This window comes from Streptomyces sp. NPDC017448, from assembly GCF_044330565.1.
Classification (GTDB): Bacteria; Actinomycetota; Actinomycetes; order Streptomycetales; family Streptomycetaceae; genus Streptomyces.
In genome coordinates, this window is sequence record NZ_JBIRLM010000006.1 from 170,036 (window position 1) to 227,243 (window position 57,208).

Below are 57,208 nucleotides of genomic sequence, written 5' to 3' on the forward strand. Positions count from 1 at the left end.
GGGCGGGCGTCGCGCGTGCCCAGGGTCAAGCCTGTGCAAATTCACCCCTCCGGCACCACATCCATTGTCCCGCTCCAGGAGTCTCACCTGCGAGCGGCACCCTTATGTGGCCGCATATCAGGGGCATTTGGAGCGTTCAGTTGAAAATCGGCATCAAGCGCATCAATCGCGTCACCGTCACGGCCACCGTGACGCTCACCGCCGGTGCGGTGCTCGCGGGCAGCGCCTTCGCCTCCACGGCGCACGCGGCCACGCCGCCGACTCCGAAGATCGTCGCCAAGGGCGGCTTCGTGATGAACGACGGCACCGGGAAGACCCTCTTCACCAAGTCCGCGGACACCCGCCGCGCCACCGGCTCCACCACCAAGATCATGACGGCACTGGTGGTCCTGTCGCAGAAGAACGTGAACCTGAAGTCCAAGGTCACGATCCAGAAGGCGTACAGCGACTACATCGTCTCCAAGAACGCCTCGTCCGCCCGGCTCATCGTCGGCGACAAGGTCACCGTCGGCCAGCTCCTCTACGGCCTGATGCTCCCCTCCGGCTGCGACGCCGCGTACGCGCTGGCCGACAAGTTCGGTTCGGGCACGACCCGTTCGGCCCGCGTGAAGTCGTTCATCGGCAAGATGAACTCCACGGCCAAGAGCCTCAAGCTGAAGAACACCCGCTTCGACTCGTTCGACGGCATAGGGGGCGGCAACAACTACTCCACCCCCCGTGACCTGACGAAGATCGCCAGCAAGGCGATGAAGAACTCCACGTTCCGCTCGATCGTCAAGACCAAGTCGACGAAGCAGAAGGTGACCACCAAGAGCGGTGGCTACCGCTACATGTCGTGGAGCAACACCAACAAGCTGCTCAGCAGCTACAGCGGCGCCATCGGCGTCAAGACGGGCTCCGGCCCGACCGCCAAGTACTGCCTGGTCTTCGCCGCGACCCGCAAGGGGAAGACCGTGATCGGCACCGTGCTCACCTCGTCCTCCGAGGCGAACCGCACCGCCGACGCCAAGAAGCTGATGGACTACGGCTTCAAGAAGTAGCCCGCGGGCGCTGTACGGAGAGGGGCCCGGCCCGCACGATGTGTGCGGGCCGGGCCCCTTCCGCGTACGAGCGCCAACCGGACGCGTCACGCCCAGGTGATCAGGCGCTTCGGCTGCTCCAGGATCGCGGCCACGTCGGCCAGCACCTTGGAGCCCAGCTCGCCGTCGACCAGGCGGTGGTCGAACGACAGCGCCAGCGTGGTGACCTGACGCGGCTTCACCTTGCCCTTGTGGACCCACGGCTGGAGCTTGATCGCACCGACCGCCAGGATCGCGGACTCGCCCGGGTTGAGGATCGGCGTACCGGTGTCGACGCCGAAGACGCCGACGTTGGTGATGGTCACCGTGCCGCCCGCCATCGCGGCCGGGGAGGTCTTCCCCTCCCGGGCCGTGGCGACCAGCTCGCCCAGCGCCTCCGCGAGCTGCGGCAGCGTCTTGTCGTGCGCGTCCTTGATGTTCGGCACGATCAGGCCGCGCGGGGTGGCCGCCGCGATGCCCAGGTTCACGTAGTGCTTCCGCACGATCTCCTGGTTGGCCTCGTCCCAGGCGGCGTTGACCTCGGGGTTCCGCTTGATGGCGACCAGGAGGGCCTTGGCGATGAGGAGGAGCGGGTTGACCCGCACCCCCGCCATCTCCTTGTCCTCCTTGAGCTCGGCCACGAGCTTCATCGTGCGCGTCACGTCTACCGTCACGAACTCGGTGACGTGCGGCGCGGTGAACGCACTGTCGACCATCGCCTGCGCGATCGCCTTGCGGACGCCCTTGACCGGGATGCGGGTCTCGCGGGGGGAGTCCGGTACGGCGGCGGACGCCGCGGCCGCCGGAGCCGGGGGTGCCGCCGGGGCGGACGGAGCGGTGGGCGGGGCCGGAGCCTCGGGAGCGGCCTGGGCCGCCGCCGCGTGGACGTCCTCGCGGGTGATGATGCCGTCCTTGCCGGTCGGCGCCACCGTCGCCAGGTCGATGCCCAGGTCCTTGGCCAGCTTGCGCACCGGCGGCTTGGCGAGCGGACGGCCCCCGGCCACGCCGGAGTGCGCCGGGGCCACCGGCTCGGGAGCGGGGGCCCCGCGCCCGTTCAGCTCGGCCTGCACCGCCGCCGCGGCCTCCGGAGCGGCGGAGGCCCCCTTGCGCGGACGGCGCTTGGTGGAGGACTCGGCGACCCCGTAGCCCACCAGGACCGGCGTACGGCCCTTCGGCTCGGCCTCGGCCTCGGGCGCCTCCACCGGCTCCTGCACCGGGTCGGCGGCCGGGGCCGGAGCGGGCGCGTCGCCGCTGCCCGGGGCCACGTCGATCGCGATGATCACCTGGCCCACGTCCACGGTCGTGCCCTCGCCGAAGCGCAGCTCGTGCACCACCCCGTCGAACGGGATCGGCAGCTCGACGGCCGCCTTCGCGGTCTCGACCTCGCACACGACCTGGCCGTCGGTGACGGTGTCGCCGGGCTGGACGTACCACTTGAGGATCTCGGCCTCGGTCAGTCCTTCGCCCACGTCGGGCATCTTGAACTCACGGAAGCGAGCAGACGTTTCGGTCATCGTCGTCACCAACCTCTCCTCAGAACGCCAGCGAGCGGTCGACGGCGTCGAGCACCCGGTCCAGACCGGGCAGGTACTCGTCCTCCAGCCGGGCCGGCGGGTAGGGGACGTGGTAGCCGCCGACCCGCAGCACGGGGGCCTCGAGGTGGTAGAAGCAGCGCTCGGTGATCCGGGCGGCGATCTCCGCGCCGGAGCCGTAGAACACGGGCGCCTCGTGGACGACCACGACGCGGCCGGTCTTCTCCGCCGACGCCTGGACGGCGTCGAAGTCGATCGGGGACATCGAGCGCAGGTCCAGGACCTCGATCGACTTGCCCTCCTCCTGGGCCGCCGCCGCCGCCTCCAGGCAGACCTTCACCATCGGGCCGTACGCGACGAGCGTGAGGTCGCCGCCCTCCCGGACGGTCACGGCCTTGTGCAGCGGGCCGGGCACGGCCGCGGTGTCGACCTCGCCCTTGTCCCAGTAACGCCGCTTGGGCTCGAAGAAGATGACCGGGTCGTCGCTCCGGACGGCCTGCTGCATCATCCAGTAGGCGTCGCTCGCGTTGGACGGCGAGACCACCTTGAGGCCCGCCACGTGCGCGAAGAGCGCCTCGGGGGACTCGCTGTGGTGCTCGACCGCGCCGATGCCGCCGCCGTACGGGATGCGCACGACGACCGGCAGCTTGATCTTGCCGAGCGCGCGGGCGTGCATCTTGGCGAGCTGCGTGACGATCTGGTCGTAGGCGGGGAAGACGAAACCGTCGAACTGGATCTCGACGATCGGGCGGTAGCCGCGCAGGGCCAGACCGATCGCCGTGCCGACGATGCCGGACTCCGCGAGCGGGGTGTCGATCACCCGGTCCTCGCCGAAGTCCTTCTGGAGGCCGTCGGTGATACGGAAGACGCCGCCGAGCTTGCCGACGTCCTCGCCCATGATGAGGACCTTGGGGTCGTCGTCGAGGGCGAGGCGGAGCGACTCGTTGAGCGCTTTCGCGATGGACATCTTTTCCACGGCCACGGCTACTTGCCCTCCTCGGCGGAGTCGACGAACGATGCCTGGTAGGCGGCGAACTGGGCGCGCTCCTCGTCGACGAGGGAGTTGCCGTCGGCGTAGCCGTGCTCGAACAGGGCCATCGGGTCCGGGTCGGGCATCGCGCGCACCGCCTCGCGCACCCGCTTGCCGAGGGTCTCGCTCTCCTCGTCCAGCGCGGTGAAGAAGGCGTCGTCCGCGAGCTGCTCCTTCTCCAGGTACGCCCGCAGCCGCAGGATCGGGTCCTTGGCCTCCCAGGCGGCCCGCTCCTCGTCGGCCCGGTACTTCGTCGGGTCGTCGGAGGTGGTGTGCGCGCCCATGCGGTAGGTGAACGCCTCGACGAGGGTCGGGCCCTCGCCCCGGCGGGCCCGCTCCAGCGCGGAGCGGGTGACGGCCAGGCAGGCCAGGACGTCGTTGCCGTCGACGCGGACGCCGGGGAAGCCGTAGCCCTGGGCGCGCTGGTAGAGCGGCACCCGGGTCTGGCGCTCGGTCGGCTCGGAGATCGCCCACTGGTTGTTCTGGCAGAAGAAGACGACCGGGGCGTTGTAGACCGCGGAGAAGGTGAACGACTCGGCGACGTCGCCCTGGCTGGAGGCCCCGTCACCGAAGTAGGCGATCACGGCGGAGTCCGCGCCGTCCTTGGCGACGCCCATGGCGTAGCCGGTGGCGTGCAGCGTCTGCGAGCCGATGACGATCGTGTACAGGTGGAAGTTGTTGCTGTTGGGGTCCCAGCCGCCGTGGTTCACGCCGCGGAACATCCCGAGCAGGTTGGTCGGGTCGACCCCCCGGCACCAGGCGACCCCGTGCTCGCGGTAGGTCGGGAAGACGTAGTCGTCGTCGCGCAGGGCCCGGCCGCTGCCGATCTGTGCGGCCTCCTGGCCGAGCAGCGACGCCCACAGGCCCAGCTCGCCCTGGCGCTGGAGGGCGGTCGCCTCGGCGTCGAAGCGACGGGTGAGCACCATGTCCCGGTACAGGCCGCGCAGTTCGTCGGCGCTCAGGTCGATGCTGTAGTCCGGGTGCTCGACGCGCTCGCCCTCGGGCGTGAGCAGCTGTACGAGCTGGGGCTCGGCGCTCTGCGGCTTCTTCGCGGCGCTGGTCCGCTTACTGGCGCGTCGCGGTTTACGCGCGGCGGCAGTGCTCTCCACGGTCACGTGCGTGCTCCTCCGTCGGTCCGGCCCCCGGGGTCTGCCGGGAAACCAGTGCGGCTCGCCTGAATCCGGCCGACGCGCACGGGGTGGGTGCCGGCCGGCCGGGATCAGGCGTGACAGGTGCCCCGGCGAGCGCCCTGTCATAGGCACGTTACCCAGTGCTTCGCACAACTGCGAAACCCTATCTGACCTGCGATTTTGCTTGGATTTCCAAGTAAATCGAAAAAATCGCGAAGCTCTGCTGGTCAGGGCACTGGAAACAGCCTTGCGGGCCGCCGGAACAACGGCACGTTATCCCGCGGATCTGCCCCAGGGAAGAGCGGAGGAGAGGTGAGTGTGTGAGACTGCGATCGTGCGCGAAGAAGGAAAAATCACGGTATTTCTGCTGGACGATCACGAGGTCGTCCGGCGTGGCGTCCACGAGCTGCTCGCCTCCGAACCGGACATCGAGGTCGTCGGGGAGGCCGGTACGGCGGCGGAGGCCCTGGTGCGCATCCCGGCGACGCGTCCCGACGTGGCGGTGCTCGACGTACGGCTGCCGGACGGCAGCGGTGTGGAGGTGTGCCGGGAGGTCCGTTCCCAGGACGAGAACATCGCCTGCCTGATGCTCACCTCGTACGCCGATGACGAGGCGCTTTTCGACGCGATCATGGCGGGCGCGTCGGGATATGTGCTGAAGGCGATCCGGGGCGAGGAACTGCTGAACGCGGTACGGGACGTGGCGGCCGGGAAATCGCTGCTGGACCCGGTGGCGACGGGCCGGGTACTGGAGCGGCTGCGCAACGGCGGCAGCGGCAGGGGGGACGACAAGCTGGCCGCCCTGACCGAGCAGGAGCGCAAGATCCTGGACCTGATCGGTGAGGGGCTGACCAACCGGGTCATCGGCGAGCGGCTGCACCTGGCCGAGAAGACCATCAAGAACTACGTCTCCAGCCTGCTCTCGAAGCTGGGGATGGAACGCCGCTCGCAGGCCGCCGCGTACGTCGCCCGGCTCCAGGCCGAACGCCGCTGAGCCCCCGGGCCGGCGCACTCCCGGACCGGCGCACTCCCGGGACGGCGCCCTCCCGGGGCCGCCGCGCTCCGGTCCACGCGGGACTTTGGTCCCGCGCCCCCGGGGCAGGCGACTCTTACGCGGTTCCTACGGCGGGGGGACAGTGGAGGCCATGTCCTTCGACGAACTCCCCGCGCCCGACGCGATCCGGCCGACCGCGACCGGCACGGTCGAGCCGACCGGGCAGGGCGGGCGGCCCGGGCAGGGCGGGCGGCCCGGGAAGACCGAGCCGATCGAACTGCTGCGCCAGGTCCCGTACGGGCGTCTCGCCACCAGCATGCGGGCGCTGCCGTTCCTGGCGGTGGCCCGGCACATCGTGAGCGACGGCCACATCCTGCTGCGGATGCACAGCGGCTTCGGCCACCACGAGGCGTGCGACGGGGGCGTCGTCGCGTACGGGGCGGACAACTACAACGGCAGCGTCCTCGGCGACGGAAGGGACCTCTGGTCGGTGCAGTTCACCGGCCCCGCCGAGATCGTGTTCCCCTGCCCCGAGCAGGAGGAACTGTTCGGGGAGGCGCCCGCCGCCGTCAACGGGGAGCCTTACGCACCGGCCTACCTCCGGGTCGATCCGCACTTCGTCACGGAGTACCGGCTGAACTTCTGAGGCGCCGGAGGGTTCGCTTCCGGGGCGACGGGCCGACGGGGTACGAGACGCCGGAGGGTTCGCTTCCGGGGCGCCGTGCCGGCGGGTACGAGGCACCGGAGGGTTCACTTCCGGAACACCGGTCCGACGTCCTGCCGGGCTCCGCAGCTCCCTAGCGCATCGCCGGTGGTGACCGCAAGTCCGCGCCTTGGATACGCAGAGTGATCTAACATCTGGTAAGTGCCGCGCTCATATGTCACTCGTCCACCTGTTCCCCCGGTCGGCGAGGTGCTGCGCCGTTATCCGGACGTGGGCGAACCGCTCGCCTGCGAGCCGATCACCAAGGGACTGCTGAACCACGGGTACCGCGTCTCCACCACGAGCGGCTCCTACTTCCTCAAGCACCACCTCGACAAGAAGCACCTGGACGACCCGAGCGGCGAACGCGCCGCGATCGTGCGCCAGCACCGCGCCACCCAGCGCCTGAAGTCCCTCGGCGTCCCCGTCGTCCCGCCCCTGACGGACGCCCGGGGCGAGACCGTCACGGTGATCGGCGAACGGTGCTACGCCCTGCACCCCTGGGTCGACGGCCTCCACCGGGTCGGCGCCCAGCTCACCCTCGCCCAGTCGCGGCGGCTCGGCGCGCTCCTCGGCACCGTGCACACCGGCCTGGAACAGGTGATGGCACCGCGCGACGGCCCGTATCCGGCGGACCCGCCGGGCCGGCCGGGCCACCCCAGTCCGGACACCGCCGACACCTTCGCGCTGATCGACGACCTGCTGGACGCCGCACGCGGACAGGACGGCCGGGGCGCCCCCCGCGACGCCTTCGACGAACTGGCCGTACACCGGCTCGTGGAGCGGCGCGCCCTGCTCGAACAGCACGCCCACCGGCGCCCGCCCACCCCGGAGGGGCCCGCCACCGGGTGGGTGCACGGGGACTTCCATCCGCTGAACCTGCTCTACCGGGACGCCGACCCGGTCGCCATCGTGGACTGGGACCGGCTGGACGTACAGCCGCGCGCCGAGGAGGCGGTCCGGGCGGCGGCGATCTTCTTCGTCCGGCCCGCCGGGGAGCTGGACCTCGCGAAGGTACGGGCGTACGCCCGCGCCTACCGGCGCGCCGCCGGGGCGGGGGCCGCGGAGCTGGCGGCCGCTGTGCACCGGGTGTGGTGGGAAAGGCTCAACGACTTCTGGATACTCCGCTGGCGCTACCGTCTCGACGACCGCAGGGCCGACCCGCAGTTCCCCGCGGTGTCGGCCCTGGCGGTGTGGTGGACGCGGGAGTACGAGGCGGTCTGCGCGGCCTTCACGGAGTGAGCGCCGCGCGCGGGAGCCGCACCGGCCCGTACCGGCGGCTGTGCGGGCACGCGGGGGGCACAAGGGCGCGGGGGCGCGGGGGCGCGCGGGCGCGGGGCAGACGGGGGCGCGGCTGGGCGGGCCCGGGGCACGAGGCAGGCGGACGGCGTCCGGCAGACCGGCGTGCGGTGGCTGCGCGGGGCACGGGTGCGCTCACGCGTGAGCCCGGCGTGCGCCGTGGTGGCGCGCGCCGGGCTCAGGAGCGGTGCGGTGGTGCGGTGGGGTCCGGGTGCCGCAGGCGCTCTTACGGCGTGGTGTTGCCGGCCGAGGCGTCGCCGCCCGGGGTGGTGCCCGTACCGCCGTCCTCCTCGCCGCCCCCGGGGCCGCCGTCGTCCCCGGCGCCGCCCGGCGTGCCGGGGTCGGTGACCGGGCTGCTCGGCTCGCCGGTGGGCTCGCCGTTGCCGCCCTCGTTGGCGTTGCCGTCCGAGGCGCCCGGATCCGTGCCGGTCTGGGTCGGGGACGGGGAGAACGTGGGCCGGGTCGGGGTCGGGTCCGGGATGTACGGCGGCGGGTTCTGCCGCGTCTGGCCGCCGCTGGAGGTGTCCGGCTCCTCCGGCTGCTCGCTCTCCTCCTCGGTGGGCTCCTCCGAGGGCTCCTTCTCGGACGGGCTGGCCGAGGTGGACGGCTTGACCGGGTCCTTGGCGCCGCCGCTGTCCTGCGCGGCGTTCACCGCGAAGGCGACCCCCGCGCCGATCGCGATCAGCGCGAGCAGGACGAAGAGCCACATCTTGCCGCGCCCGCCGGGACGCCCCTGCCCCCCGCCGTCGTACCCCCCGTCGTCCGGGTTGTACGGGGGCAGGATCGGCCCCTGCGAGGTGTCCCCGTGCACCGGGTGGCCCGCGCCCACCGGACGGGTGGAGCCGGTCATGCCGTGCGGCGGGGTCTGGCCGCCCTCGTGCAGCGCGACCGGGCCGGTGTTCCAGGTGCCCGTGTGGCCGCCCTGCACCTGGAGCATCTGCAGGCTGTACTGGACGAGGCCGCGCATCTCCTCGGCGCTCTGGAACCGGTCGTCGGGGTCCTTCGCCAGCGAGCGCATCACCATGCCGTCCAGCTCCGGCGGCACCACGTCCGAGACCTCGGACGGGGGCACCGGGATGTCCTGGACGTGCTGGTAGACCACCGAGAGCGGGGTCTCGCCGGTGAACGGGGGCCGCAGCGCCAGCAGTTCGTACAGCAGACAGCCCGTGGCGTACAGGTCGGAGCGGTGGTCGACGGCCTTGCCGAGCGCCTGCTCGGGGGAGAGGTACTGCGGAGTGCCCATGACCATGCCGGTCTGGGTCATCGTCGACTGCGCGCCGTGCAGCGCGCGGGCGATGCCGAAGTCCATCACCTTGACCGCGCCGGAGTCCGTGATGATGACGTTGGCGGGCTTGATGTCGCGGTGCACGATGCCGTGCTGGTGCGAGTACGCGAGGGCTTCCAGCACCCCCGAGACGATGATCAGCGCCTGCTCGGGCGGCGGGGCCTCGGCGGTCAGGAGGAGGTCGCGGATGGTGCGCCCCTCGACCAGCTCCATCACGATGTACGGAACGGTCTGACCGCCCACGACGTCCTCGCCGGAGTCGTACACGGCGACGATCGCGTGGTGGTTGAGGCCCGCGACGGACTGTGCCTCGCGGGTGAAACGCGCCTTGGAGACCGGGTCCTCGGCCAGGTCGGAGCGGAGCAGCTTCACCGCGACGGTCCGTCCGAGCCGGACGTCCTCCGCCGCGTAGACCTCTGCCATGCCGCCCCGGCCGAGCCGGTGGGTCATCCGGTAACGTCCGTCACCGACGACGCCGCCGACGCCCCAGGAGTCGGTGCCATCCGAAACTCCGCCGCCGTTTGCTTCGGAATCGGGTGCCATCAGTCCTCGCCGTCGTATCTGTCCGCGCGTCCGCGGGTTCTCACGGTGCCTTGCTGCATTGCCACGTCACGCTACAGGCTTCTGCGGACACCCCGGTTCCGCTCCGGCAGGATCATCTGCCCGCCCGGCGCGTCCTCCCGGTGAATTCCGCGTGGTTCCTGTAACGCTTCCGAGACGCTTCTTGTGCGTAGGGTCACGGAACGGGCACCCGGCTTGACGTGTCGGACCCCTACGGCAGACTTGGCGCGTAATCGCGTTGTACGGAACCGCGTCGCACGCAACCACGTCCTACAGAAACACCGCGTGCGACCGCGCGCCGGCGAGGGGGATGCAAGTCATGAGCCAGGACGGCGCACAGGGCCGCTACGCGGGCGGAGCGGTGGCGGGCGGCCGCTACCAACTGCGGGACCTGCTCGGCGAAGGCGGGATGGCGTCCGTATACCTGGCCTACGACTCCGCCCTGGACCGCCAGGTCGCGATCAAGACCCTGCACACCGAACTGGGCCGCGAGCAGTCCTTCCGCGAGCGCTTCCGGCGTGAGGCGCAGGCCGTCGCCAAGCTCCAGCACACCAACATCGTCTCCGTCTTCGACACCGGCGAGGACGAGCTCGGCGGTGCGCTGATGCCCTACATCGTCATGGAGTACGTCGAGGGGCAGCCGCTCGGTTCGGTGCTGGCCGCCGACATCCGCGACCACGGCGCGATGCCCGCCGACAAGGCGCTCAAGGTGACGGCGGACGTGCTCGCCGCGCTGGAGACCAGCCACGAGATGGGCCTGGTCCACCGCGACATCAAGCCCGGCAACGTGATGATGACCAAGCGCGGTGTGGTCAAGGTCATGGACTTCGGCATCGCCCGCGCCATGCAGTCCGGCGTCACCTCGATGACGCAGACCGGCATGGTCGTCGGCACTCCGCAGTACCTCTCCCCCGAGCAGGCCCTCGGCCGGGGCGTCGACGCCCGGTCCGACCTGTACTCGGTCGGCATCATGCTCTTCCAGCTGCTCACCGGCCGCATCCCGTTCGACGCGGACTCGCCGCTGGCCATCGCCTACGCGCATGTGCAGGAGGAGCCGGTCGCCCCCTCCAGCATCAACCGGGCGGTGACCCCGGCGATGGACGCCCTGGTCGCCCGCGCGCTCAAGAAGAATCCGAACGAGCGCTTCCCCAGCGCCGCCGCGATGCGCGACGAGATCGACCGCGTGCTGAACGCCTCCGGCGGCCGGACCGGCGCCCCGGTGATCGTGGCCGGCGGCGGGCCCGTCAACAGCGGCTCCGGCGTCGGCTCGGCGGTCTTCCCGCCCGTCGACCAGAGCGCGCCCGCGCCCCACGGCCTCCAGACGCCGTACCAGCCGCACCCGCAGCAGCAGCCGGGGCCCTACGGTCAGCCGACCCCCGCGCCCACGCCGAGCTACGGCTATCCGCAGGCCGGACCGGCTTACCCGACCCCGGGCCCGCTGTCCCACCCGACCCCGCCGCCGTACGCGGCCTCCGCGCAGCACTCGACCGCCGTGGGCACCACCGGCCGCGCCGGCCCGAAGCGGAACATGCCGGTCATCGTCGGTGCGATCGTCGTGGCGCTGCTGGCGATCGGCGGCCTGGCCACCGCGATCGCCCTCCAGGGGGGCAAGGACGACGAGGCGGGCAAGGACGGCGAATCGGGCGGCACCACCGAGCAGGTGGAGGGCTACCGCCCGCCGGAGCGCAACCGGACGATGAAGGACACGGACTGCTCGAACGCCTCCGAGGACTCCAACGACCCGCAGAAGGTCCGTGCGCCGAGCTTCATCTACAAGGACATCCAGTCGGCCAAGGCGTGCGCCGCCGCCGCGGGCTGGACGGTCAAGGAGATCGCGGAGCCGGGCAACACCTACGCGGACGGCCAGGTCGTCGGCCAGTTCCCGTCCTCCGGCACCGCGGTCCCCGAGCGCGGCGCCCACTTCGAGCTGAAGGTCTCCACCGGTAAGCCCTCCTGAGCCGGCGGACAGCGCGCCGGAGTCCGAAACTGATCGTTTCGGGGTTCCGGATCACCCCCTGTCATCCGCTCCCGACCGCCGACCGGCGGGGAATGTCCGGGTAGCGCGTCCGGGATGCCGGACGGAGTGGCGCGTGTGACGCTGGCCTCATGGCTCCAGGACTGCCGGCCGCATGGTCGTCGAGGTGTGCGGTCTGTCTGCTGGCGGCGGCCGCAGCGGCCCTGGGCCCGCTGGGCGGCTCCGCCCGCGGTGTGCCGCCCCCGGACGGGCCGCCCCCCACCGCGTCGGCCCCCGAGGCGTCGAGCCCTCCCGAGTCCGCCGTCCCGCCCGCCGCGGCCGCGCCCCGGCCCGCCCGGTCGGACCCCGGCTCCCCCTCGGCGCTCCCCTCCGGCCCGCCCCTGCCCTCCGGCGCCCCGCTCGCCGCGGTGCCCGGGGAGTGGCCCGTACCGTCCTCCACGGCGTCGAGCGGGCACGGCTCCCCCGGGGACGACGCACCCGGAACGGCTCCCTCCCCCACCGCGTCCCCCCAGGTCTCCGGGTCGACCGCCCCCCTGGCCGGCCGCGAGGCCGGGGCCGGCAAGGCGCGTCCCGGACGCTCGCTCGCCCCGTGGGAGCCGGCGGCGGACGGGACGCCGGTCGGGGAGGACCCGTCCGGCGAGACCGGCGAAAGCCGCGTCGACCCCGTCGACCTGCCCGCCGCCACCCCGCCGCCCGACGCCTTCACCGACCCGGCGCAGCGGGCCGCCGCCCAGGCGCTGGACGCCGCCTCCCTGCGACGGGTGCAGCAGGTCTCGCTCGGCACGGGCATCGCCCTGGTCGGGCTGGGGCTCGGCTTCCTCGCGTTCCGTATGCGCCGGGCGAACTGACCCCGCGCCCGCACGGCCCGGCCCCCTCCCGTAGCGCCGGTGTCCGTGCCGGTGCCACTGACCCCGCGCCCGCACGGCCCGGACCGTAACAGCTCCGTCACCGAGTCCCCCGCCATTTGCCAGGAACGACATACTCGGTATACATACTCAGTATGTCCATTCGCCACGGCCTTCTGGCCCTGCTGGAACGGGGCCCCCGCTACGGGTCTCAGCTCCGCACCGAGTTCGAGTCGCGCACCGGCTCCACCTGGCCCCTGAACGTCGGGCAGGTCTACACGACGCTGAGCCGTCTGGAACGCGACGGCCTGGTCGTCCAGGACGGCGCGGACGCCGCCGGGCACGACCTCTACGCCATCACCGATGAGGGCCGGGCCGAGCTGCGCGCCTGGTTCGGAACCCCCGTGGACCGCACCAGCCCGCCCCGTGACGAACTGGCCATCAAGCTGGCCATGGCCGTGGGGGCCCCGGGGGTCGACATCCGCGAGGTCATCCAGGCCCAGCGCCACCACACGCTCAAGGCCATGCAGGACTACACCCGGCTCAAGGCCCAGGCCCTGGCCGACGTCCCGGCCAACCGCGACGAGGTCGCCTGGCTGCTCGTCGTGGAACAGCTGATCTTCCAGGCGGAGGCCGAGGCCCGCTGGCTCGACCACTGCGAGTCCCGGCTCGTCCGCCTCGCCGAGGCCGCCGCCACCGAGCCCTCGGCCGAGCCCGGCCCCGCGGCCACCCGCGGCCCGGCCCGCGCCCTGGCCGGACGCACCCGCTCCAAGCGCTGACCCGACGGCACCGGCCCGTACGGCCCCGGCGCCCCCGCCTGCGCCGTACGCCCGTGCCGGCTCCGGCACACCCGCGCCGGTCCCGGTGCGCCCGTGCCTGTTCCGGTGCGCCCGCGCCGTCGCCGTACGACCGGGCCCGGCGGCACCGCCACCGTCGAACCGGCGCCACGACCGTCGGACACCGCCCTCTCCGCCCACACCCGACCACGCCGTTCCCAGGGGGGACCTCCCACATGCCTTCGTCCGCCACCCCGCCGCCCCCGCCGTCCTCCGGGACGTCCGGCGGCAGCCCCGTACTCGAACTGCGGGGGCTGACCCGTACCCATGGCTCCGGCGTCGCGCAGGTGCACGCCCTACGCGGCATCCAGCTCTCCGTGCACCCGGGCGAACTGGTCGCCGTCATGGGCCCTTCCGGCTCCGGCAAGTCCACCCTGCTCACCCTCGCCGGCGGCCTCGACACCGCCACCGCCGGCCAGGTGATCATCGAGGGACAGGACATCGCCGCCCTCGGCCCCAAGGGCATGGCCGCCCTGCGCCGCCGCAGCGTCGGCTACGTCTTCCAGGACTACAACCTCATCCCCGCCCTGACCGCCGCCGAGAACATCGCGCTGCCCCGCGAACTCGACGGCGTCCCGGTGCGCAAGGCCCGCAAGGAGGCCCTCGCCGCACTGGCCGAGATGAAGCTGGAGCAGATCGCCGACCGCTTCCCCGACGAGATGTCGGGCGGCCAGCAGCAGCGCGTCGCCATCGCCCGCGCCCTCGTGGGGGACCGCCGCCTCGTGCTCGCCGACGAGCCCACCGGAGCGCTCGACTCCGAGACCGGCGAGTCCGTCCTCGCCCTCCTGCGCACCCGCTGCGACCAGGGGGCGGCCGCCGTCATGGTGACCCACGAGCCCCGGTACGCGGCCTGGGCCGACCGGGTCGTCTTCCTCCGGGACGGCTCGATCGTCGACCAGACCCTGACCGCCGGAGCGGACTCGCTGCTCTCCACCACCACCGAGGCCGCCAGGTGAGCGCCTTCTCCGGCTGGCGTGCCGCCCTCCGCATCGCCCGGCGCGACGCCGCACGGGCCAAGGGCCGCAGCGCCCTGGTCGTCGCGATGATCGCCCTCCCGGTCCTCGGCGTCACCGCCGCCGACCTCACCTACCGCAGCGCCCTGCCCACCCAGGCCGAGGAGCTGACGGCGGACCTGGGGGCGGCCGACGCCCGGTTCGCGTCCACGAGCCTGGGCCCGGTGCGGCTCCAGCAGATGCCCGACGGCATCAACTGGGGCACCCCCGAGAACGCCCCCGAACCGCCCCCCGAGGTGCAGGCGAAGCCGGTCGACGTTTCGGCCACTTTCCCCGAGGGCTCCCGCTACCTGACCGAGCGCAGCGTGCCCGCTTCGGTGACCACCCGGCACGGGATCGCCGACACCGAGATCAGCGAGCTGCGCCTCTTCGACCCGATGGTGCGCGGCCGGATCGAGTTGACCGACGGCGCCTACCCGCGCAAGCGGAACGAGATCGCCGCGACCACGGCCTTCGCCGACGCCTCCGGGCTGTCCATCGGCGACACCGTCACCGTGCGCGGCCCCGAGCAGACCTACACCCTCACCGGCACGGTCGAGCTCCCCGCCGACCTGCGGGCGGATTCCCTCTACGCGCTCCCGGGCTCGGTCATCGCCCCCTGGCAGAAGACCGCCGACCGCGACAAGGCGGTCCTGCCGCCCCAGCCGAGCGACCCCAAGTGGCTGGTGAAGGGCCCGCCCGGGGCGGGTGTGACCTGGCAGGACATCCTCGCGGCCAACGAGAAGGGCGTGGTGGTCAAGTCCCGCCAGGTCGCCCTGGACCCGCCGCCGGACTCCGAGGTCCCGATGGCGGGGACGAGCCTCGGGTACTCCACCACGGCGGAGGCGACCGCGGCGGTCCTCACGGTGGCCGCCATGGCCGTCCTGGAGATCGTGCTGCTGGCCGGCCCGGCGTTCGCCGTGGGCGCGCGCCGTTCGCGCCGCCAGCTGGGCCTGGTCGGCTCGTGCGGCGGCAGCCGGAGCCAGGTCCGGGCCGTGGTGCTCGCGGGCGGCGCCGTGACCGGCGGGGTCGGCGCGGTGACCGGGGTCGGCGCCGGGTTCGGGCTGACCGCCCTGTTCCGCCCGCTGATCGAGGACTACACGGGCAGCCGCTTCGGCGAACTGACCGTACGCCCCTGGGAGATCCTCGGCATCGCCGCGCTCGGCCTGGTCACCGGCGTCCTCGCCGCACTGGCTCCGGCGATCGTCGCCGGCCGCCAGTCGGTCCTGGAGTCGCTCACCGGGCGGCGCGGCACCCGCCGCGGCTCCCGCGTGCTGCCCGTCGTCGGCGCCATCACGCTCACGGCCGGCGTCGCCGTGGCCGTCTACGGCGGGGTGGCGGGCGACACCGCCTTCGTCGCCGGCGGTTCCGTCCTGGCCGAACTCGGCGTACTGGGCTGCATCCCCGTGATCGTCGGCTTCCTCGGACGGCTCGGCCGGGGCCTCCCGCTGACGCCCCGCATCGCCCTGCGCGACGCGGCCCGCAACCGGGGCCGTACCGCTCCCGCCGTCGCCGCCGTGATGGCGGCCGTCGCGGGCAGCGTCGCCATCGCCACGTACACCAGCAGCAGCGCCGCCGAGCAGGCGTACGACTACGTGCCCAACATGACGCCGGGCACCCTCGCCCTGACGGCGACCGATCTCGGCGCGGACGCCGAACTGCCCCGCTCCCGCGCGGCCGTCGAGCAGAACTACCCGGTCAGCGGCAAGGCCGCCGACTTCGGCCGGGTCTGGGCCGGCAGCGACTGCTCGGCCCACCACCGGGGGGAGAACGACTGCGGCGAACTCGAACTCGTCAAGCCCACCGGCGAGGACCACCGCTGCCCGCTCCAGGGCAAGGGCGCCAAGGAGCTCGCCCTGCGGCTCTCGGCCGACGAGCACAAGCGCGTGATGAACTCCCCGGCCTGCATGGACGAGAATTACACGATGGTCGCGTTCGGCACCGCCGAGCACAAGATCGTCATCGGGGGCGCGGACGTCCTCGATACGTACGTGAAGCTCGACGACCCGGCGGCGGCGAAGGCCCTGGAGGCGGGGACGCCCGTCCTGCTGAACTCGGCGTACGCGAAGAACGGCGAGGTCACCCTCAAGGCCACCCACACCTACAGCGACCGGGACGGGAAGAACCGGGACCGGCGCCCCGGAGCGGCCCGCACCACCACGGACCGGCTGAAGGTGTACGTCGCCCCCGACCGGTACGCGGCGACCCCCGGCATCCGGATGGTCATGCCGCGGAAGACCGCCGAACGCCTCGGACTGCACGTCGAGGACTACGGCAGCTTCTACACGCTCGGCCGCGAGGCCACGGCCGCCGAGCGCCAGGCTGCCTACGCGGCGCTCGCCCAGGCCGGGAACAAGGCGTACCTGATGGCCTCGGACGAGGAGCTCCGGACCGAGGACGACACGATCCTGCTGATCCTCGCCCTCTTCGCCGGAGTGGTGACCCTCGGCGCGGCGGCCATCACGACCGGGCTGTCCAAGGCCGACGCGGAGGCCGACCTCACCACGCTCAGCGCGGTGGGCGCGCCCCCGGGGCTGCGGCGGTCCCTGTCCGGCTTCCAGTGCCTGGTCGTCGCCCTGACCGGCGTCCTGCTGGGTACGGTGGCGGGTCTCGTGCCCGCGATCGCCCTGCGGCTGACCGACCTGCGCGCGGCGCTGGCGGAGATGCGGGCGGACCCGATGCAGTCGGCGTACACGCCGATCGTGATGCCGTGGGAGACGGTCGGGCTGCTGGCCCTGGTCGTCCCGGTGCTCGCCGGACTGCTGGCCGCCGCTCTCACCGGCTCGCGGCAGCCCCTGACGCGGCGCGCGGGGTGACGCACGGGGCGGGAGACCCCCTCCCGGGGGCCGGCTGAGGGGTTTCGGCGCCCCCGAGGACGGTGGATCATCCGTTCTCGGGGGCACCACCCTTGTGTACGGCAGGTGTGCGAGACAATGGCGGCATGGAAATGCCGAGGAATGACCGGTCGCAGGAGCACCCGCAGGTCCTTGTCGTGGGCCAGGACGGAATGGCTGTCGGCGGCGGTGGCAGTGACGACGAGTCGCGCGAGGTCCCGGTGACGGAAATGGTGGAACAGCCCGCGAAGGTCATGCGCATCGGCAGCATGATCAAGCAACTGCTGGAGGAGGTCAGGGCGGCTCCTCTCGACGAGGCGAGCCGGGTCAGGCTCAAGGAGATCCACGCCGGTTCCGTGAAGGAGCTGGAGGACGGGCTGGCCCCGGAGCTGGTCGAGGAGCTGGAGCGGCTCTCCCTGCCGTTCACCGATGATTCGGTGCCCTCCGAGGCGGAGCTGCGGATCGCCCAGGCCCAGCTCGTGGGGTGGCTGGAGGGCCTCTTCCACGGCATCCAGACGGCGTTGTTCGCGCAGCAGATGGCGGCCCGCGCCCAGTTGGAGCAGATGCGCCGCGCCCTGCCCCCGGGCTCGGTGCACGAGGGCGAGGAGGGCGGCGCGGACCCGCACGGCCCGCTCCGCTCGGGCCCCTACCTCTGACCCGACTAACCTGCCCGACACGTTTCAGGGCCCGGCGCACACCACCGTGTGCGCCGGGCCCCCGTCGTCCCTGCCGTCTCCCGGCGCCGCGAGGGGTCAGGCCCCTGCCGACGGCGCGGCCAGCAGCACCTTGCCGACGTGCCCGCTGGACTCCAGCACCCGGTGCGCCTCGGCGGCGTCGGCCATCGGCAGCGTGCGGTCCACCACGGGCCGGACCACGCCGTCCTCGATCAACGGCCACACGTGTTCGCGTACGGCGGCGACGATGGCGGCCTTCTCCTGGAGCGGGCGGCCCCGCAGGGAGGTCGCGGTGACGGCGGCCCGCTTGGTCAGCAGGGCTCCGAGGTTCAGCTCGCCCTTGGCGCCGCCCTGGAGCCCGATGATCGCGAGGCGGCCGTTGACGGCGAGCGCCTGTACGTTCCGGTCCAGGTACTTCGCGCCGATGAGGTCCAGGATGACGTCGGCCCCGGCCCCGGCGGTGTTCTCCCGCACCTCCTCGACGAAGTCCTGCTCGCGGTAGTCGATGAGGATGTCCGCCCCCAGCTCGGCGCAGCGGGCGAGCTTCTCCGGGCTGCCCGCCGTGACCGCGACCCGGGCCCCGACCGCTTTGGCGAGCTGGATCGCCATGGTGCCGATACCGCTGGAACCGCCGTGGACCAGGAAGGTCTCGCCGGGGCGCAGGTGGGAGATCATGAAGACGTTCGACCACACGGTGCAGGCGACCTCGGGGAGCGCCGCGGCCTCGACCAGGTCGACGCCCTTCGGTACGGGGAGGAGCTGGCCCGCCGGCACGGCGACCTTCTCCGCGTAGCCGCCGCCGGCCAGCAGCGCGCACACCTCGTCGCCGACCGCCCAGCCGGTCACGTCGGGGCCGAGTGCGAGGACGCGGCCCGCGCACTCCAGGCCGGGGTGGGGGGACGCGCCGGGCGGCGGGTTGTAGAAGCCCTGGCGCTGGAGCACGTCCGCGCGGTTCACGGCGCTGGAGACGACCTCGACGAGGACCTCGCCGTCGCCGGGTACGGGATCGGGCGCCTCGGCCCACACGAGCGCCTCGGGGCCGCCGGGTTCAGGAATCGTGATCGCATACATGGCCGCGAGGCTACTCCGGCTCGACGCGCACCCAGGAGTACCGCGTGTACTCAGGCGCGTGGCGTACAGCGCGGGCGCCCCGCGCACGGTCCGCGGCGGGCGGCCGTACGGGCGGGGCCCGGCGGGCGCCCCGGGGCCCCGGAGCCCGTACGTTCCGGGGCCCCGGAGCCCGTACGTTCCGGGGCCCCGGCGTCCGTACGTTCCGGGGCCCGCCGGCGGGTCAGGGACGCGGCGGCATCGGGTTGTGGGGCACGGAGGTGGAGCTGGGACTCTTCCGCACGATGGTGATGACCCGGTCCGTGAGCTGCAACGGGCTCGCCGACGGGTCGTCGTAACCGAGTAGCCGGTGGCCGCGCAGGACGCTGACGACGAGGTCCTCCGTCTCCCGCACGTTCTTGCCCACCTCGGCCTTTATGACCGGCCGTTCCACCAGGTCGAGGCCGCTGCCCTGCTGGATCAGGTCCTCCATCACGGTGCCCGCGCTGGGGCTGAGGACGGAGAGGCCGAGCAGCCGCCCGGCAGCGCTGGCGCTGGTGATGACGGCGTCGGCTCCGGACTGCCGCAGGAGCGGCGCGTTCTCCTCCTCGCGCACCGCAGCCACGATCTTCGCCCCGCGGTTCAACTGCCGTGCGGTCAGGGCCACCAGGACGGCGGTGTCGTCGCGCTGCGTCGCGATGATGACCTGACGCGCTTTCTGGAGCTCGGCGCGGAGCAGGACATCGCTGCGGGTGGCGTCGCCGAGCACGCCGGTGAACCCTTCGGCGTTGGCGGCCTCGATCACCTTGGAGGCCGGATCGACGATGACGATCTGGTCCTTCCGCAGCCCGGTGGAGCAGAGGGTCATGATCGCCGAGCGGCCCTTCGTACCGAAGCCGACGACGACGGTGTGGTCACGCAAGTTGGATCTCCAACGCTTCAGCCGGAAGTCCTCGCGGGTCCGTTCCGTGAGGACTTCGAGGGTGGTGCCGACCAGGATGATCAGGAACAGCACGCGCAGCGGTGTCACGAGCACCACGTTGATCAGCCTGGCTCCGTCGCTGTACGGGGTGATGTCCCCGTACCCGGTGGTGGAGAGGGTGACCGTCGCGTAGTAAACCGCGTCGAGCAGATCGACCGAGCCGTCGGCGTTGTCGTTGTAACCGCCGCGGTCGAGCCAGACGATCAGCACGGTCGCGGCCAGCACGAGCAGGGCCATCAGCAGCCGTTTGGCGACCTGGCGGGCCGGGCCGACGGCCACCCGGCGGGGGAGCATCACCCGCGTCGGCACGACCAGTTCGTCCGCGCGCCTGGCCATCGCATCGTGGCCGGGAAGTTTCACGTGAAACACCCTTCCGTCCACGGCGTCGCCGGGGCCCACGGGAGATCCAGAATCTCCACCTCGGTGCCGGACCGTACCCCGCCCGGCTCCACGACGGCCAGCCCGTCCGCCGCGGCGATCCCCCGCAGCATCGCCGGACCGTTGTAGCGCAGGGGCGCGACATGGTCCCGACCGCCCGCCCGGCCCGCGCGGTGGACGACGGGAACGAGGCGGGTGTCGTGCGGATGGCCGTGGACCTCGGCATGGACGAGGGCCCGGTACGCGTCCTGGGCGGGGCGGCCCGCGAGGCCCGCCAGCAACGGCTCCACCAGCGTCATCAGCCCCGATACGGCCGCGAGCGGATTCCCGGGCAGCCCGACCAGGTACGGCCCGTCCGGTGTTCCCGCACGCCGTTCCGTCGCTGCCCCGCCCTGCTTCGCCGTCTCCCCGTGCCGCGTCTTCGGCGGCCTCTCCGCGTACTCCCCGGGCTGTTCCGGAGCGGGCAGCCGTGCCAGGAGCATGGGGTGGCCGGGGCGTACCGCGACCCCGTCCACCAGCAGTTCGGCGCCGAGTTCGTCGAGGACGGGGTGCACATGGTCGACCGGGCCGGCCGCGGTACCGCCCGTGGTCACGATCAGGTCGGCGTCGGAGGCGGCGAGGACGTCGCGCAGCGCCCCGGCGTCGTCCCCGAGGCGGCGGGGTCCGGCGACCTCCGCACCGAGGGCCCGCAGCCAGGGGCCGAGCATGGGCCCGAGAGCGTCCCGGATCAGCCCGTCGTGCGGCAGACCGGTGGTGAGCAGTTCGTCACCGAGCACGAGGATGTCGACGCGAGGGCGGGGAACGGCGGGCAGGGCGTCATACCCCGCGGCCGCGGCGAGGCCCAGCACGGCCGGGGTCACCACCGTCCCCGCCGGGACGAGCTGTTCGCCCGATCGGCACTCCTGACCCCGGGGCCTGATGTCCTGCCCGGTGGCCACGGACCGCTCGGCGTACAGCAGCCCCTTGTCCTCGTCGGCGTACGCGTGCTCGCTGCGGATGACCGCCGTGGCCTCGGGCGGGATCCGGGCGCCGGTGGCGATGCGTACGGCGGAGCCGTCGGGCAGCGCGGTGGCCTCGCTGCGGCCGGCGAGGATTCCGGCCCCGGTCTCGAACGTCCAGGGCCCGGGGCCTGCGACCGCCCACCCGTCCATGGCCGAGGTGTCGAAGGACGGCAGATCGGTGAGCGCGCCGAGCGGCTCGGCCAGCACATGCCCCAGCGCACGGTCGAGCGGCAACCGGACCGCCGCGAGGGGGCCGACCCGCCCGGCCCTGGCCGCGACCGCCCGCGCCCGGCTCCACGACAGGGGCGGGGCGGGGTCGGCGGGCCGGGGCGTGGAGGCGGCGGGTCGGACGCGGTCGCCGGTCCGGGTGCCCGCCCCGCTCCCGGCCGGGGCCTTCGCGGAGCCCCCCGCGGCGGGGCGACGGCTGCCGGGGGCGTCGGTGCTCCTGATGCGGCGGTCCGGGGCGCCGCCGTTCGGGGTGCTGCGGGGGGAGGCGTCGCCGGGGTTCGGGGTACCGGAGTCCGGGGCGCGGGGGCCCGGGCGGCTGCCGTTCGGGGCGCTGCCGTGGCTGCCGCCGATGCCCGGTGCGCCGGTGCCGGGGTCGCTGCTGTCCGGGGTGCCGGTGCCCGGGTCGCTGCTGCTCGGGGCGGCGCGGCTCGTGCCGTCGTGCGGGCCCCTGCGGGGGTTCCGGACCGGTCCGAGCGTCGAGCCGCCGACCAGGGCGAGCGCCTGCTCGATGGCCACGTCCTCCTCGGCGTGGGTGCGGCCTCTCCCGGACGGTTCCCGCGGAGCGGGGTCCGGCGCGAAGAGCTCGTCATCGCCGGGGCCGGAGCCGGGTGCCGGACGGTCGGGGCCGGTTGCCGGACGGTCGGGGCCGGTTGCCGGACGGTCGGGGCCGGTCATGGCGTCCCGGCCCCCTCACGGCCCGTGGCGCCGGGCCTCGTCCCGCCCGCGGAGCCGCCTGCCGGTCCGCCCCCGGTGGATCCCGTCCCCGCCCCCTCGTTCGCCTCCGCCTCCCAGCGCAGCGCGAGGTCGGTGGCCTTCCGGGCGGCCTCCGCGACCGCTGCGGCGGCCTCGTCGGGCCCGTCCCCGGCGCTCGCCCTGGCCGCCGCGTACCCGACCAGGAAGGTCGTGAGGGGGGCGGCGGGCCGGGCGACTCCGTGGGCGGCGTCGCGGGCGAGGTCGAGCAGGACACCGGTGTCGACGTCGAGTTCGATGCCCAGTTCGTTCTTGACCGAGGTGATCCATTCGTCCAGCACAGCCCCATGCTCCCTGATCCGGGCCCGGGCGGCGGCGATGTCGTCCCAGGTGTCGCAGTCGAACGCGGCGTCGGGCCCGGCGTCGATGCGGGCGAGGTCCAGTTCCGCCGTCAGGAGCCGCAGCGGCAGCCCGGCGAGACCTCCGTGCTCGGCGGCGATCAGGGCCAGCTCACGGCGGAGCGGCTCGGCACGGTAGACGGCCACGAGCGGCTGGTCCCGCCCGTCGGGGCCGGTGCACAGGGCCCCTTCCCTGCCCGGCTCACCGGCGGCGGCGAGCAGCGCGTCGACCGTTCCCCGGCCGAGGAACGGCAGGTCGGCGGAGAGGACGAGGACGCGTTCCGCCGTCGTCAGCCGCAGCCCCGCGCCGAGCGCCGCCAACGGGCCGCCGCCCTCCGGCACTTCACGGGTCCAGGTCACCGGTCTGACGGTGGCGCGACGGCCGCCCACCACGACGGAGACGGCCGCGTCGGCGCACGCGCCGAGGACCCGGTCGAGCAGCGCCCGGCCGCCCACCCGGAGCCCCGGCTTGTCGGCGCCGCCGAGCCGCTTCGCGGCCCCGCCGGCAAGGACGATCACGTCGTAGGCGGTCATACGTCGAGTATGGGCGGCACACCGGAGCGCCACCCCGGCCGGGGTGGTAGAAAGGCGAATCCCGGCCGGGGCGGGGTGGAGAGGCCCCGGCCCCGCGGCCGTCGCCCCACGGCAGCGCACCGCCCGACCGTCCTCCCGGCCGCTTGACCGACCGCCCGCCCGCCCGACCCCCGGGCCGCTTGGCCGACCACCCGTCCTCCCGGCCGCCCGGCCGAACGTCCCGCAGACCTCGGGCCGGTGGACTACAGGCCCATCGGATGCGGGCCCGCCGACCGCGGGCCCATCGGCTACAGGGTGCGCAGCAGCACCGCCGGCTGTTCGACGCAGTCCGCCACGTACCGGAGGAAGCCGCCCGCCGTGCCGCCGTCGCACACCCGGTGGTCGAAGGTGAGGGACAGTTGGACGACCTGACGCACGGCCAGCTCCCCCTGGTGCACCCAGGGCTTGGGGACGATCCGGCCGACTCCGAGCATCGCCGCTTCCGGGTGGTTGATGATCGGCGTCGAGCCGTCGACCCCGAACACCCCGTAGTTGTTCAGCGTGAAGGTGCCCCCGGTGAGCTGGGCCGGGCTGAGCTTCCCGGTCCGCGCCAGCTCGGTCAGCCGGACGATCTCCGCCCCGATCGACTCCGCGTTGCGGGTGTGCGCGTCCCGGACGACCGGGACGACGAGGCCCCGCTCGGTCTGGGCCGCGAAGCCGAGATGCACCCCGGGCAGCCGGACGATCTCGCGGGCCTCCGTGTCCACGGTGGAGTTGAGCTCGGGGAACCTGGCCAGGGCCGCTGTGCAGATCCTCGCCAGCAGAGCCAGGACCGACACCTTCGGCCCGGCGGACGGGCCCGTAGCGGCGTTCATCGCGGCCCTGACCGCCATCAGCTCGGTGGCGTCGGCGTCGACCCAGCAGGTGGCGTCCGGAATCTCGGTACGGCTGCGCGCCAGCTTGTCCGCGACCGCCCCCCGCACTCCGCGCAGCGGAATCCGCTCGGCGGCCGGCTCGCCCGCGCCCACCGCCGTCCGCTCCGGCACGAGCGGCGCCGCGGGCCCGGCCACCGCACGGCTTCCCGTCTCCGCCGCCCCGGCCATCCGGATCGCGGCGTCGACGTCGGCCCGCAGGATCAGCCCGTCCGGACCCGACCCCGTCACCTGCCGCAGTTCGATCCCGTGCTCCCGGGCCAGACGCCGTACGAGCGGCGAGACCACGGCCACGGGCCCCTGCCGGCCGTTCACCTCACCTGCGACGGCAGACGGGGGAACCGGACCGGCGACAGGCGCGGCGGCAGCGGGCACGGAGGCGGACGCAGGGGTGGACGGGAGCGCGGTCGCGGCGACGCCGGTCCGCTCCGGCCGGATACGCCGTCGCCGGGCGGCCGGAGCCCCGGTCCCGTACCCCACGAGCACGTTCCCGGAACCAGAACCAGAACCAGAACCGGAACCGGAGCCCGGTCCGGCGGCAGGCCCGTCCGCACCGGTTCCGCCCTCAGCCGAGGCGCCCCGGGGCCCGGCGGGGGAGGCGGAGGAACCGGAAGAAGCGGAGGGTTCCGTCGCCCCCACCGCGACCGTCAGCAGCGGTGCGCCGACCGGGAGTTCCGTACCCTCCTCGCCGAACCGCGCCGTCACCACGCCCCCGTAGGGGCAGGGCACCTCCACCATGGCCTTGGCCGTCTCGACCTCGACGACGGGCTGGTCGACGGCGACGACGTCGCCCACCTCCACCAGCCAGCGGACGATCTCCGCCTCGGTCAGCCCCTCACCGAGGTCCGGCAGCTTGAACTCGAGCACCTGGGCCATCAGCTGTCCGCCTCCCACTGCAACCGCGCCACCGCGTCGAGCACCCGGTCCACTCCCGGAAGATGGTGCCGCTCCAGCATGGGCGGCGGGTACGGGATGTCGAACCCGGCCACCCGCAGCACCGGGGCCTCCAGGTGGTGGAAGCACCGCTCGGTGATCCGGGCCGCGATCTCGCCGCCCGGCCCGCCGAACCCCGGGGACTCGTGGACGACGACCGCGCGCCCGGTGCGCCGCACCGAAGCGGCCACCGTCTCGTCGTCGAACGGAACCAGGGAACGCAGATCCACCACTTCCAGGTCCCACCCCTCCGCGACCGCCGCCTCGGCGGCCTCCATACAGACCGGCAGCGAAGGCCCGTACGTGATCAGGGTGGCGCTGCGGCCGGAGCGCCGCACCACGGCCTTCCCGATCGGCTCGACCGCCGCGGGGGCCTCGGGCGCCCAGTCGGCCTTGGACCAGTAGAGCCGCTTGGGCTCCAGGAAGACCACCGGATCGTCCGAGGCGATCGACGCCCGCAGCAGCCCGTACGCGTCCTCGACCGTGGCCGGTGTGACGACGTGCAGGCCGGGGGTGGCCATGTAGTACGCCTCGGAGGAGTCGCTGTGGTGCTCGACCCCGCCGATCCCGCCGCCGTACGGCACCCGCACGGTGATGGGCAGGGGCATGGCCCCGCCGGTGCGGTTGCGCATCTTGGCGACATGGCTCATCAGCTGCTCGAACGCCGGGTAGGCGAACGCGTCGAACTGCATCTCCACCACGGGCCGCAGCCCGTACATCGCCATGCCGACCGCCGCGCCGAGGATGCCCGCCTCGGCCAGCGGGGTGTCGGTGCAGCGGTCGTCGCCGAACTCCTTCGCCAGCCCGTCCGTGATCCGGAAGACCCCGCCGAGCGTGCCCACGTCCTCACCGAGCACATGGACGGCGGGGTCCTCGGCCATGGAATCGCGCAGCGCGCGCCCGAGGGCCTGCGCCATCGTGGCCGGCTTCGTCTTCGTCGTACGACCGCCGGCCGTCGCTGCCGCGGTGGTCATCGGCCCGCCTCCGTGCCGTGCTCGTCGTGGTCCTGCTCGGCGTCCAGTTCGGCGCGCAGCGCGGCGGCCTGTTCCCGGAGCTGGCTGGTCTGCTCGGCGTAGACATGGGTGAACAGGTCCATCGGCGCCAGCTCCGGATCGGCGTTCATCCCGTCGCGCAGGGCGGCGGCCATGCGTTCGGCGGCCTCCTTCGCCCGCTCGACGCCCGCCCCGTCCAGCAGCCCGCGCTCCAGCAGCTCACGCTCCAGCAGCAGCACCGGGTCGTGGGCCCTCCACGCCTCGACCTCGCTGTCGCCCCGGTAGCGGGTGGCGTCGTCGGCGTTGGTGTGGGCGTCCATGCGGTAGGTGACCGCCTCGACCAACGTCGGTCCCTCGCCGCGCCGCGCCCGCGCCACCGCCTCGCTCAGCACCTGGTGCACGGCGGCCGCGTCGTTGCCGTCGACGAGCCGGCCCGGCATCCCGTACCCGACGGCCTTGTGGGCCAGGGAGGGGGCGGCGGTCTGCTTGGCCAGCGGCACGGAGATCGCGAAGCCGTTGTTCTGGACGAGGAAGACGACCGGGGCCTTCCAGACGGCCGCGAAGTTCAGCGCCTCGTGGAAATCGCCCTCGCTGGTGCCGCCGTCGCCGACCATGGCCAACGCCACCACGTCGTCGCCCTTGAGCCGGGCCGCGTGCGCCAGCCCCACGGCGTGCGGCAGCTGGGTGGCGAGCGGGGTGCACAGCGGGGCGATGCGGTGCTCGCGCGGGTCGTAACCGGTGTGCCGGTCGCCGCGCAGCAGGGTCAGCGCCTCCACCGGGTCCAGGCCCCGCACCACGGCCGCCAGCGTGTCGCGGTAGCTCGGAAAGAGCCAGTCGCGCTCCTCCAGCACCAGGGCGGCGGCGATCTCGCACGCCTCCTGGCCGGTGCTCGACGGGTAGACCGCCAGGCGGCCCTGCTTCGTCAGCGCGGTGGCCTGCGCGTTGTAGCGGCGCCCGCGCACCAGCTCGGCGTGGAGCCGGAGCAGCAACGCGGGATCGGCGTCGGCGACCGCGTCCGTACCGAGCACCCGGTAGGGCTCCGGGTCCGGGAGCAGCGGAGCGGGGTCGGTGATCGGCTTCCAGGCCGGGGGCGGCATGGGCCGGTGGGCGGCCGCGCCGGGCAGCTCTTGGACCGTCATGGGGAGCACCTCCTGGCATCGAGGGGACCGAGGGTGTCGGTCGGGGCGTCGACGGGTGTCGAGCAGGGCGTCGGTGGGTGTCGACCGGGAGCGGGACGTCGAAGAAGGAACGGAACATCGACGAGCGGGCGGGGCACGGGTGTGGTGTGCCTCACCTACCGATTGTTCGGTCGCGGGGTCATTTTGGCTACAGGTGCCGCCAGCCTGTGGACAAACGGTTCTCCACAGCCTGGGATGGCTACAGGTCGTCCACGACAGGGAGGCGCGGGCCGATGGCAGTTGAACAAATGGCCGACCCGGACGAGGAGCCGGGCCGGGCGGCCGAGCCGGCCCCGATCCCGCCCGCGCGCCCGCTGGACGCCGTCGACCGCGACATCCTGCGCGTCCTCCGGACGGACGGCCGCGCTTCGATACGGTCCGTGGCCGAACGGGTCCACGTATCGCGCGCCAACGCCTACGCCCGGATCAACCGCCTCGTCGAGGACGGAGTGATCCGCGGCTTCGGCGCCCGGATCGACCACGAGCGGGCGGGCCAGGGGGCCTCCGCCTACATCACGCTCAAGATCGTGCAGAACACCTGGCGCACGGTGCGCGAGCAGCTCCAGGCCCTGCCCGGAGCCACGCACATCGCCCTGGTCAGCGGCGATTTCGACGTACTGCTGCTGGTGCACACACCGGACAACCGCGCACTGCGCGAGCTGGTCCTCACCCGGATCCAGTCGATCCCCGAGGTGCTTTCGACGCGCACGCTCCTGGTGTTCGAGGAGACGGACCTCGGCCCGCTCCCGGAGCGCCCGGCCGAGCTCGCCTGACCACCCGGCGACCCCGGCCCACCGCGGGTCCGGCCCACCGCGGGTCCGGCCCACCGCGGTCCCGGCTCGCCGCGGGTCCGTCCGCCACCCCGGGGCGGCCGCTCAGCGGCCGTTCGCGCGCATCCCCTCGAAGGCGAGCCGGACGATCGTGTCCGCGAGCTGCTCCTCGCCGGGGAAACCGCCCGGCTGCGGCCGGTACCACTCCACCAGCGAGTTCACCATGCCGAACAGCAGCCGGGTGGCCAGCCGTATGTCCACGTCCGCCCGGAGGTCGCCCTCGGCCACCGCGGCCTGGAGCAACTCCGCGACCCGCTGGTCGAACTCCCGGCGGCGCTCCAGCGCCCAGCGCTCCGTCTTGGTGTTACCGCGCACGCGCAGCAGCAGGGTGACGTAGGGGACTTCGGCCATCAGCACGTCGACCGTCCGGCGCGTGACGTACTCGACCCGCTCGATCGCGCGCCCGCGCTGGGCCCCCGGCTCGTCGAGGACGGCGAAGAGCCCGTCGAGCGCCCGGCTCACGGCCCGGCGCAGCAGCTCCTCCTTGCCCGCCACATGGTGGTAGATGGAGGACTTCGAGATGCCCGCCGCCCGCGAGAGATGCTCCATGGACGTGCCGTCGTAACCGCGCTCGTTGAAGACACGGACGGCGACGGTGAGCAGGGTCTCCGGTGTGTACGTGTCCCGCTTGGCCGTGGTCATGTCCGCGATCCTCCCCCATGAGTTGTCCACAGGTTCCCTGGGGCCCCTTGTCCCGACCGATCGTTCGGTTACTCTAACTCCATCCGTACGTCCCCGCCCGGCTCGATGAGGAGTTGGTCCGCCATGGCCGCCGCGCGCACCCCCCAGCAGCTGTCCGAGACCCACCGGCCCACGCTCGACCGGGCCCTCGAGGTGATCAGCACCCGTGCGTACTGGTCACCGCACCCCGAGCATCCGAAGGCGTACGGGGAGGGCGGCGCCCCGGGCAGCCTCGGGGCGGCCGAGGGCAAGGCCGCCTTCGACGCGCTGCTGGGCTCCCGGTTCGACCTGGGGCAGCCCGGCACCGACGGCTGGGTCGGCGGCGAGGTCTCGCCGTACGGGCCGGAGCTGGGCGTCGAGTACCCGCACGCCGATCCGGACGTCCTGCTTCCGGCGATGAAGGCCGGCATGGGCGCGTGGCGGGCGGCGGGGCCGGAGACCCGGGCCCTGGTCTGTCTGGAGATCCTGTCGCGGATCAGCGCCCGCACCCACGAGCTGGCCCACGCGGTGATGCACACGAGCGGCCAGGCGTTCATGATGGCGTTCCAGGCGGGCGGCCCGCACGCGCAGGACCGGGGCCTGGAGGCCGTGGCGTACGCCTACCGGGAGCAGGTCCGCACCCCGGAGACCGCCGACTGGTCCAAGCCCCAGGGCAAACGCGACCCGCTGACGTTGCACAAGTCGTTCACCGCCTCCGGCCGGGGCGTGGCGCTGGTCATCGGCTGCAACACCTTCCCCACCTGGAACGGCTACCCGGGTCTGTTCGCCTCCCTCGCCACCGGCAACCCGGTGCTGGTCAAGCCGCACCCGCGCGCCGTTCTCCCGCTGGCCCTCACCGTCTCCATCGCCCGCGAGGTGCTGGACGAGGCGGGCTTCGACCCGAACCTGGTCGCGCTGGCCGCCGAGCGCCCCGGTGAGGGCGTCGCCAAGGCCTTGGCGCTCCGGCCCGAGATCCGGATCATCGACTACACCGGCTCGACCTCCTTCGGCGACTGGCTGGAGGAGAACGCCCGCCAGGCCCAGGTCTACACGGAGAAGGCCGGCGTCAACACGATCGTCGTCGACTCCACCGACGACTACCGGGGCATGCTCGCCAACATCGCGTTCTCGCTGTCGCTGTACAGCGGCCAGATGTGCACCACCCCGCAGAACCTGCTGATCCCCCGGGACGGCATCGCCACCGACGACGGAGCCAAGTCCTACGAAGACGTGGTCGCCGACATCGCGGCCGCCGTCACCGGACTGCTCGGCGACGACGCCCGCGCTTCCGCCCTGCTCGGCGCGCTGGTCAACCCGGACGTACGGGCCCGGGTCGAGGCGGCCGGCGAGCTGGGCGAGGTGGCCCTGCCCTCGCGCACGGTCGCCAACGCCGAGTTCCCCGACGCCGTCGTCCGCACGCCGGTGATCGTGAAGCTCGACGGGGCCAAGGGCGACGACGACGCCGCCTACCTCTCCGAGTGCTTCGGCCCGGTCTCCTTCGCCGTCGCCGTCGAGTCGACGTCCGCCGCCCTGGACCTGCTCCGCCGCACGATCCGCGAGAAGGGGGCGATGACGGTCGGCGCCTACACCACCTCCCCCGAGGTGGAGCGCGCGGTCGAGGACGTCTGCCTGGACGAGTCCGCCCAGCTCTCGCTGAACCTGACCGGCGGGGTCTACGTCAACCAGACCGCGGCCTTCTCCGACTTCCACGGTTCGGGGGGCAACCCCGCCGCCAACGCGGCCCTGTGCGACGCGGCCTTCGTCGCCAACCGCTTCCGCGTGGTGGAGGTGCGCCGCCAGGCGTAGGCGGGCGGCGCACGTCGGGTCAGCGGGCGTCCCGGGGATCGGGGACATCGGCGTGGCGCTGGATCCACGCGTGCATCGCGATCGCCGCGGCGGCCCCGGCGTTGATGGACCGGGTCGAACCGAACTGCGCGATCGAGCACACCAGGGAGGCGTGCTCACGCGCCTCCTCGGTGAGGCCCGGCCCCTCCTGCCCGAACAGCAGGACGCAGCGGCGCGGCAGCTCGGTGCGTTCCAGCGGCACCGCGCCGGGGAGGTTGTCGATCCCGATGATCGGCAGCCCCTCGTCGGCCGCCCACGCGGTCAGGTCCGCGGTGTCGGGGTGGTGGCGCACATGCTGGTAGCGGTCGGTGACCATGGCTCCGCGCCGGTTCCAGCGCCGCCGGCCCACGATGTGGATCTCCTTGGCCAGGAAGGCGTTGGCGGTCCGCACCACCGAGCCGATGTTGAAGTCGTGGCCCCAGTTCTCCACGGCCACGTGGAAATCGTGCCGCCGCAGATCGAGGTCGGCGACGATCGCCTCCCGCGTCCAGTAGCGGTACGCGTCGCCGACGTTGCGCCGGTCTCCCTGGGCCAGCAGCTCGGGGTCGTACCGCTCGTCCTCGGGCCAGGGCAGCGGGTGCGGCCCGACGCCGACGGCCGGGCCGTACCCGTCGTCGTATTGGAGGGGCTCCTCCCGGAGGGGGCCCGGGGCGGGGTCCTGGGAGGCTTCCGGAAGGGATTCGTCCTGAACGGGCCCCGCCGGGGGGTTCTCCGCCCGTACGGGGCCCTCCGCTGCCGGGGGATGCTGGGTTCTGCCGGTCTCACTGCTCACCCGACGAGCGTATGGCCCCCGCCGCCGCCCCGGCGCCGGGGCTCCTCCCCGCCCTCGCCCTTCCGTGCCGCTCCGGACACCGCCGGTTCCGCGGAACCGGCCCCGGGGCCGGGCGCCCCGGGCTCCCCTGCCGCCCCGGGGGCGCGCTCCCGACCGGGCAGGCCGGCGAGCAGCCGCCGCCTGCCGTTCGCGACCCGGACGCCCAGCCATACGAGGAAGGCCGTGGGGAGGAACACCGCGTCGGCCGCGATCATCGCCATGGAGAAGAACGGCAGACCGAGCAGCAGGGCGATTCCCAGGTGCTCGCAGATCATCGCGACCAGCAGGACGTTCTTGACGCGCCGGTTGAACAGGGTGAAGGGAAAGGCGACCTGGACGATGACCGTGCCGTACGTCAGCACCATCACCATCAGCCCGCTGGAGCCCAGGAGGTCCGACAGGGCGGGCCACGGGGTGAAGTAGTCGAGGTTGAGCGGGTAGTACAGCGCGGTGCCGTCCTGCCAGCGCGAACCCTGGATCTTGTACCAGCCGGCGGTCGCGTAGATCAGGCAGACCTCGGCCATGATCACGGCGAGCGCGGCGTTGTGCGCGAGGTTGGCCAGTACGTCGAGGAGGGCGCGGGGCTCGCCGTGCGGGTGGTAGCGGTCCGCCGCCCACCAGGCGGCGGCGGAGAGCCAGAGGAGCCACAACAGGGTCGGGAACCACCAGGTGCCACCGAGCCCGCCCATCAGCGTGGCCGGCACCAGGACCCACCCGAGGACCACCCAGAGCACCGGGCCCACGACGTCCCGCGCGGGCGGCAGGCCCGCCGCGGACCGCCGCGCCGCGCACACCGCGCGCCGGGCGTCCAGCGACCAGACCTGGCCGCAGCGGGTCAGCACCAGGTAGATCGCCATGAGGTGGACGACGTTGTCGCCGCCGTCGCCCATGAAGATGCTCCGGTTCTGCACCGAGAGCACGCCGATCATGAAGAGGACGGACATCGCCCGGGTCCGCCACCCGAGCAGCAGCGCCGCGGCGGCCAGCAGGGTGAGGGCGTACACGGCCTCGAACCAGACCGTGCTGTCGGTCCACATGAGGACCGAGAACGCCTCGTTGCCGGCGGTGAGCCGGCGGGCCAGGTCCCAGTGCCACGGGCTGTCGGGGCCGTACAGCTCATGGCGGTTCGGCAGCTCGCGCAGCAGGAAGAAGAGGTAGGTGGCGGCGAAGCCGATCCGGACGACGGCGCTCTGGTAGGGGCCGAGGGCCGAGGCGGTGACGCGCTGGAGAGCACGGGCCGGGCCGCTGCCGGGGTCGCCGAGGCCGCCGGTGCCCCTGGGGCTGCTGGGAACACTTGCGCTGCCGGGGCCACCTGCCCCGTGGGGGCGGGGCTCGGACGGTCCCTGGGGCTCCGGGCTCCGGGGAGACGCGGGCGGGGGGATGGTCACTGGTCCGCCTCCACACCGTGGGTCGCGTTCCCGCTCGCGTCCCGGCTCCGTTCCTTGGCGCTCTCGGGGAGATCGTCGGGGGTCACGGTCCACCAGGGGAGGACACGGTGGACAGGCCGGGTGCTGATCTTCTCCGTGCTCCACGGGGGCGGGGCGACGGAACTGGTGGCGGAGCGGAGCTGGATGCGTTCGATGGTGCCGCCGTAGTCGCGCTCGCTCAGCCGCAGCATCGCGATGCGCCGCACGTAACGCTCGGAAAGCTCCCCGCGCAGGCCGTTGGGGCGGTTGTCGCTGTCATGGGAGTTGACGTAGAAGTCCCAGCCCCGGCGGAGTTCGTTCTGGTCCACATGGCTGGGGAAGAAGTTGCCGCGCACCCCTTTGCCGTCCTCATGCGTCAGGTTCATCCACCGTGTGGTGTGGCGGCCGTCCTCCCCCACCACCTCCGCGCGCACGTGGACGGCGATGTTCTGCTGGAGCGGGTTGGGCGCGAAGAGCTTCCAGTTCTGCTCGAACTCCGGATAGATCCAGCGGTCGACCGACTTCCCGTGCTGCTTGGTCAGCGTGTTGGACGGGGCGACGTGCAGGAACACCATGGCCACCTGGGTGCAGGCGAGCAGCCCGATCAGCGAGAGCGCCAGGGCCGCGACCACCTGGTACGGGAAGGAGAGCCCGGCTATGCCGCGGCCGGCGACGGAGGGGCCCGTCGACGCGGGCGTCCCGGACGGCGCGGGCGGTGCGGGCGTCCCGGACGGCGCGGGCGGCGCGGGGGGCGCAACCGGCGCGGAGGGCGCGGGGGGTGCCGACGTCGGCGGCGGTATGGCCTCGGGAGCGTCCTGTGCTTCCGCCGACCGGTTCACCGCCTGCGGCCAGGCGTCCTTCCCCCCGTCCGCGGAACTCCTGCCGTGGTCCGAATCCATCCCGCCCCGATCACCGTCGATCACCACTCAGTTATCCACAGGGTTGACACCCTACGGGCCTCCGACCCACCATTGAAGTCAAGGAACCGAACGATCGGTCGGTAGGGAGCCCGGGATGGCGGCAGTGACTGCGGACCAGAAGACGCAGAAGACGTTCGGCACGGCGGGGACGACGGACGCGGACCGCGTCGCGGCCTTCGACGCGACCGTGGCGGCGGACGAGCGGATCGAGCCGCGCGACTGGATGCCGGACGCCTACCGGGCGACGCTGATCCGTCAGATGGCCCAGCACGCCCACTCCGAGATCATCGGCATGCAGCCCGAGGCCAACTGGATCACCCGGGCGCCCTCGCTGCGCCGCAAGGCGATCCTCATGGCCAAGGTGCAGGACGAGGCCGGTCACGGCATGTACCTCTACAGCGCGGCCGAGACCCTGGGCGCCAGCCGCGACGAGTTGCTCGACAAGCTCCACGCGGGCCGCCAGCGCTACTCCTCGATCTTCAACTACCCCACGCTGACCTGGGCCGACGTCGGCGCGATCGGCTGGCTGGTGGACGGGGCGGCGATCACCAACCAGGTGCCGCTCTGCCGCTGCTCCTACGGCCCCTACGCCCGCGCGATGGTCCGCATCTGCAAGGAGGAGTCCTTCCACCAGCGCCAGGGGTACGAGCTGCTCCTCGCCCTCAGCCGCGGCACCGAGGCCCAGCACGCCATGGCCCAGGACGCGGTGAACCGCTGGTGGTGGCCCTCTCTGATGATGTTCGGCCCGCCCGACGACGCCTCCTCGCACTCCGAGCAGTCCATGGCCTGGAAGATCAAGCGGCACTCCAACGACGAGTTGCGCCGTCGCTTCGTGGACATCTGCGTGCCCCAGGCCGAGGCGCTGGGCCTGGAGCTCCCCGACCCCGACATCCGCTGGAACGAGGAGCTGGGCCGGCACGACTTCGGCGCGATCGACTGGTCGGAGTTCCAGGAGGTCCTCAAGGGCAACGGCCCCTGCAACGAACAGCGGATCGCCCAGCGGCGCACGGCCCACGAGGAGGGCGCCTGGGTCCGGGAGGCGGCGGCCGCGTACGCCGCCAAACACGCCCCGAAGCCGTCCCCGTCCCCGTCCTCCTCAGCGGCGGCGACGGCATCGGCGGCGGCAGCATCAGACCAGCCATCGGCGCGGACCGGCGCGTCCGCGCGGCACGAGGAGGAGACGGCATGAGCAGCTCGACCGACTGGCCCCTGTGGGAGGTGTTCGTGCGCTCGCGGCGCGGACTGTCCCACACCCATGCGGGCAGCCTGCACGCGCCGGACGCCGAGATGGCCCTGCGCAACGCCCGCGACCTCTACACCCGCCGCTCGGAGGGCGTCTCGATCTGGGTGGTCCCGTCCACCGCGGTCACCGCCTCCTCCCCCGACGAGAAGGACTCCTTCTTCGAGCCGGCCGCCGACAAGCCCTACCGCCACCCGACGTTCTACGAGATCCCGGACGGGGTGAAGCACCTGTGAGCGCCGCACTCGCCCTCGGTGACGACGCGCTGGTGCTCTCGCACCGGCTGGGGGAGTGGGCCGGTCACGCCCCGGTCCTGGAGGAGGAGGTGGCCCTCGCCAACATCGCCCTGGACCTGCTCGGGCAGGCGCGGGTGCTGCTCTCGCTCGTCGGGGACGAGGACGAGCTGGCGTACCTCCGCGAGGAGCGCGCCTTCCGCAACCTCCAGCTGGTCGAACAGCCGAACGGGGACTTCGCCCACACCATCGCCCGCCAGCTCTACTTCTCGGTGTACCAGCACCTGCTGTACGAGCGGCTGGCGGCCGGGGACGGCGAGTTCGCCCCCCTGGCGGCCAAGGCCGTCAAGGAGGTCGCCTACCACCGCGACCACGCCGAGCAGTGGGTCCTCAGGCTCGGGGACGGCACCGAGGAGAGCCACCGCCGGATGCAGGCCGGGCTGGACGCGCTGTGGCGGTTCACCGGAGAGATGTTCCAGCCGGTCGACGAGTTGGACGGCCCGCCCTCCGGCGTCGACCGCGAGGAGCTGCGGAGCAGGTGGCTCGCCGCCGTCACCGACGTCGTCGAGCGCGCCACGCTGGCCCTGCCGACGGGCCCGCAGTCCGGTGGGTGGGCGGCGGGCGCGGGCCGGCAGGGCCTGCACACCGAGCCGTTCGGCCGCATGATCGCCGAGATGCAGCACCTGCACCGAAGCCACCCGGGGGCGTCATGGTGACGGACACCCGGTTGGAGGCGGAGCTGCGCGACCTCGCCGGCTCCGTGCCCGACCCCGAGCTGCCGGTGCTGTCCCTGGCGGAGCTCGGCGTCCTGCGGGACGTCCGGGTGGAAGGGCCGGGCCGCGTGACCGTGCACCTCACCCCGACGTACACCGGCTGCCCGGCGATCGAGGCCATGTCCGCCGACATCGAGCGGGTGCTGCACGACCACGGCGTACCGGAGGTCTCCGTCGTCACGGTCCTGGCGCCGGCCTGGTCGACGGACGACATCAGCGCCGAAGGACGCCGCAAACTCACCGAGTTCGGCATAGCCCCGCCCCGTGCCCACAGCGCCGACGGCGGCCCCGTGCCCCTGACGCTGTCGGTGCGCTGCCCGCACTGCGGCTCCACCGACACCGAGCTGCTCAGCCGGTTCTCCTCCACGGCGTGCAAGGCCCTGCGGCGCTGCGTCGCCTGCCGTGAACCGTTCGACCACTTCAAGGAGTTGTAGATGTTCCATCCGCTCCGGGTCAGCGCGATCGAACGGATCACGGACGACGCGGTGGCCGTGACCCTCGCCGTGCCGGCCGAGTTGCGCGAGACCTTCCGCCACACCCCCGGCCAGCACCTGAACGTGCGCTACACCGTGGACGGCCGGGAGGTCCGCCGTTCGTACTCGATCTGCGCTCCGGCCGTCGAGCCGCCCGGCGAGCCGGTGCTGCGCGTGGGCATCCGCATGGTCGAGGGCGGCGCCTTCTCCACGTACGCGCTGAAGGAGCTGGCCGTCGGGGACCTGGTGGAGGCCATGCCGCCGATGGGCCGGTTCGTCCTGAGGCCGCGCCCGGGGCTGTTCGCCGCGGTGGTCGGGGGCAGCGGCATCACCCCGGTGCTGTCCATGGCGGCCACCCTGCTCAACCGGGAGCCCACGGCCCGGTTCTGTCTGGTTCGCGGTGACCGTACGGCGGCCTCGACGATGTTCCTGGAGGAGGTGGCCGACCTCAAGGACCGGTATCCGGGCCGCTTCCAGCTGGTCACCGCGCTCTCCCGGGAGGAGCAGTCGGCCGGCCTCCCCTCCGGGCGGCTGGACGCCGAACGGCTCACCGGCCTGCTCCCCGCCGTCCTGCCGGTCCCCGAGGTGGACGGCTGGTTCCTGTGCGGGCCGCTCGGCCTCGTACGGGGCGCCGAGAAAGCGCTGCGGGCGCTCGGCGTCGACCGCTCCCGGGTCCACCAGGAGATCTTCCACGTCGACGAGGCCCCTCCCGCCACGACGGCGGCCAGGGTCGCGGCGCCTTCCGACTCCGTGCTGACGGCCACCCTCCACGGCCGTTCCGGCAGCTGGCCCGTCCAGGACGCCGAACCCCTGCTGGAGACGGTGCTGCGGAGCCGCGCGGACGCTCCGTACGCCTGCAAGGGCGGAGTGTGCGGGACCTGCCGGGCCTTCCTCGTCACCGGCGAGGTCCGGATGGACCGCAACTTCGCGCTGGAGCCGGAGGAGACCGAGGCGGGCTTCGTGCTGGCCTGCCAGTCGCATCCGCTCACCCCGGAGGTGGAGTTGGACTTCGACCGCTGAGACCGCCCCGCCCTCACCCCGGAGACCGTCGCGGAGGACATCGCCGGGGGCCCGGGGCGGGTCGGTGCGCAGAGCCTCGCGGCGGAGTGGCTGCCGCGGGACCGCGCGGGCGGGCTGGTCGAGACCGCGGGCGGCGGGGACGGGCTGGTCGAGGCTGCGGGCGGGCGGGTCGAGGCTGCGGGCGGCGGGGCGGGCTCAGAGGACGAAGGCGGGCGACCCGTCGTCCGTGGTCATCGGGCGTCCGGCGCCGTCCCACGCCTGCATGCCGCCGTCGATGTTCACCGCGTCGACCCCCTGCTGCACCAGGTACTGGGTGACCTGGGCCGACCGGCCGCCGACCCGGCACATCACGTACACGCGCCGACCGTCCTCGGCGGCCTCGGTCAGCTCGCCGAAGCGGCCCACGAAGTCGCTCATCGGAATGTGCAGCGCGCCCTCGACGTGGCCGGCCGCCCACTCGTCGTTCTCACGGACGTCCAGGACGAAACCGTCCGACGGCACCTCCGCGGCGGCGACCGAGGGCAGCGGGGCGAAATTCATGGGTCATGCCTTCTCTCGTACGTACACGGCAGGGTCACCGGGAACGCTACTGCACCATCTCCGCGAGCTCGGTCTCGCGACGGGACACCTCGCCCAGCAGCTGTTCCGCGATGTCCTCCAACAGCTGGTCGGGGTCGTCCGGGGCCATCCGCAGCATCGAGCCGATGGGCCCCTCCTCCAGCTCCTTGGCGAGCACGGTCAGCAGCTCCTTGCGCCGGGTGAGCCACTCCAGCCGGGCGTAGAGCTCCTCGCTCTCGCTCAACGGGGCCGGGGGCCGCACCGGGCCCGCCGCCCACTCCTCGACGAGTTCCTTGAGCAGTTCGACGTCGCCTCGGCCGTAGGCGGCGTTGACCCGGGCGATGAACTCGTCCCGGCGCTGCCGCTCCGTCTCGTCCTGGGCGAGGTCCGGGTGCGCCTTGCGGGCCAGCTCCCGGTAGAGCCTGCGGGCCTCCTCGCTCGGCCGGACCCGCTTCGGGGGCCGGACCGGCTGCTCGGTGAGCATGGCCGCCGCCTCGGGGGAGAGCCCGTCGCCGTCCATCCAGTCGTGGAACAGCTCGTCGACCCCGGGCATCGGCAGAACCGCCGCCCGCGCCTCGCGCGCCTTGCGCTCGTCCTCCGGGTCCTGGGTACGGGCCGCCCGCGCCTCCGCGATCAGCGCGTCCAACTCGTCGAGGCGGGCGTACATCGGACCGAGCCTCTGGTGGTGCAGTCGGGAGAAGTTCTCGACCTCCACCCGGAAGGTCTCCACCGCGATCTCGAACTCGATCAACGCCTGCTCCGCAGCCTGCACCGCCTTGGCCAGCCGTGCCTCCGGGCGTGGAGCGGCGTCCTCAAGCCCGCCGGGCCCCCCGGGGCCGTCGTGCTGCGCTTCCGGCACGGGCTGCGGCGCGTCCGGCCGCACGCTGTCCTGCCGGTCTTCATCGTTCCGGGTGGTCGGCACCCCGGCGGCTTCGTCGGTCACCCGTCCAGCGTATGGCCCCGGCGGGGCGCCGCTCCACACCCGGTGGGGCCCACCGCCACAGCCCCGGGCGCCCCGCCCCCGGAACCCGCCGCCTCACCGGCCGTGCCGCCCGGCCCGCTCCTCCGGGCCCCCGCGCCGGACTCCCGGCCCTCACCTGCCCGCCTCGCGCAACCGTCGTACGCCCCACGAAACCCTCGTACGTCTGCTTCACCGAGCCGTCGTACGCCTCACCGAGCCCTCGTACGTCTGCTTCACCGAGCCGTCGTACGCCTCATGGGCCCGTCACCCGTCATACACCGAACTCGGCGGCCAGCCTGCCCGCCTTGACCGCCCGCACCAGCTCGGCGTGGTCCGCCTCCGTGCGGTCGGCGTACGTCACGGCGAAGGCGGCCACCGCCTCGTCCAGTTCGTCGTTCTTCCCGCAGTAGCCCGCCAGCAGGCGGGGATCCGCGCTGTGCGCGTGCGCCCTGGCGAGCAGCGCGCCGGTCATCCGCCCGTAGTCGTCCACCTGGTCGGCGGGGAGCGCGGCGGGGTCCACGCTGCCCTTGCGGTTCCGGAACTGCCGGACCTGGTACTGCCGGCCGTCGACGTCCGCCCAGCCGAGCAGGATGTCGCTGACGACCTGCATCCGCTTCTGCCCGAGCACCACCCGGCGGCCCTCGTGCGCCGTCTCCGGCACGTCGAAGCCGACCGCCGGCAGATGAGGGGCGAGCACCGAAGGGCGCGCCTCCTTCACCTGGAGTATCAGCGGCTCGCCGCGGTGGTCGAGCAGCAGCACCACGTACGAACGCGTCCCCACGCTGCCGGTGCCGACCACCCGGAACGCCACGTCGTGGATCGCGTAGCGGGCCAGCAGCGGTACCCGGTCCTCGGAGACCGTGGAGAGGTAGCCGCCGAGTCCGGCGGCCACGGCCGCGGCCTCCGCGTCCGGCACCCGGCGCAGCACGGGCCGGGCGTCCACGAAGCGCCGGCTGCCGTCGGGGCACTCCTCGGTGGAGCGAGAGGCGAACCGGGCGCTGGTGTTGTGGCGGGCCTTCTCCGAAACCCGCTCCAAGGTGCCGGCCAGGTCGCGCGCGTCCGTGTACGAGACGAGTTCCTCGTCGGCGATCGCGTTCCAGGCGTCGAGGGCGGGCAGCCGGGCCAGCAGCCGCATCGTGCGCCGGTAGGCCCCTACCGCGTCGTACGCGCCCCGGCGGCACGTGTCCTCGTCGGCCCCGGCGGCCCGGCCCGCCAGCACCAGGGAGGTGGCGAGCCGTTTGAGGTCCCACTCCCACGGACCGAAGACGGTCTCGTCGAAGTCGTTCAGATCGATGGTCAGGCTGCCCCGGGCGTCGCCGTAGAGACCGAAGTTGGCCGCGTGCGCGTCACCGCAGAGCTGGGCGCCCACCCCGGTGACGGGGCTGCCCGTCAGGTCGTGGGCCATCAGACCGGCCGCACCCCGCAGGAAGGCGAACGGGGTGGCCGCCATCCGGCCCACCCGTATCGGCGTCAGGCCCGGCACCCGGCCCCGGTTCGACTCCTCGACCGCCCGCACGGCGTCCGGCCGTCCCGGCGGCAGGGTCAACGAGGCGTGCGAGGACCGCGGTATCCGCTCGCGCAACACCTTGCCCGCGGCCTTGGGGGAGGACCCGGCCCCCCGCCGGGCGAACCCGGGCACGATCGGAATGCGCGGGTCCTCGCCCGTGGTCCGCTGTTCAGGCGTCGTCGCCCCGGTTCCGCTCATGGAGCGTCGCCTCCCACCCTCGTACCGCTTCCGACTGTCCGGCACCCCGGGCGGGCGGCGGCCCCGCCCCTCAGTGACCGAGCAAGACGGTACCGCCGACGGGCCGGAAGCGCCGGGCCCTGTGGACAACCGTGCGACGCCCCCCCGGCCCACCGGGCTCCGTCCGGCCCCGTCCGGCCTGATGCGGTGCTGCGGTGCCGCGCCATCGCGATAACTAAAAGTAAGCGCCTGCAAGCGATGCGAAGTTGTCCAGAATTATGCGGGGAGCGCTCGCGGACCCTCTCGGGCAGGGCGGCCCGCGCTTCCGCGGACAGCCGGGACGCTACGGCCGTACCGTATGATGATCATGATGAATCGGGTGTTTCACGTGAAACATAGCGCTGCCCGAGAAATACCGCACCACAGGAGAAACACAGCTCCGTACAGCTCCGCACCGCACCGCGCGAGAGGCGGCCCATCGGCCGTCGAAGCGCGTCCCGGCTCCGCGCCGAGCCCGGTCAGACAGACCCTCCGGCCGCGACCCCGGCACCCGCCGGCTCCTCATCGTCGTCGGCCTCGTCGGCTCGCGCACCGCGACCGGTTCCGCCGTTCCGCAGCTCCGCACCGCCCGTCCCGGAGCCCGCGTACGAGGAGGAATCGGAGCCCGCCCCCCTGGCCTCCGCAGCGGCCCGGGCCTCCCGCTCCTCCCGCTCCGCCTTCTCTCGCGCCTGAGCGGCCAGATCCACCCGGCCCTCCGGCTTGATGTGGGCGATGACACCGGGATGAGCGATCGAGGGCAGGATGTGGCGCCACATCTCCGCCACCTGCTCCCGCAGATCGGCGCGACCGGAATCGGCCTCCGAGACCAACTGGATACCGGTGAACGAGGCGACGATGATTTTGGCCGACACCATGGGGTCGATCTGCGGAAACACCTCTCCGCGCTCCTGCCCCAGCTCCAGCATCCGGGCGGTCGCGTCGATCCAGTCGCCCCACGGGTGCGGGCCGCCCAGGAAGACGCCCTCGATGGAGAGCCTGGTGCCCGCGCGGGCCATCGCGTTGTGGCGCAGGGCGAAGGCGAACTGCTGGCCGCCGTCCACCAGGGACTGGAGCGGCGACCCCTCCTGCTCGAACTCGACCGTGGAGGTCTGCTCGTCCATGATCGCCTGCGCGATGGCCTCCTTGGAGGCGAAGTGGAAGTACAGGGCCCCCTTGGTGACCTTGGCGCGACGGAGGATCTCCGAGATGGCGGCACGCTCGTAGCCGTAGTCGTCGAAGACACTCGCCGCGGCGTCCACGATCGACCGCCACGTCTGGACCGCGCGAGCCTGCTTCGCCATTTTCTGCCTCCGGGACGTTCTGTGCGCTCGGCCCTTCGCCGCCGAGCCGCCGTCGATCCAACCTCTACGGCCAGCGTATGCAAGCGCGTCGCCGCGCCGGCTCTCGGTCTGTCCGGAAACCGCGCTCGCGGACCCGGAAGGCCCCCACCGCCCGCGGACGACCGCCGCTGCCGCTCCCTCCCACCCGCCTGTCCGTACCCGGCCCGACCGCCGAAAACACGGACACCGCCGCCAAGGACCGAACCCCGGAGGACTCACATCTCCTTCACCGCGATCGTCTCGTTACCCCGCCCTCGCCTTGTTTCACTGCGATCGCCTCGGTTCTCCGCGGTGCCGGACCCGGTACCCGTCGGCCGCCGTGCGGTAACGCGTCCCCGCACGACACCCCGCCCGAACAGCGAAGAGAACAAGGAAACAGAGGAGAACAAGGAAACAAGCGAACAAGCAAAACGCGGAACGGTCGGCACCGTGATCACGATGCCGACCGTTCCGTCGATACTGCAAGGACACCCACTATCGATGTCCCGCTTGTGCGCGAGGGGGGATTTGAACCCCCACGTCCCGAAGGACACTGGCACCTGAAGCCAGCGCGTCTGCCGTTCCGCCACTCGCGCATGAGTGGTGTTTTCAGACTCTCTCACCGTGTGGTGCGAGCGCCTGGCGACATCCGGAAGATTAGCACGCTGGACAGGGTGGATTCACATCCGTTGTTTCACCGACCCCCGGAGGGGAAGCGGGAACCCCGAACCCTTCGGTCGAGAACCCCGTACCCCTCGGACGAGAACCCCCGCCCCGCCGGGTCGGGAACCCCTCACCCTCTCCCCCACTCCTCCTGAGTACGTCCCGGGTGCGGGACACTGGGAGGAGGCCACCTCTACGATCCGTGTGAGGGGTGACACTCATCCACAGCCCAGACAAGGGGAACCAGCCGATTTCCCGACGCGTGGATACGATCAGTAAGCAGTACAGGGACGATGACAACGGAGGAGGTGCCCCGTGGGGGTCATGAAGCGTTTCGAGCAACGCCTCGAGGGGCTGGTCAACGGCACCTTCGCCAAGGTCTTCAAGTCCGAGGTGCAGCCCGTCGAGATCGCCGGCGCGCTCCAGCGCGAGTGCGACAACAACGCGACGATCTGGAACCGCGAGCGGACCGTCGTCCCCAACGACTTCATCGTCGAGCTCAGCACGCCCGACTACGAGCGGCTCAGCCCGTACTCCGGACAGCTGGGCGACGAACTCTCCGGCCTGGTGCGCGACTACGCCAAGCAGCAGCGCTACACCTTCATGGGGCCGATCAAGGTCCACCTGGAGAAGGCCGACGACCTCGACACGGGGCTCTACCGGGTCCGCAGCCGCACCCTGGCGTCGAGCACGTCACAGCAGGAGCCGGCGGGCCACCCCCACCAGCCCCCCGCCGGGCGGCCCGCCGCCCCGGGCGGCTACGGCTACCCCCCGAGCGCCGCCCCGCCGATGCCCGCGGCCCCGCCGCCGGGCTCCGGACGGCCCCCGGCCCCCACGAGCGACCGGCGCCCCCCGGCCGCGCCCGGCCCCATGCCGGACGCCCGGACCCGGCGCTGGATCGAGATCAACGGCACCCGCCATCAGATCTCCCGCCCGACGTTGGTGATGGGACGATCCACCGACGCCGACGTGCGGATCGACGACCCCGGCGTATCGCGCCGGCACTGTGAGATCCGGACCGGAACGCCCTCGACGATCCAGGATCTCGGGTCTACCAACGGCATCGTGGTAGACGGGCAGCACACCACCCGCGCTACGCTCCGCGACGGCTCGCGGATCGTCGTGGGCAGCACCACCATCGTTTACCGGCAAGCCGAAGGGTGAAGCGGGGGCAATGTCAGAGCTGACCCTTACGGTCATGCGGCTAGGTTTCCTGGCTGTTCTGTGGCTGTTCGTCATCGTGGCCGTCCAGGTCATCCGCAGCGACCTGTTCGGAACGCGCGTAACGCAACGCGGCTCACGCCGCGGTGCCGCCGAAACGCGCCCGCAGCAGGGACGCCAACAACAACAACAAGCGGCGCCGCCCCAGCAGCGCCAGCAGTCCGGCCGGCAGCGCCGGGGGGCGCCGACCAAGCTGGTCGTGTCCGAGGGCACGCTCACGGGCACCACGGTCGCGCTCCAGGGCCAGACCATCACCCTGGGCCGGGCCCATGATTCGACGATCGTGCTGGACGACGACTACGCGTCCAGCAGGCATGCCAGGATCTACCCGGACCGTGACGGCCAGTGGATCGTCGAGGATCTCGGGTCCACCAACGGCACGTATCTGGAACGGACCCGGCTCACCACCCCGACACCAGTTCCGCTGGGCGCGCCGATCCGTATCGGCAAGACCGTCATCGAGCTGCGGAAGTAGTACGACAATGAGCGAGCGGAGCGAGCGAGCCGCGGCGGTCCCGACGGTGGACGCTGCCCGGTTCCCGACCGGAGGGTGGGCAGTGTGGCTCGAGACAGGCTGTACCCCGAGGCGGAGTCGACGGGGCAGGCGCGCATGAGTCTGTCGCTGCGCTTCGCCGCGGGGTCGCACAAGGGCATGATCCGGGAGGGCAACGAGGACTCCGGCTACGCCGGTCCCCGCCTCCTCGCCATCGCCGACGGCATGGGCGGCCAGGCGGCCGGGGAGGTCGCCAGCTCCGAGGTGATCTCCACGCTCGTCCCGCTCGACGACGACGTACCGGGATCCGACCTCCTGACCTCGCTCGGCTCCGCCGTGCAGCAGGCCAACGACCAGTTGCGCGTCATGGTCGAGGAGGACCCCCAGCTGGAGGGCATGGGCACCACGCTCACCGCCCTGCTCTGGACCGGCCGGCGCCTCGGCCTGGTGCACGTCGGCGACTCCCGCGCGTACCTGCTGCGCGACGGCGTCCTGACGCAGATCACCCAGGACCACACCTGGGTGCAGCGCCTCGTCGACGAGGGCCGGATCACCGAGGAAGAGGCCACCACCCACCCGCAGCGCTCCCTGCTGATGCGGGCGCTGGGCAGCGGCGACCACGTCGAGCCGGACCTCTCCATTCGTGAGGTCCGCTCCGGCGACCGCTACCTGATCTGCTCGGACGGCCTCTCCGGCGTCGTCTCGCACCAGACGATGGAGGAGACCCTCGCCAGCTACCAGGGCCCTCAGGAGACCATCCAGGAGCTGATCCAGCTCGCCCTGCGCGGCGGCGGCCCCGACAACATCACCTGCATCGTCGCCGACGTCCTGGACGTCGACAACAACGACACCCTGGCCGGCCGGCTCAACGACACCCCGGTCGTCGTCGGCGCGGTCGCGGAGAACCAGGCCCAGCTGGGCGACGGCGGCGCCATGCAGACGCCCGCCGGACGCGCGGCCGGCCTCGGCCGCCCCGTGCCCCCGCCCGCCGGCGGCTTCGGCCCTCCCGGCAGCGGCGACTCCGGGTACGGGGGCATGCCGGAGGGCTCCTACGAGGCCTACACGGACGACGACTTCGTCAAACCGCGCGGCGGCCGCCCGTGGCTCAAGCGCTCCGTCTACATCGTGCTCGCGCTGGCCGTGATCGGCGGCGGGCTCTACGGGGGCTACCGCTGGACGCAGACGCAGTACTACGTCGGCACCCAGGACGAGAACGTCGCCCTCTTCCAGGGCATCAGCCAGGACCTCGCCTGGATCTCGCTCTCGAAGGTCGAGAAGAACCACCCCGAGATCGAGCTCAAGTACCTGCCGCCGTACCAGCGCAAGCAGGTCGAGTCGACGATCGCCGAGGGCAACATCACCGACGCCCGCCAGAAGATCGCCGAGCTCGCCGCCCAGGCCTCCGCCTGCAAGAAGGACGCGCAGCGCCGCGCGGCCGACGCCGAGAACCGGGCCCGCACGGGCGAGGGCGAGGCCGGCGGCACCGCCGGGGCCCCCGCCACCAGGACTTCCGCCACGTCCTCCGCCAAGGGGACCAAGCCGACCACCGCTCCCACTCCCGGCCCCAGCCTCTCGGAGGAAGAGAAGAAGCTGGTCCCGCAGTGCGGTAAGCAGTAAGCCGTAGGGGGCCTTCAGCACCATGAGCGTTGTCACCAACACGACCACCATCGGCGCGATCGACGCACCGAGCCGCCGCAACACCGAGTTGGCACTCGTCGTCTTCGCCGTCGCCATCTCGGTGTTCGCCTACGCCAACGTGGGCCTCGCCCTCAACGGAGAGCTGCCCGCGGGCATGCTCGGCTACGGGGCGGGCCTCGCCCTGCTCGGCGGCGTCGCGCACCTCGTGGTGCGCAGGTTCGCCAAGTACGCCGATCCGCTGCTGCTGCCGCTGGCCACCCTCCTCAACGGCCTGGGCCTGGCGCTGATCTGGCGCCTGGACCAGTCGGAACGGCTGGCGCGGCTCCCCAGCTTCGCGCCCGCCGCCTCGAAGCAGCTGATCTTCTCCGCGCTCGGCGTGGCCCTGTTCGTCGGCGTGCTGCTCCTGCTCAAGGACCACCGCATCCTCCAGCGCTACACCTACATCTCCATGGTGGTGGCGCTCATCCTGCTGATCCTGCCGATGTTCTTCCCCGCCCAGTTCGGCGCGAAGATCTGGATCACCATCCCGGGCATCGGCTCCATCCAGCCCGGTGAGTTCGCCAAGATCGTCATCGCGATCTTCTTCTCCGGCTACCTCATGGTGAAGCGCGACGCCCTGGCCCTCGCCAGCCGCCGCTTCATGGGCATGTACCTGCCCCGCGGCCGGGACCTCGGTCCGATCCTGGCCATCTGGGCGATGTCGATCCTGATCCTCGTCTTCGAGACCGACCTCGGCACCTCGCTCCTCTTCTTCGGCATGTTCGTGGTCATGCTCTACGTGGCGACCGAGCGCACCAGCTGGATCGTCTTCGGCCTCACCATGTCGGCCGTGGGCGCGGTCGGCGTGGCCTCCTTCGAGCCGCACGTGCAGGACCGCGTCACCGCCTGGCTCGACCCCTTCGCGGGCTGGGGAACGCACGCGGCCAGTGAGCAGATGGCCCAGGTGCTGATGGCCTTCGGCTCCGGCGGCACGCTCGGCACCGGCCTCGGCCAGGGCAACTCCGACCTCATCCTCTTCGCCGCCAACACCGACTTCATCCTCGCCACCGTGGGCGAGGAGCTCGGGCTCGCCGGCGTGATGGCGTTCCTCCTGCTGTACGGGCTGATCGTCGAACGCGGCGTGCGCACCGCGCTGGCCGCCCGCGACCCGTTCGGCAAGCTGCTGGCCATCGGCCTCTCCGGCGCCTTCGCCATCCAGGTCTTCGTCGTCGCCGGCGGCGTCATGGGGCTCATCCCGCTCACCGGTATGACGATGCCGTTCCTGGCCGCCGGCGGTTCGTCCGTCATCGCCAACTGGGCGCTGATCGGCATCCTGATCCGGATCAGCGACACCGCGCGGCGGCCCGCACCGGCCCCCGCCCCCTCGACCGACGCCGAGATGACCCAGGTGGTCCGTCCGTGAACAAGCCGCTGCGCCGGGTCGCGATCTTCTGCGGCCTCCTGATGTTCGCCCTCCTCCTCCGGGACAACTGGATCCAGTACGTCCGGGCCGACGAGCTCACCGGCCGGGAGGAGAACCGCCGCATCCGCATCGAGCGGTACGCCCACGAGCGGGGCGACATCATCGTGGACGGCAAGGCGGTCACCGGCTCCGTCGAGACCGACGGCAGCGACTTCACCTACAAGCGCGTCTGGAAGAACGGGCCCCTGTGGGCCCCCGTCACCGGCTACTCCTCGCAGGCGTTCGACTCCTCGCAGCTGGAGAAGCTGGAGGACGGCATCCTCACCGGCAACGACGACCAGCTGTTCTTCAACCGCACCCTCTCCATGTTCACCGGGGAGAAGAAGCAGGGCGGCAACGTCGTCACCACCCTGAACGGCGACGCCCAGAAGGCCGCCTTCCAGGGGCTCGGCGAGAAGAAGGGCGCCGTCGTCGCCCTCGACCCGAAGACCGGCGCCATCCTGGCCCTGGCGAGCACCCCCTCGTACGACCCCTCCGTGTTCGCGGGCAACTCCGACAAGGACTCCGAGGCCCGGCAGAAGCTGCTGGAGGACAAGGACAAGCCGATGCTCAACCGGGCGTTGCGCGAGACCTACCCCCCGGGCTCCACCTTCAAGGTCGTCACCGCCGCCGCGGCCCTGGAGAACGGCCTCTACGACGACATCGACGCCAAGACGGACTCCCCGCTGCCCTGGACGCTGCCGCACTCCACCACGCAGCTCAGGAACGAGGGGAACATCCCCTGCGAGAACGCCTCGCTGCGGGAGGCCCTGCGGGTGTCGTGCAACACCGTCTTCGGGAAGATGAGCGACGACCTCGGCAACAAGAAGATGATCGAACAGACGGACCGGTTCGGCTTCAACAAGGAAGTCTTCACCCCCGTCCGCGCCGACGCGAGCGTCTACCCCGAGGACAACAAGCCGCAGAACGCCATGGCCGGCATCGGTCAGGCGTCCAACCGCGCCACCCCGCTCCAGATGGCCATGGTGGCCTCCGCAATCGCCAACGACGGCAAGCTGATGCAGCCGTACATGGTCGCCGAGCGCCAGGCGCCCGACCTGGACCCGGTCTACACCCACGAACCCGAGGAACTCAGCCGCGCGCTCTCCGGTGAGAACGCCCAGAAGATCCAGCAGATGATGGAGACCGTCGTCAAGGACGGCACGGGAACCAACGCCCGGATCCCCGGCGTCACAGTGGGCGGCAAGACCGGTACCGCCCAGCACGGTCTGAACAACAGCGAGAAGCCGTACGCCTGGTTCATCTCGTACGCGAAGACCGACGACGGCTCCCCGGTCGCCGTCGCCGTCGTGGTCGAGGACGGCAACGCCAACCGGGACGACATCTCCGGTGGCGGGCTGGCCGCCCCCATCGCGCGCGATGTGATGAAGGCGGTCATCGACAGCGGGAAGTGAGACCCGTCACGGCGGCCGACCGTCATACCGGACATCGGATACCGGTCGGATATCGGGATACCGGGTGCGGGCTGATCACTTCACCCGTGCCCGGTAGCGTATGCGCGAACAGCGCACCGCCGCGGACCACACACGGGTGCGGTCGGGACTGACGGAGAGGGCTGGAACAGTTATGGAAGAGCCGCGTCGCCTCGGCGGCCGGTACGAGCTGGGCTCGGTGCTCGGCCGTGGTGGCATGGCCGAGGTCTACCTCGCCCACGACACCCGGCTCGGCCGCACCGTAGCGGTGAAGACGCTCCGGGTCGACCTGGCCCGCGATCCGTCGTTCCAGGCCCGGTTCCGCCGAGAGGCCCAGTCGGCCGCCTCGCTCAACCACCCCGCGATCGTCGCCGTGTACGACACCGGTGAGGACTACGTCGACGGGGTCTCCATCCCGTACATCGTGATGGAGTACGTCGACGGGTCGACGCTGAGGGAACTGCTGCACTCCGGTCGCAGGCTGCTCCCCGAGCGCACGCTGGAGATGACCGTCGGCATCCTCCAGGCCCTGGAGTACTCGCACCGCGCCCAGATCGTCCACCGCGACATCAAGCCGGCCAACGTCATGCTGACGCGCACCGGCCAGGTCAAGGTCATGGACTTCGGCATCGCCCGCGCCATGGGCGACTCCGGCATGACGATGACGCAGACCGCCGCGGTCATCGGCACCGCCCAGTACCTCTCCCCGGAACAGGCCAAGGGCGAGCAGGTCGACGCCCGTTCCGACCTGTACTCCACGGGCTGCCTGCTGTACGAACTGCTCGCCGTACGGCCCCCGTTCGTCGGGGACTCGCCCGTCGCGGTGGCCTATCAGCACGTCCGGGAGGAGCCGCAGCCGCCGAGCAACTTCGACCCCGAGATCACGCCCGAGATGGACGCGATCGTGCTGAAGGCGCTCACCAAGGACCCGGACTACCGCTACCAGTCCGCCGACGAGATGCGCGCCGACATCGAGGCGTGCCTCGACGGCCAGCCGGTCGCGGCCACGGCGGCGATGGGCGCCGCGGGGTACGGGGGCTACGACGGCTACAACAGCGACCAGCCGACCACCGCCCTGCGCCCGACCGACCCGAACCACGCGCAGACCTCGATGCTGCCCCCGGTCGACCCGGACGACGGCGGCTACGGCTACGACGACCGCGGGGGCCGCCGGCGCCAGCAGAAGAAGAGCAACACCTCGACGATCCTCCTGGTCGTCGCGGGCGTCCTGGTCCTCATCGGCGCCATCCTGATCGGCCGCGTGGTCTTCTCCGAGAACGAGAGCGACAACCAGATCAAGGCCCCGAACCTGGTGGGTTCCACGCTCAAGGAGGCGGAGACGCTCGCGGCGAGAACCGGCGTCACCGTGAAGAAGGGCGCCGAGGAGCCGTGCGAGCAGCAGGAGAAGGGCCAGATCTGCTCGCAGGACCCGTCGCCCGACGCGGTGATGGACAAGGACGGCACCGTCACGGTCGTCGTCTCCTCCGGAGCGCCCACGGTCGAGGTGCCCAACGTCCTGGAGAAGTCCGAGGACGGCGCCCGCGAGGAGCTGGAGAAGAAGGGCTTCACCGTCAACGTCACCACGACGGAGTCCGAGAAGCCCGAGGGAACGGTGGTCAAGCAGGACCCCAAGGGCGGCGCCCAGGCCGACGAGGAGTCCGAGGTCACCATCACCGTGGCCGTCCAGGCCACGCTCGACCTGCCCGACATGCGGACCCGTACGTTCGAGGCGGCGCAGCAGCAGCTTCTGGGCATCGGTTTCACCAACGTCTCGCGGACCGACGTGGAATCGGACAAGCCTGCGGGTGAGGTCATCGAGCAGTCCCCGACCGGCCCCAGCAAGCAGGGCAAGGACGTGCAGATCGTCCTCAAGGTCTCCAAGGGCCCGGCCCAGCCGGAGAAGGTCCAGATCCCCGGCGACATCGCGGGCAAGTCGTACCAGGACGCCAAGGGCCAGCTCGAAGCGCTCGGCTTCGTGGTCCAGCTGGCGCCGAACTCGGTCGACAATCCGAACGCCCGGGTGATCACCAGCAGCCCGGCGCCGACCACGGAGGCCGACAAGGGCAGCACCGTCATGCTGGTGACCATCGAGGGCGGCGGAGGCGGCGGAAACGGCGGGGGCGGCGGAAACGGAGGGGTCGGGGGCCTCTTCGGAGGCATGGGCGACGACTGAACCACCGCCCGCCCCACCCCGTACGGGAAGGGCCCCGGCCACCGTGATGGTGGCCGGGGCCCTTCCCGTGTACGGGAGCGCGTACGCGCCGCTCAGCGCAGTTCGGCCGGCTTCGTGCGGTCCCTGTCGACCTTCTCCGTACGCTCCAGCTCGCCCCAGACGATGTACCGGTACTTCGAGGTGTAGACCGGGGTGCAGGTCGTCAGCGTGATGTACCGGCCGGGCTTCTTGACGCCCGACTCCTCCGGGACCGGGCGGATCACGTCGACGTTGAACTTCGAGGTCTCGGGGAGCGTCTTGTAGACCTTGTAGACGTACCAGGTGTCCTTGGTCTCGAAGACGACCGCGTCGCCCTCGCCGAGCTTGTGGATGTTGTGGAACTTCGCGCCGTGTCCGTCGCGGTGCGCGGCCAGCGTGAAGTTGCCCTCGTCGTCCCAGGGAAGGGCCGACTTCACCGGGTCCGTGTAGTAGCCCGCGATGCCGTTGTTCAGGGTCTCGGGGTCGGTGCCCTTCTTGACCAGCACCTCGCCGTTCTTCATGGCGGGCACGTGCAGGAAGCCGATGCCGTCCTTGGTGTCCAGGGCGCCCGGCCCGCCCGCCCACCGGCTGCGGACCGTGTCGCCCTGCTTGTCGGCCTCGCGGTCGGCGAGCACGTTGGTCCACCACAGGGAGTACGCGACGAACAGCGCGAGCACCAGGCCGGCGGTGATCAGCAGCTCGCCGAAGACGCCGACGGCCGTGGCGACGGGGTGGCGGCGCGGCGGGGGCGGCGGCGCGGACGTGCCGGTCCGCTCGTCGTGCTCGGTCCTCGCTGTCACCGCACCGTCCCTGTCGTGAGGATGTTCAGCCGACGAGCGCGTCGGGCTTCCCCTTGCTGCGCGGCCGTTCGTCGACCATCTTGCCCCAGACGATCATCCGGTAGGTACTCGTGAATTCCGGTGTACAGGTCGTCAGCGTGAGGTACCGGCCCGGCTTGTCGAACCCGGAGCCGGCCGGCACCGGCTCGATCACGGAGACGTTCGACGGCGAGGTCTGCGGAAGGATGCTGGCCATCTCGTACGTGTAGTACGCATCCCGCGTCTCGACCACGATCGGGTCGCCGGGGTTGAGCTTGTTGACGTAGCGGAAGGGTTCGCCGTGGGTGTTGCGGTGGCCCGCCACGGCGAAGTTGCCCTCCTTGTCGGAGGGCATCGCCGTCTTGAGCTTGCCCTCGCCGTAGTGGCCGATCATCCCCCGGTCGAGGACCTTCTCCTTGTCGATGCCCTCGGCGATCGGGGCGACGACGTCCAGCTTGGGTATGTGCATGATCGCGAAGCCCTCGCCGGGCGCGAACACCCCGGGCCTGCGGTCGCCGCTGGCCCACTCCTCCTGGATCCGGCCGGCCTCCTTGCCGGCGATCTGCTCGGCCCTGACGTTGGTCCACCAGAGCTGGTAGGTGACGAACAGCAGCATCAGCACGCCCAGCGAGATGAACGTCTCGCCGACCAGCCGGCTGGCGACGACCGCCGGGCTGTCCTTCGCCGCCCGGGCCGCCCGCCGCGCCTCCACCCGGGAGGCCGGGGCCGGGGCGGCCGGGGCGGCCGGGGCGCTCTGGTCGGGGGCCGGCCCCCGGCGCCGTCGGCTGCTCGCCTTGGCCGCCCGACGCCGCTCGGCGCGTCCGCCGGGGGCGGGGGGCGGGGCGGAGGCGGGGGCGGGCCCGTCCGGGACGGGGGAGAGGACCTCGGTGCGCGGCCCCGCGGCCTCCGCGCCGACGGCGTCGAAGACCTCGGTACGGGGCTCGGCGGGGAAGGCCGGGGCCGGGGCCCGCTCCTCGACGGGGGCCGCCGGGCCCCCGGAGGACGGCGGAGCCCCCGAGGAGGCGGGCGCCGCCGGCGCAGCGGCCGCTCCTCGCGTGGACGGCTCCTGGGGCCCGTACCAGTCCCGTTGGTACCCGGCGGGGTCGTACCACTCGTTCGGGGCTCCCGGGGGCTGCTGAGGGCCCGGAGAGGGTACGTGTCCGGCCTCGTGGGCCGGTTCCGCGGCCGGAAGGGCGTCCGCCCGGAACCACGGCGACGTGTGCCCGCCGGGCAGCGGGTCGTTGAGCGGGTCCGCGAGACCGTCCACCGCCGCCGTGAACGCGCCGTCGGCCCCGCCGTGGCCCCCGTACGCCCCGCGTGCAGAAGGGTTCTCCGGTCCGGCGCCGTGTCCGGGGCGGCCCCCGGTCACGCGACGGCCTTGCCCACCACGGGCGCGAGCCCGGCCGACCGTGCGACGGCCCCCTGGTCCCCGCACTGCTCCAGCCAGTTGGCGAGCATCAGGTGGCCGTGTTCGGTGAGCACCGACTCGGGGTGGAACTGCACCCCCTCCACCGGCCGGTCGCGGTGGCGCAGCCCCATGACGATGCCGTCCGCCGTGCGGGCGGTGACCTCCAACTCCGGGGGCAGCGCGCTGGGTTCGGCGGCGAGCGAGTGGTAGCGCGTGGCGGTGAACGGGGACGGCAGCCCGGCGAACACGCCCTTGCCCTCGTGGGTCACCGGGGACGTCTTGCCGTGCAGCAGTTCGGGGGCCCGGTCGACGACCCCGCCGTACGCGACGGCCATCGACTGCATCCCCAGGCAGACGCCGAAGACCGGAACGCCGGTCTCCGCGCAGTGGCGCACCATCTCGACGCAGACGCCGGCCTGTTCGGGCGTGCCGGGGCCGGGCGACAGCAGGACGCCGTCGAAGCCGTCCTGGGCGTGGGCGGTGGTCACCTCGTCGTTGCGCAGCACCTCGCACTCGGCGCCGAGTTGGTAGAGGTACTGGACGAGGTTGAAGACGAAGCTGTCGTAGTTGTCCACGACGAGGACGCGTGCGGTCACCGGCCGGCTCCTGCTCCCTCGGCGCTCTGGCCGTCGACGGTCACATCACCGAACGGAAGCAGCGGCTCCGCCCACGGGAACACGTACTGGAACAGCACGTAGACGACCGCCAGGACCAGCACGAGCGAGATGAAGCCCCGCACCCATGCGTTGCCCGGCAGATGCCGCCAGATCCAGCCGTACATGCCGTTTCCTCCATTCGGTGCCCGCACCAGACTAAAGGGCGGCGGCCCGGGCGTGGGGCAGCGGTGGAAAACCCCGGACCGGGCACGGATCAGCCGGAGAGCTCCGGCCGCCGCCCCCCGGGCACCGGCCGCGCCGCCTCCGGGTGCGCCCGGGCGGGGAGGGCGGGACGGTCTTCCCGGGGGCTCGGCGCGAACTCACTCCACAGGCTGTGCGTAGTGCAGGTCCACCGTGCCCGAGTACCCGGGAAGGGTCACCGCCTCGTCCTCGTCGACCTTCCAGCCCAGCCCGTACGCCTTCACGTACAGCAGGTAGTTCTGGATGGCGGAGGAGTCGTTGAGCGCCCGCTTGAGCCTGCCGGGGTCGCCGACCGCGGTGACCTTGTAGGGCGGTGAGTAGACCCGGCCCTGGAGGATCAGCGTGTTGCCCACGCAGCGGACCGCGCTGGTGGAGATCAGCCGCTGGTCCATCACCTGGATCCCGCGCGCCCCGCCCTGCCAGAGCGCGTTCACCACCGCCTGGAGGTCCTGCTGGTGGATGACCAGATCGTTGGGCTGGGGCTCGGGGTAGCCGGGGTTGGCGGTCGCGTCGGGGGGCGCGTCGTCGAGGGTCACGCTCACGGCGCCGCCGCTGATCTCCGTGGTGCCGGCCGCCTTCTCGAGGGCCTTCAGCTCGGCGTCCTCGGCCTCGGTGGAGCCGTCGTCGCGCTGGGCGAGGGCGTCGATGTCCGTACGTACGGCGGCGGCCGCGTCGTTCAGCCGGCCGTTCTTCTCGCTGCGGTCCCGGATCAGGTCGGAGAGCTTGAGCAGGGAGGAGTCGCTGCGCAGATCGGTGCCCTTGGCGGCGTTGGCGCTGGTGACGAAGATCAGCCCGGCCAGGGCGAAGACCGCAGCGGTGAGCCCCCGGGCCGCCCACACCGAGGTGCGCCGGCCCGGGCCTTCGGGGGAGTCGGCAGAATTGCTCAACGTACCCTTATCTCATCAGGCGCCGGAGAAGCACTACGCTAACGGACGCTCGGGGGAGGCGGCATTCCCCCTGGCACCCGCCCCGACGCCCGCCACAGATCCCTGCGCGGTCACGCAGCGCATCGACAGGAGAGTCCCTCGTGCCGAAGTCACGTATCCGCAAGAAGGCCGACTTCACGCCGCCCCCGGCGAAGCAGGCAACGGCCATAAAGCTGACCAACCGCAGCTGGGTCGCCCCGGTGATGCTGGCCCTGTTCCTCATCGGGCTGGCCTGGATCGTGGTGTTCTACGTGACCGAGGGCGATCTCCCGATCGACTCCCTGGGCAACTGGAACATCGTGGTCGGCTTCGGCTTCATCGCCGGCGGCTTCGCCGTGTCGACGCAGTGGAAGTGACGTACCCCCTCGTCCGGTGACGCCGGTGATGCCGGTGCCGTTGGCTCCGCAACGGTCGGCCGCTCGCCCTGTACCCGCTCGTCGCCCTCCCACGCAAGCTCTGCCCTGAGTTACCCACAGAGTTATCCACAACCGGGGGAAAAGATCGGACGATCTGTGGATAACCTCCGCTCACCTGGACGTCGGCGTGACCGCAGCCTCCCTCGCCCAGGGGGGCTGCCTCCCGTTGCCCAGGCGGAGAAGGACGGCTCGGCGGCGGCAGGAACACCCGTTCCCCTTACCCTGCACAAGATTCCGTGCAGACTGTGGACAACTTCGATGCCGCCAGGGGCGAAAAGCACCTTTTCCCGACTGTTCCGGTCATCCGTCCGATGGCCCACCGGTCGCGTGAACCCCGCTCAGCTCAGCTCCACCGTGCGGGCGACGACCATGGCCACGACGGCCAGCAGGACGAGCGCACACCCCGGCCTGCACCGTCGTACGCCGCTCGCGCGGGGCGTGGACCAGGCCGACGGCGATGACGACGCCCGCGACCAGCCCGCCGATGTGCGCCTCCCAGGCGATGCCGCCCCAGCTGAAGGTGAAGAACAAATTCAGCGCCAGCAGGACGAGCACCGGTCGCATGTCGTAATCCATCCGGCGCATCAGAACGGCGGTCGCGCCGAACAGCCCGTAGATCGCGCCGGAGGCTCCGAGCGACTGCTCGCCGGGTGGGGCGAGCAGGTAGGTCAGCGCGCTTCCGGCGAGACCGGACAGCAGGTAGAGGGCGAGGTAGCGGGAGCGGCCGAGGGCCGCCTCCAGCTGCCCGCCGAGCCACCAGAGGCCCAGCATGTTGAACGCGATGTGCACCACTTCCTGATGCAGGAACATCGAGGTCGCCAAGCGGTACCACTGGCCCTCGGCGACGCCCGCCAAGGCCCCCGGCGGGGGCTCGCGGTCCCACGCCAGCCCGACCAGCGTCAGGTCGCCCACCAGTACGGGACGGACGGTGACCAGGATGAAGAGGGCCAGATTGACGCCCAGCAGGATCTTGGTGACCAGCCGTGGATCGGCGGCCACCGGGCCGCCCGCCACCGTGCGCGGCCGACCGGCCGCGGGGTGGTGCCCGGCGCCCGGGCCCCGGCGTACGCAGTCGGGGCACTGGAAGCCGACCGAAGCGCTGACCATGCAGTCGGGGCAGATCGGCCGTCCGCAGCGCGTACAGCCGACACCCGTCTCGCGGTCGGGGTGGCGGTAGCAGACCGGTGTCGGAGCACCGCTCCCCGAGGCGCCGCGATCCGCCGGCGGCTGCTGGTCCATCGGTCCCGACCTGCCTCTCGGTGCTCGTCTCCCGGACGACGGGGCAGCTCCGCCCCGGCGGCCCGCCCCTTATCCGTACGGACGGACGGGGCGGTCGGTTCCCCGGCCGCTCCCCCGGGAGGGCGCCCCCGCGCTCCCGCCGGGCCGCCCAGCGCGCCCGGTCCGCCCGGCGCGCACGGGGAACGCGTACCCCGTCAGCGGGTCTCGATGACCACGGACTCGATCACCACGTCCTGCAGCGGGCGGCCGGTGCGCGGATTGGTCGGGACGGCCGCGATGGCGTCGACGACCTTGCGGCCCGCCTCGTCCGCCACCTCCCCGAAGATGGTGTGCTTGCCGGTCAGCCAGGTGGTGGGGGCCACGGTCAGGAAGAACTGCGATCCGTTGGTCCCCGGCCCCGCGTTCGCCATGGCCAGCAGGTACGGCTTGGTGAAGCCCAGCTCGGGGTGGAACTCGTCGGCGAACTTGTAGCCGGGGCCGCCCGTGCCGTTGCCCAGCGGATCGCCGCCCTGGATCATGAATCCGTTGATCACCCGGTGGAAGACGGTGCCGTCGTACAGCCGGTCCGTGGTCTTCTCGCCGGTCTCCGGGTTGGTCCATTCGCGCTGCCCGGTGGCCAGCTCGACGAAGTTCCTGACCGTCTTGGGGGCGTGGTTCGGCAGCAGCCGGATC

Annotated in this window: 49 protein-coding genes, 1 tRNA gene and 1 pseudogene (1 of these 51 only partly in view); 24 read left to right on the top strand and 27 right to left on the bottom strand. The window is 72.4% G+C overall.

The genetic code is table 11. From position 1 onward, the window contains the following. Positions 1-140: 140 nt before the first annotated feature. Positions 141-1,040, top strand: a complete 900-nt coding sequence (locus tag ACH4K1_RS13020) for a D-alanyl-D-alanine carboxypeptidase family protein (protein WP_398089062.1) — start codon at positions 141-143, stop codon at positions 1,038-1,040. 86 nt (positions 1,041-1,126) lie between these two features. Here the strand turns inward: ACH4K1_RS13020 and ACH4K1_RS13025 are convergent, their stop codons facing one another. The 3 genes from ACH4K1_RS13025 to pdhA (ACH4K1_RS13035) are packed head-to-tail and all read right to left on the bottom strand — an operon-like array spanning position 1,127 to position 4,735. After that, the gene (locus tag ACH4K1_RS13025) at positions 1,127-2,581 is read right to left on the bottom strand and encodes a dihydrolipoamide acetyltransferase family protein (protein ID WP_398089063.1); all 1,455 of its coding nucleotides are present in this window, start codon (positions 2,579-2,581) and stop codon (positions 1,127-1,129) included. Between the two features lie 10 nt (positions 2,582-2,591). Next, positions 2,592-3,572 (bottom strand): alpha-ketoacid dehydrogenase subunit beta, encoded by a 981-nt coding sequence (locus ACH4K1_RS13030; RefSeq protein WP_398089065.1) that lies wholly within the window; start codon positions 3,570-3,572, stop codon positions 2,592-2,594. Positions 3,573-3,574: 2 nt separating this feature from the next. Then, a complete protein-coding gene (gene pdhA / locus ACH4K1_RS13035) occupies positions 3,575-4,735 on the bottom strand; it encodes a pyruvate dehydrogenase (acetyl-transferring) E1 component subunit alpha (RefSeq protein WP_228993748.1) in 1,161 nt (386 codons plus the stop codon). Between the two features lie 349 nt (positions 4,736-5,084). On the opposite strand from pdhA (ACH4K1_RS13035), the gene ACH4K1_RS13040 reads away from it, so the two are divergent. The 3 genes from ACH4K1_RS13040 to ACH4K1_RS13050 all read left to right on the top strand — a co-directional run bounded on the left by ACH4K1_RS13040 (position 5,085) and on the right by ACH4K1_RS13050 (position 7,689). Continuing rightward, entirely contained in the window at positions 5,085-5,744 is a 660-nt protein-coding gene (locus ACH4K1_RS13040; protein ID WP_398089279.1) for a response regulator, read from the top strand. Positions 5,745-5,895: 151 nt separating this feature from the next. Next, positions 5,896-6,390 carry a pyridoxamine 5'-phosphate oxidase family protein gene (locus ACH4K1_RS13045; RefSeq protein ID WP_398089067.1) on the top strand — a complete coding sequence of 165 codons (495 nt, stop codon included), beginning with the start codon at positions 5,896-5,898 and terminating at the stop codon, positions 6,388-6,390. A gap of 267 nt (positions 6,391-6,657) precedes the next feature. Then, positions 6,658-7,689 (top strand): phosphotransferase, encoded by a 1,032-nt coding sequence (locus ACH4K1_RS13050; protein WP_398089280.1) that lies wholly within the window; start codon positions 6,658-6,660, stop codon positions 7,687-7,689. A gap of 283 nt (positions 7,690-7,972) precedes the next feature. On the opposite strand, the gene ACH4K1_RS13055 is transcribed toward ACH4K1_RS13050, so the two are convergent. Further along, positions 7,973-9,574, bottom strand: coding sequence for a protein kinase (locus tag ACH4K1_RS13055; protein ID WP_398089069.1), 1,602 nt, complete (start codon positions 9,572-9,574; stop codon positions 7,973-7,975). 337 nt (positions 9,575-9,911) lie between these two features. Here ACH4K1_RS13055 and ACH4K1_RS13060 point away from each other — a divergent pair, with 337 nt between their 5' ends. From ACH4K1_RS13060 to ACH4K1_RS13085, 6 genes are all read left to right on the top strand, one after another. Beyond that, positions 9,912-11,549 carry a protein kinase gene (locus ACH4K1_RS13060; RefSeq protein WP_398089070.1) on the top strand — a complete coding sequence of 546 codons (1,638 nt, stop codon included), beginning with the start codon at positions 9,912-9,914 and terminating at the stop codon, positions 11,547-11,549. Positions 11,550-11,698: 149 nt separating this feature from the next. After that, entirely contained in the window at positions 11,699-12,415 is a 717-nt protein-coding gene (locus tag ACH4K1_RS13065; RefSeq protein ID WP_398089072.1) for a hypothetical protein, read from the top strand. A 152-nt stretch (positions 12,416-12,567) separates the two neighbouring features. Continuing rightward, positions 12,568-13,191, top strand: coding sequence for a PadR family transcriptional regulator (locus ACH4K1_RS13070; protein ID WP_398089074.1), 624 nt, complete (start codon positions 12,568-12,570; stop codon positions 13,189-13,191). Between the two features lie 233 nt (positions 13,192-13,424). Next, positions 13,425-14,204 carry an ABC transporter ATP-binding protein gene (locus tag ACH4K1_RS13075; RefSeq protein WP_398089076.1) on the top strand — a complete coding sequence of 260 codons (780 nt, stop codon included), beginning with the start codon at positions 13,425-13,427 and terminating at the stop codon, positions 14,202-14,204. Next, positions 14,201-17,056, top strand: a complete 2,856-nt coding sequence (locus tag ACH4K1_RS13080) for an FtsX-like permease family protein (RefSeq protein ID WP_398089077.1) — start codon at positions 14,201-14,203, stop codon at positions 17,054-17,056. The genes ACH4K1_RS13075 and ACH4K1_RS13080 overlap by 4 nt, the downstream gene beginning before the upstream one ends. 125 nt (positions 17,057-17,181) lie before the next feature. Continuing rightward, a complete protein-coding gene (locus ACH4K1_RS13085; protein WP_398089078.1) occupies positions 17,182-17,730 on the top strand; it encodes a bacterial proteasome activator family protein in 549 nt (182 codons plus the stop codon). Positions 17,731-17,826: 96 nt separating this feature from the next. On the opposite strand, the gene ACH4K1_RS13090 is transcribed toward ACH4K1_RS13085, so the two are convergent. The 7 genes from ACH4K1_RS13090 to pdhA (ACH4K1_RS13120) all read right to left on the bottom strand — a co-directional run bounded on the left by ACH4K1_RS13090 (position 17,827) and on the right by pdhA (ACH4K1_RS13120) (position 26,981). After that, on the bottom strand, positions 17,827-18,819 hold the full coding sequence (locus tag ACH4K1_RS13090) for an NAD(P)H-quinone oxidoreductase (protein WP_398089080.1): 993 nt from the start codon (positions 18,817-18,819) through the stop codon (positions 17,827-17,829). Positions 18,820-19,039: 220 nt separating this feature from the next. Beyond that, positions 19,040-20,176 carry a TrkA family potassium uptake protein gene (locus tag ACH4K1_RS13095; RefSeq protein WP_228993721.1) on the bottom strand — a complete coding sequence of 379 codons (1,137 nt, stop codon included), beginning with the start codon at positions 20,174-20,176 and terminating at the stop codon, positions 19,040-19,042. Next, on the bottom strand, positions 20,134-21,894 hold the full coding sequence (locus ACH4K1_RS13100) for a molybdopterin-binding protein (protein ID WP_398089282.1): 1,761 nt from the start codon (positions 21,892-21,894) through the stop codon (positions 20,134-20,136). The genes ACH4K1_RS13095 and ACH4K1_RS13100 overlap by 43 nt, the downstream gene beginning before the upstream one ends. A 161-nt stretch (positions 21,895-22,055) precedes the next feature. Beyond that, positions 22,056-23,006 carry a DUF6457 domain-containing protein gene (locus ACH4K1_RS13105; RefSeq protein WP_398089082.1) on the bottom strand — a complete coding sequence of 317 codons (951 nt, stop codon included), beginning with the start codon at positions 23,004-23,006 and terminating at the stop codon, positions 22,056-22,058. A gap of 287 nt (positions 23,007-23,293) precedes the next feature. Further along, positions 23,294-24,793: a dihydrolipoamide acetyltransferase family protein gene (locus ACH4K1_RS13110; RefSeq protein WP_398089083.1), complete on the bottom strand. Its 1,500-nt coding sequence runs from the start codon at positions 24,791-24,793 to the stop codon at positions 23,294-23,296. Further along, positions 24,793-25,824, bottom strand: a complete 1,032-nt coding sequence (locus ACH4K1_RS13115; protein ID WP_398089084.1) for an alpha-ketoacid dehydrogenase subunit beta — start codon at positions 25,822-25,824, stop codon at positions 24,793-24,795. Before ACH4K1_RS13115 ends, ACH4K1_RS13110 begins: the two co-directional genes overlap by 1 nt. Continuing rightward, the gene (gene pdhA, locus ACH4K1_RS13120) at positions 25,821-26,981 is read right to left on the bottom strand and encodes a pyruvate dehydrogenase (acetyl-transferring) E1 component subunit alpha (RefSeq protein ID WP_398089085.1); all 1,161 of its coding nucleotides are present in this window, start codon (positions 26,979-26,981) and stop codon (positions 25,821-25,823) included. Before pdhA (ACH4K1_RS13120) ends, ACH4K1_RS13115 begins: the two co-directional genes overlap by 4 nt. Before the next feature lie 272 nt (positions 26,982-27,253). Here pdhA (ACH4K1_RS13120) and ACH4K1_RS13125 point away from each other — a divergent pair, with 272 nt between their 5' ends. Beyond that, on the top strand, positions 27,254-27,793 hold the full coding sequence (locus ACH4K1_RS13125; protein WP_398089087.1) for an Lrp/AsnC family transcriptional regulator: 540 nt from the start codon (positions 27,254-27,256) through the stop codon (positions 27,791-27,793). Positions 27,794-27,895: 102 nt separating this feature from the next. Here the strand turns inward: ACH4K1_RS13125 and ACH4K1_RS13130 are convergent, their stop codons facing one another. Beyond that, a complete protein-coding gene (locus tag ACH4K1_RS13130) occupies positions 27,896-28,492 on the bottom strand; it encodes a TetR/AcrR family transcriptional regulator (RefSeq protein ID WP_228993710.1) in 597 nt (198 codons plus the stop codon). Between the two features lie 123 nt (positions 28,493-28,615). On the opposite strand from ACH4K1_RS13130, the gene paaN reads away from it, so the two are divergent. Beyond that, positions 28,616-30,316: a phenylacetic acid degradation protein PaaN gene (gene paaN / locus ACH4K1_RS13135; RefSeq protein ID WP_398089089.1), complete on the top strand. Its 1,701-nt coding sequence runs from the start codon at positions 28,616-28,618 to the stop codon at positions 30,314-30,316. A 19-nt stretch (positions 30,317-30,335) separates the two neighbouring features. Here paaN and ACH4K1_RS13140 read toward each other — a convergent pair whose 3' ends face one another. The 3 genes from ACH4K1_RS13140 to ACH4K1_RS13150 are packed head-to-tail and all read right to left on the bottom strand — an operon-like array spanning position 30,336 to position 33,471. After that, on the bottom strand, positions 30,336-31,127 hold the full coding sequence (locus ACH4K1_RS13140) for a TrmH family RNA methyltransferase (protein ID WP_398089090.1): 792 nt from the start codon (positions 31,125-31,127) through the stop codon (positions 30,336-30,338). Then, entirely contained in the window at positions 31,124-32,554 is a 1,431-nt protein-coding gene (locus ACH4K1_RS13145; RefSeq protein WP_398089092.1) for an HTTM domain-containing protein, read from the bottom strand. The genes ACH4K1_RS13140 and ACH4K1_RS13145 overlap by 4 nt, the downstream gene beginning before the upstream one ends. After that, complete coding sequence (locus tag ACH4K1_RS13150) at positions 32,551-33,471, bottom strand: DUF5819 family protein (RefSeq protein WP_398089284.1); 921 nt, start codon at positions 33,469-33,471, stop codon at positions 32,551-32,553. The genes ACH4K1_RS13145 and ACH4K1_RS13150 overlap by 4 nt, the downstream gene beginning before the upstream one ends. Before the next feature lie 115 nt (positions 33,472-33,586). Between ACH4K1_RS13150 and paaA the strand changes: the two genes are divergently transcribed. Genes paaA through ACH4K1_RS13175 form a run of 5 tightly spaced genes read left to right on the top strand, consistent with a single transcriptional unit; the run spans position 33,587 to position 37,231 of the window. Then, positions 33,587-34,681, top strand: coding sequence for a 1,2-phenylacetyl-CoA epoxidase subunit PaaA (gene paaA / locus ACH4K1_RS13155; RefSeq protein WP_398089093.1), 1,095 nt, complete (start codon positions 33,587-33,589; stop codon positions 34,679-34,681). Then, positions 34,678-34,968: a 1,2-phenylacetyl-CoA epoxidase subunit PaaB gene (paaB, locus tag ACH4K1_RS13160; protein ID WP_030115881.1), complete on the top strand. Its 291-nt coding sequence runs from the start codon at positions 34,678-34,680 to the stop codon at positions 34,966-34,968. Before paaA ends, paaB begins: the two co-directional genes overlap by 4 nt. Continuing rightward, positions 34,965-35,681, top strand: coding sequence for a 1,2-phenylacetyl-CoA epoxidase subunit PaaC (paaC, locus tag ACH4K1_RS13165; RefSeq protein WP_398089095.1), 717 nt, complete (start codon positions 34,965-34,967; stop codon positions 35,679-35,681). Before paaB ends, paaC begins: the two co-directional genes overlap by 4 nt. Further along, positions 35,675-36,172 (top strand): 1,2-phenylacetyl-CoA epoxidase subunit PaaD, encoded by a 498-nt coding sequence (gene paaD / locus ACH4K1_RS13170; protein ID WP_398089097.1) that lies wholly within the window; start codon positions 35,675-35,677, stop codon positions 36,170-36,172. Before paaC ends, paaD begins: the two co-directional genes overlap by 7 nt. After that, positions 36,173-37,231 carry a 2Fe-2S iron-sulfur cluster-binding protein gene (locus tag ACH4K1_RS13175; RefSeq protein WP_398089098.1) on the top strand — a complete coding sequence of 353 codons (1,059 nt, stop codon included), beginning with the start codon at positions 36,173-36,175 and terminating at the stop codon, positions 37,229-37,231. A gap of 195 nt (positions 37,232-37,426) precedes the next feature. On the opposite strand, the gene ACH4K1_RS13180 is transcribed toward ACH4K1_RS13175, so the two are convergent. The 5 genes from ACH4K1_RS13180 to ACH4K1_RS13200 form a co-directional block, all read right to left on the bottom strand. Beyond that, positions 37,427-37,771 carry a rhodanese-like domain-containing protein gene (locus ACH4K1_RS13180; RefSeq protein WP_398089100.1) on the bottom strand — a complete coding sequence of 115 codons (345 nt, stop codon included), beginning with the start codon at positions 37,769-37,771 and terminating at the stop codon, positions 37,427-37,429. A gap of 46 nt (positions 37,772-37,817) precedes the next feature. Continuing rightward, on the bottom strand, positions 37,818-38,732 hold the full coding sequence (locus ACH4K1_RS13185; protein ID WP_398089101.1) for a hypothetical protein: 915 nt from the start codon (positions 38,730-38,732) through the stop codon (positions 37,818-37,820). A gap of 289 nt (positions 38,733-39,021) precedes the next feature. Then, a complete protein-coding gene (locus tag ACH4K1_RS13190) occupies positions 39,022-40,455 on the bottom strand; it encodes a DUF2252 domain-containing protein (RefSeq protein ID WP_398089103.1) in 1,434 nt (477 codons plus the stop codon). A gap of 497 nt (positions 40,456-40,952) precedes the next feature. After that, the gene (locus tag ACH4K1_RS13195) at positions 40,953-41,774 is read right to left on the bottom strand and encodes a ScbR family autoregulator-binding transcription factor (protein WP_398089105.1); all 822 of its coding nucleotides are present in this window, start codon (positions 41,772-41,774) and stop codon (positions 40,953-40,955) included. 531 nt (positions 41,775-42,305) lie between these two features. Continuing rightward, a tRNA-Leu gene (locus tag ACH4K1_RS13200) sits at positions 42,306-42,388 on the bottom strand. A gap of 382 nt (positions 42,389-42,770) precedes the next feature. Between ACH4K1_RS13200 and ACH4K1_RS13205 the strand changes: the two genes are divergently transcribed. The 6 genes from ACH4K1_RS13205 to pknB all read left to right on the top strand — a co-directional run bounded on the left by ACH4K1_RS13205 (position 42,771) and on the right by pknB (position 50,854). Further along, positions 42,771-43,619 carry an FhaA domain-containing protein gene (locus tag ACH4K1_RS13205; protein ID WP_398089106.1) on the top strand — a complete coding sequence of 283 codons (849 nt, stop codon included), beginning with the start codon at positions 42,771-42,773 and terminating at the stop codon, positions 43,617-43,619. 10 nt (positions 43,620-43,629) lie between these two features. Next, positions 43,630-44,151 (top strand): FHA domain-containing protein, encoded by a 522-nt coding sequence (locus tag ACH4K1_RS13210; protein ID WP_228993689.1) that lies wholly within the window; start codon positions 43,630-43,632, stop codon positions 44,149-44,151. A gap of 135 nt (positions 44,152-44,286) precedes the next feature. Beyond that, positions 44,287-45,786: a PP2C family protein-serine/threonine phosphatase gene (locus ACH4K1_RS13215; protein WP_398089285.1), complete on the top strand. Its 1,500-nt coding sequence runs from the start codon at positions 44,287-44,289 to the stop codon at positions 45,784-45,786. A 22-nt stretch (positions 45,787-45,808) separates the two neighbouring features. Next, positions 45,809-47,209, top strand: coding sequence for an FtsW/RodA/SpoVE family cell cycle protein (locus ACH4K1_RS13220; protein ID WP_398089108.1), 1,401 nt, complete (start codon positions 45,809-45,811; stop codon positions 47,207-47,209). After that, positions 47,206-48,663: a peptidoglycan D,D-transpeptidase FtsI family protein gene (locus ACH4K1_RS13225; RefSeq protein WP_398089110.1), complete on the top strand. Its 1,458-nt coding sequence runs from the start codon at positions 47,206-47,208 to the stop codon at positions 48,661-48,663. The genes ACH4K1_RS13220 and ACH4K1_RS13225 overlap by 4 nt, the downstream gene beginning before the upstream one ends. Positions 48,664-48,835: 172 nt before the next feature. Further along, on the top strand, positions 48,836-50,854 hold the full coding sequence (gene pknB / locus ACH4K1_RS13230; protein ID WP_398089112.1) for a Stk1 family PASTA domain-containing Ser/Thr kinase: 2,019 nt from the start codon (positions 48,836-48,838) through the stop codon (positions 50,852-50,854). Positions 50,855-50,946: 92 nt separating this feature from the next. Here pknB and ACH4K1_RS13235 read toward each other — a convergent pair whose 3' ends face one another. From ACH4K1_RS13235 to ACH4K1_RS13255, 5 genes are all read right to left on the bottom strand, one after another. Next, positions 50,947-51,672: a class E sortase gene (locus tag ACH4K1_RS13235; protein ID WP_398089113.1), complete on the bottom strand. Its 726-nt coding sequence runs from the start codon at positions 51,670-51,672 to the stop codon at positions 50,947-50,949. 25 nt (positions 51,673-51,697) lie between these two features. Then, positions 51,698-53,059: a class E sortase gene (locus ACH4K1_RS13240; protein ID WP_398089115.1), complete on the bottom strand. Its 1,362-nt coding sequence runs from the start codon at positions 53,057-53,059 to the stop codon at positions 51,698-51,700. Continuing rightward, positions 53,056-53,694, bottom strand: a complete 639-nt coding sequence (locus ACH4K1_RS13245; RefSeq protein WP_228993682.1) for an aminodeoxychorismate/anthranilate synthase component II — start codon at positions 53,692-53,694, stop codon at positions 53,056-53,058. Before ACH4K1_RS13245 ends, ACH4K1_RS13240 begins: the two co-directional genes overlap by 4 nt. After that, complete coding sequence (locus tag ACH4K1_RS13250) at positions 53,691-53,879, bottom strand: hypothetical protein (RefSeq protein ID WP_228993681.1); 189 nt, start codon at positions 53,877-53,879, stop codon at positions 53,691-53,693. Before ACH4K1_RS13250 ends, ACH4K1_RS13245 begins: the two co-directional genes overlap by 4 nt. Before the next feature lie 195 nt (positions 53,880-54,074). Then, positions 54,075-54,842, bottom strand: coding sequence for a DUF881 domain-containing protein (locus tag ACH4K1_RS13255; RefSeq protein WP_398089118.1), 768 nt, complete (start codon positions 54,840-54,842; stop codon positions 54,075-54,077). Between the two features lie 140 nt (positions 54,843-54,982). Here ACH4K1_RS13255 and crgA point away from each other — a divergent pair, with 140 nt between their 5' ends. Next, complete coding sequence (gene crgA / locus ACH4K1_RS13260; RefSeq protein ID WP_073768234.1) at positions 54,983-55,237, top strand: cell division protein CrgA; 255 nt, start codon at positions 54,983-54,985, stop codon at positions 55,235-55,237. Positions 55,238-55,635: 398 nt separating this feature from the next. Here crgA and ACH4K1_RS13265 read toward each other — a convergent pair. Both ACH4K1_RS13265 and ACH4K1_RS13270 read right to left on the bottom strand, forming a co-directional pair. Then, positions 55,636-56,536, bottom strand: a pseudogene (locus ACH4K1_RS13265) (rhomboid family intramembrane serine protease). Between the two features lie 194 nt (positions 56,537-56,730). Beyond that, positions 56,731-57,208 carry the 3' portion of a peptidylprolyl isomerase gene (locus ACH4K1_RS13270; protein WP_398089119.1) on the bottom strand. The gene runs 50 nt beyond the window's last position, so 478 of the gene's 528 nt are visible here — the last part of the coding sequence; the start codon falls outside the window, past its right edge; the stop codon is at positions 56,731-56,733.

Coding starts and splice junctions, on each gene's coding strand:
- ACH4K1_RS13045 (WP_398089067.1), top strand. CDS start 5,896: ATGTCCTTCGACGAACTCCCCGCGCCCGACGCGATCCGGCCGACCGCG.
- ACH4K1_RS13055 (WP_398089069.1), bottom strand. CDS start 9,574: ATGGCACCCGATTCCGAAGCAAACGGCGGCGGAGTTTCGGATGGCACC.
- ACH4K1_RS13060 (WP_398089070.1), top strand. CDS start 9,912: ATGAGCCAGGACGGCGCACAGGGCCGCTACGCGGGCGGAGCGGTGGCG.
- ACH4K1_RS13065 (WP_398089072.1), top strand. CDS start 11,699: ATGGCTCCAGGACTGCCGGCCGCATGGTCGTCGAGGTGTGCGGTCTGT.
- ACH4K1_RS13070 (WP_398089074.1), top strand. CDS start 12,568: ATGTCCATTCGCCACGGCCTTCTGGCCCTGCTGGAACGGGGCCCCCGC.
- ACH4K1_RS13075 (WP_398089076.1), top strand. CDS start 13,425: ATGCCTTCGTCCGCCACCCCGCCGCCCCCGCCGTCCTCCGGGACGTCC.
- ACH4K1_RS13085 (WP_398089078.1), top strand. CDS start 17,182: ATGGAAATGCCGAGGAATGACCGGTCGCAGGAGCACCCGCAGGTCCTT.
- ACH4K1_RS13090 (WP_398089080.1), bottom strand. CDS start 18,819: ATGTATGCGATCACGATTCCTGAACCCGGCGGCCCCGAGGCGCTCGTG.
- ACH4K1_RS13105 (WP_398089082.1), bottom strand. CDS start 23,006: ATGACCGCCTACGACGTGATCGTCCTTGCCGGCGGGGCCGCGAAGCGG.
- ACH4K1_RS13110 (WP_398089083.1), bottom strand. CDS start 24,793: ATGGCCCAGGTGCTCGAGTTCAAGCTGCCGGACCTCGGTGAGGGGCTG.
- ACH4K1_RS13115 (WP_398089084.1), bottom strand. CDS start 25,824: ATGACCACCGCGGCAGCGACGGCCGGCGGTCGTACGACGAAGACGAAG.
- pdhA (WP_398089085.1), bottom strand. CDS start 26,981: ATGACGGTCCAAGAGCTGCCCGGCGCGGCCGCCCACCGGCCCATGCCG.
- ACH4K1_RS13125 (WP_398089087.1), top strand. CDS start 27,254: ATGGCAGTTGAACAAATGGCCGACCCGGACGAGGAGCCGGGCCGGGCG.
- ACH4K1_RS13130 (WP_228993710.1), bottom strand. CDS start 28,492: ATGACCACGGCCAAGCGGGACACGTACACACCGGAGACCCTGCTCACC.
- paaN (WP_398089089.1), top strand. CDS start 28,616: ATGGCCGCCGCGCGCACCCCCCAGCAGCTGTCCGAGACCCACCGGCCC.
- ACH4K1_RS13150 (WP_398089284.1), bottom strand. CDS start 33,471: ATGGATTCGGACCACGGCAGGAGTTCCGCGGACGGGGGGAAGGACGCC.
- paaA (WP_398089093.1), top strand. CDS start 33,587: ATGGCGGCAGTGACTGCGGACCAGAAGACGCAGAAGACGTTCGGCACG.
- paaB (WP_030115881.1), top strand. CDS start 34,678: ATGAGCAGCTCGACCGACTGGCCCCTGTGGGAGGTGTTCGTGCGCTCG.
- paaD (WP_398089097.1), top strand. CDS start 35,675: ATGGTGACGGACACCCGGTTGGAGGCGGAGCTGCGCGACCTCGCCGGC.
- ACH4K1_RS13175 (WP_398089098.1), top strand. CDS start 36,173: ATGTTCCATCCGCTCCGGGTCAGCGCGATCGAACGGATCACGGACGAC.
- ACH4K1_RS13180 (WP_398089100.1), bottom strand. CDS start 37,771: ATGAATTTCGCCCCGCTGCCCTCGGTCGCCGCCGCGGAGGTGCCGTCG.
- ACH4K1_RS13190 (WP_398089103.1), bottom strand. CDS start 40,455: ATGAGCGGAACCGGGGCGACGACGCCTGAACAGCGGACCACGGGCGAG.
- ACH4K1_RS13195 (WP_398089105.1), bottom strand. CDS start 41,774: ATGGCGAAGCAGGCTCGCGCGGTCCAGACGTGGCGGTCGATCGTGGAC.
- ACH4K1_RS13210 (WP_228993689.1), top strand. CDS start 43,630: ATGTCAGAGCTGACCCTTACGGTCATGCGGCTAGGTTTCCTGGCTGTT.
- ACH4K1_RS13215 (WP_398089285.1), top strand. CDS start 44,287: ATGAGTCTGTCGCTGCGCTTCGCCGCGGGGTCGCACAAGGGCATGATC.
- ACH4K1_RS13220 (WP_398089108.1), top strand. CDS start 45,809: ATGAGCGTTGTCACCAACACGACCACCATCGGCGCGATCGACGCACCG.
- pknB (WP_398089112.1), top strand. CDS start 48,836: ATGGAAGAGCCGCGTCGCCTCGGCGGCCGGTACGAGCTGGGCTCGGTG.
- ACH4K1_RS13250 (WP_228993681.1), bottom strand. CDS start 53,879: ATGTACGGCTGGATCTGGCGGCATCTGCCGGGCAACGCATGGGTGCGG.